Origin of the sequence: Streptomyces sp. NPDC127119, assembly GCF_042677425.1 — a bacterium.
GTDB lineage: Bacteria > Actinomycetota > Actinomycetes > Streptomycetales > Streptomycetaceae > Streptomyces.
Map to the genome: position 1 here is coordinate 1 of NZ_JBHXTO010000005.1, position 57671 is coordinate 57671.

The window sequence follows — 57671 nt, forward strand, 5'->3', positions numbered from 1 at the left end:
CGGCGGCGCCGTTCCCCGCGCCCCTGGACGCCAAAGACAAATTTTGGCGCTGTTCCCCGCGCCCCTCAGGGGCTGGGGCGCGGGGAACTGCGCGAACGGCCCCCACCGGCCCGCACTCGTCCACCGGCCGCGGGCCCCGAAGCACCACCACGGACCCCCGCTCAACCCACACGAACTCGTGCGGGACAATAGGGCGCGAGCGTCCGGCTCATACACGTACAGCAACGAGGAGCAAGTCATGGCGGGCAGCAGCCACGGTCACACCCCGGCCGCCTGGACCGGTGTCATCATCGCCGTCATCGGTTTCTGCGTCGCAGGTGCCTTCATGGTGATGGCCAGCCCGCTGGGCTTCTGGGCCGGCATGGTCATCGTCGTCCTCGGCGGCGTGGTCGGCATGGCCATGCGCGCGGCGGGCCTCGGCCAGGCGAAGCGCGAGCACCCGACCCACCAGGTGGCGTCGGCCGAGAGCTGACCCCCGCACGGCTTCGCGAGGCGGGTCCGGCTCCTCGACCGAGCGCCGGGACCGCCTCCGGCCATGTGCGGCCCGCACCCGGGCGCGGCAGAATGCGACGCGTGAACGCCGAATCCCAGAGGGTGACACCCGGACCTGGACCCGCTCCGGGCTCCGCGGCCGCGGTACGCCGGCTCGCCGTCCCCGGCGGGATCCTCGCGGCCGTCGCCGCGGCCTTCGCGTACGTCGCAACCGTCGACCCGAACGAACCCGGCCACTACCCCGCCTGCCCCCTGCTCCGCTACACGGGCCTGTACTGCCCCGGCTGCGGAGGGCTGCGCAGCGCCTACGCCGTCGCGCACGGGGACCTCGGGACGGCCCTCGGGGCCAACGCGCTCGCCGTGATCGGCTATCTGGTCTTCGCCGTGCTGTGGACCGTCTGGGTGGTCCGCACGGCCCGGGGCCGCCCGATGAGCATCGACCCCGGGCCGCCCCTGCTGTGGAGTCTGGGAGCGTTGTCGCTGGTCTTCACCGTTGTCCGGAACCTGCCGTTCGGTGGCTGGCTGCACCCTTGATCAATCAGGGAACGTCCAGGTAGTGGGACCGGCGTCAACCGGATGTGAGGCCCACGCCCTCCTGCGGATACCATCGCAGTGACCACCGGTTTCGCCCGATGCGACGAAACCCCGGTCGACAGCGGAACCGCTTGAACCGCCCGACCGCTTCAACCGTTCACCGTCTGGAAGGGGGCCGCTCGCGTGAGTGTGCTCGACGAGATCATCGACGGAGTCCGTGCCGACCTCGCGGAACGGCAGGCGCGCGTCAGCCTCGACGAGCTCAAGGAGCGCGCCGCGAAGGCTCAGCCTGCCAAGGACGGTGTCGCGGCCCTGCGCGGCGACGGCGTCAAGGTCATCTGCGAGGTCAAGCGCTCCAGCCCGTCCAAGGGCGCCCTCGCCGCGATCGCCGACCCCGCGGCCCTCGCCGCGGACTACGAGGCCGGCGGCGCGGCCGTCATCTCCGTGCTCACCGAACAGCGCCGCTTCGGCGGCTCGCTCGCCGACCTGGAGGCCGTCCGCGCCCGGGTCGACATCCCGGTGCTGCGCAAGGACTTCATCGTCACGTCGTACCAGCTGTGGGAGGCCCGCGCGTACGGGGCCGACCTCGCGCTGCTGATCGTGGCCGCCCTCGACCAGCCCGCCCTGGAGTCCCTCATCGAGCGCGCCGAGTCCATCGGGCTCACCCCGCTCGTCGAGGTGCACGACGAGGACGAGATCGACCGGGCGGTGGACGCCGGGGCGAAGGTCATCGGCGTCAACGCGCGCAACCTCAAGGACCTCAAGGTCGACCGCGGCACCTTCGAGCGCATCGCGCCCGAGATCCCCGCGCACATCGTGAAGATCGCCGAGTCCGGTGTCCGCGGCCCGCACGACCTCATCGCCTACGCCAACGCGGGCGCCGACGCCGTACTGGTCGGCGAGTCCCTGGTGACCGGCCGGGACCCGAAGACCGCCGTCTCCGACCTGGTCGCCGCGGGCGCGCACCCCGCGCTGCGGCACGGACGGGGCTGACCTCTCCCGATGAGAGCAGGCCGTACTCCCGCCGCGACCACCCGTCCGGGCTCCCGCCCCGACGGTGGCCCGGCGTGCGTCCGGTCCGTCGCCGCGGGGCTCTCGGCGGTTCCCGGCCCCTACGCGCGGCTGGCGCGGGGCTGCCGTCCGCGCGGCTGCCGGGCGCCCGCGCGGCGCGTGCACGGGCGCCGGGTGCGGTATGTCATCGGCGACGAGCCGGGTCAGGTGAACGGGATGCGATGGCGTCGGCGCGTGTCACCTGCGGTGAGCTGAGCCGCGTCCTTGCGTTCCGCCGGAAGCCCGCTGTGAATCCGCGGGCCGGTGGGGGCTGGGCGCGCCCCGCGGCGGAGCCGCATATGTCACGGCCCCGCGCCCCTTCGGGGCGCTGCCGAACCGCAGGTGAGACCTACGTGACCCCATTCCTTCCGATCCCGGGGCCGACGCCCCTGTGAGGTGTCCGCATGTCCAGCGAGTTCTTCATTCCCGACCCCGACGGCCGGGTTCCCAGTGCCGAGGGCTACTTCGGCGCGTTCGGCGGCAAGTTCATCCCGGAGGCGCTGGTCGCCGCCGTGGACGAGGTCGCCGTCGAGTACGACAAGGCCAAGTCCGACCCCGAGTTCGCCCGGGAGCTGGACGACCTGCTCGTCCACTACACCGGCCGGCCCAGCTCCCTCACCGAGGTCGAGCGGTTCGCCGAGCACGCCGGGGGCGCCCGGATCTTCCTGAAGCGGGAAGACCTCAACCACACCGGCTCACACAAGATCAACAATGTGCTCGGCCAGGCCCTGCTCACCAAGCGCATGGGCAAGACCCGTGTCATCGCCGAGACCGGCGCGGGCCAGCACGGCGTCGCCACGGCCACCGCCTGCGCGCTGTTCGGCCTCGAATGCACCATCTACATGGGTGAGATCGACACCCGGCGCCAGGCCCTGAACGTGGCCCGGATGCGCATGCTCGGCGCCGAGGTCATCGCCGTGAAGTCCGGCAGCCGTACGCTGAAGGACGCCATCAACGAGGCCTTCCGCGACTGGGTCGCCAACGTCGACCGCACCCACTACCTGTTCGGCACGGTCGCCGGACCGCACCCCTTCCCGGCGATGGTCCGCGACTTCCACCGCGTCATCGGCGTCGAGGCCCGCCGCCAGATCCTGGAGCGCGCGGGCCGCCTCCCCGACGCGGCCGTCGCCTGCGTCGGCGGCGGCTCGAACGCCATCGGCCTCTTCCATGCCTTCATCCCCGACGCGGACGTACGCCTCATCGGCTGCGAGCCCGCCGGACACGGCATCGAGACCGGTGAGCACGCGGCCACCCTGACGGCCGGCGAACCGGGCATCCTGCACGGCTCCCGCAGTTACGTCCTCCAGGACGAGGAGGGCCAGATCACCGAGCCCTACTCGATCTCGGCCGGGCTCGACTACCCGGGCATCGGCCCCGAGCACGCCTACCTCAAGGACAGCGGCCGGGGCGAGTACCGCGCCGTCACCGACGACGCGGCCATGCAGGCCCTGCGTCTGCTGTCCCGCACCGAGGGCATCATCCCGGCCATCGAGAGCGCGCACGCGCTCGCCGGGGCCCTGGAGGTCGGCAGGGAACTAGGCCCCGACGGGCTGATCGTCGTCAACCTCTCAGGCCGCGGCGACAAGGACATGGACACGGCCGCGCGCTACTTCGGCCTGTACGACGAGGGCGCCGACGCCGTCGTCGAGGCGGACGCCGACAGCGACACCGCCGAGATCGAGGGGGACGCCAAGTGAGCGGCAACGTACAGCTGTTGAGTGACACCCTCGCCGGGGCGAAGGAGGCGGGCCGGTCCGCGCTGATCGCGTACCTGCCGGCCGGCTTCCCGACCGTGGACGGCGGTATCGCGGCGATCAAGGCCGTCTTCGACGGCGGCGCGGACGTCGTCGAGGTCGGGCTGCCGCACAGCGACCCCGTCCTCGACGGACCCGTCATCCAGACCGCCGACGACATCGCCCTGCGCGGCGGCGTCAGGATCGCCGACGTGATGCGCACGGTCCGCGAGGCGTACGAGGCGACCGGCAAGCCCGTCCTCGTGATGACGTACTGGAACCCCATCGACCGCTACGGCGTCGAGCGCTTCACCGCCGAGCTGGCCGAGGCGGGCGGCGCCGGGTGCATCCTGCCCGACCTTCCCGTCCAGGAGTCGGGGCTGTGGAGGGAGCACGCGGAGAAGCACGGCCTCGGGACCGTCTTCGTCGTCGCGCCCAGCAGCAAGGACGCCCGGCTCGCCGAGATCACCGCGGCCGGTTCCGGCTTCGTGTACGCGGCCTCGCTGATGGGTGTCACCGGCACCCGCGTCTCCGTGGGTGCCCAGGCGCAGGAACTGGTCCGGCGCACCAAGGCCACCACCGACCTGCCGGTCTGTGTCGGCCTCGGCGTCTCGAACGCCGTACAGGCGCGTGAGGTCGCCGGCTTCGCCGACGGCGTCATCGTCGGTTCGGCCTTCGTGAAGCTGATGCTGGACGCCCCCGACGAGACCGCGGGCCTGGACGCCGTACGCGCTCTCGCCGCCGACCTCGCCAAGGGCGTGCGCGGTACGGCGTAGCGGCACGATGAAGTGATGAACGGTTCACTCACTCGAACGGGTGGACCTGGGGCCGGGGAGGCGCGGTGCGCCTCCCCGGTTCGTTCTGCGGGATGTGAGCGAGAAGAACCGTGAGGGAAAGCGCACCGCCCGCGAGCGGCTGGCGGAAGAGCGAGACAAGCAGAAGACGGCCGACAAGCGCCGCCGGGTGCTGGTCGTGGGCGGAGCGATCGTCTGCGTACTGGCCCTGGCCGGGGTGATCGGCGTCCTCGCCGCGAACTCGGGCGACGGGAAGGCGGACGCCGAGGCGGGCCCGCTGACGGCCCCCTCGGGGGCGAACGGCGACGACAGCCTCGCCATCCCCGTCGGCAAGGAGAGCGCGAAGTCGACCCTCACCGTGTGGGAGGACTTCCGCTGCCCGGCCTGCAAGAGCTTCGAGGACGGCTACCGCTCGACGGTCCATGAGCTGACGGAGTCCGGACAGCTGAAGGTCGAGTACCACCTGGCGACCCTGATCGACGGGAACATGCGCGGCAGCGGCTCCCTGAGAGCGGCCAACGCCGCCGCGTGCGCCCAGGACGCCGGGAAGTTCCCCGCGTACCACGACGTGCTGTTCGAGAACCAGCCCGCCGAGACGGACGACGCGTACGCGCAGAACAGCAAGCTGATCGAGCTGGCCGGCAAGGTCGACGGGCTGACCACCGCCCCGTTCAGGAAGTGCGTCGAGGGCGGCACGCACGACAGCTGGGTGGCCAAGTCCCACCAGGCCTTCCAGGGCGGTGGCTTCAGCGGCACGCCGACGGTCCTGCTGAACGGGAAGAACATCTACCAGGACCAGACGATGACCCCGGCCAAGCTGAAGCAGCTGGTGCAGCAGGCCGACAAGGCGTGAGCCCCGGGCGGGGCCCTCAGGACGACAGGGTCCCGCCCGGTCTCGTTATGGACCCGTAGCCCGGGCGGGTTGCCGTACGTGGCGCCCGGCAGGGTAGCGTCGACCCCGCCATGGAATTTGCCTATATCCCCAGTCCTTCGCGCGGTGTGCTGCACCTCGGCCCCATTCCGCTGCGTGGCTACGCGTTCTGCATCATCATCGGCGTCTTCGTAGCCGTCTGGCTCGGCAACAAACGCTGGGTCGCGCGCGGGGGCCGGCCAGGCACCGTGGCGGACATCGCCGTGTGGGCCGTGCCGTTCGGCCTCGTCGGCGGGCGGCTGTACCACGTCGTCACCGACTACCAGCTGTACTTCAGCGAGGGTCAGGACTGGGTCGACGCCTTCAAGATCTGGGAGGGCGGCCTCGGTATCTGGGGGGCCATCGCGCTCGGCGCGGTCGGTGCCTGGATCGGCTGCCGCCGCCGTGGCATCCCGCTGCCGGCCTGGGCCGACGCCCTCGCCCCCGGGATCGCCCTCGCGCAGGCCATCGGCCGCTGGGGCAACTGGTTCAACCAGGAGCTGTACGGGCGCGAGACCGATCTGCCCTGGGCGCTGCACATCACGTCCGTGACGGACGGCCGCGAGCCCGGCTACTACCACCCGACGTTCCTGTACGAGTCGCTGTGGTGCATCGGTGTCGCGGTCCTCGTCATCTGGGCGGACCGCCGCTTCAAGCTCGGCCACGGCCGCGCCTTCGCGCTGTACGTCGCCGCGTACTGCGTAGGTCGCTTCTGGATCGAGTACATGCGTGTCGACGAGGCCCACCACTTCCTGGGGCTCCGTCTGAACGGCTGGACCTCGATCGTCGTCTTCCTCCTCGCCGTGCTCTACATCGTGCTGTCGGCGCGAAGCAGGCCGGGCCGCGAAGAGGTCGTCGAGCCGAACGCCCCGGACGACGACACCGACGAGGACGGCGCCGCGGTCGACCTGGACAAGAAGTCGGAGGACGAGAAGTCCGGCGACGAGAAGTCCGGGGACGACACCGAGGCGGAGGCCGTGGACGCCGACTCCGCCGAGGAGAAGAAAAAGACCAAGGCGGAAACCAAGGCCGAGACCACGGCGGAAGCCTCGGAAGAAGCCGAGGCAGCGGACAAGGCGGACGACAAGGTGGAGGAGAAGGACGAGGCCGGGTCGGCCAAGAAGTCCTGACCTCCGCGGGTACGTGGAAGGGGGCGCCCCCGGGTTCCGGGGGCGCCCCCTTCCACGTACCCGCCGCAGTCCCTACCCGCGGCGGGCCAGCGCCAGCGTGCGGTGCGCCCCCGCCACCACCGCCGTGTCGATGAAGCGGCCGTCGGGGAGGGCCTGGGCGCCGGGGTCGGTGGCCGCCGCACCGAGGATCGTCTCGGCCGTCTCGATCTCCTCCGCAGTCGGGAGATAGGCGGCCTCGATCACCGGGAGCTGACGGGGGTGGATGGCCGCGCGGCCGAAGAACCCCAGGTCACGGCCGTGCGCGCAGGACGCGGCCAGTCCCGCGAGGTCGCGTACGTCGGGGTGGACGGACTGGGGCGGTGGGGCGAGGCCCGCCGCGCGGGCGGCCACGACCACGCGGGAGCGCGGCCAGTCGAGGCCCGCGTCGGCGCGTACGCCCAGGTCGGCCCGTAGATCGGCCTCGCCGAGTGCGATGCCGCGCAGGGCGGGATGGGCCGTGGCGACGGCGAAGGCGTGCTCGACGGCCAGGGCCGATTCCAGGAGGGCGTACAGGGGGAGGCCCGGGACGAGTTCCGCCGTACGCAGGATCTCGGTGGGGGAGGAGACCTTCGGCAGACGCAGGCCCGCGAGGGTGCCGAGCGCGGCCGGGGTGCGGAGAGCGGTCAGGTCGGCGGGGAACTCCGGGCCGTCCAGGGCGTTGACGCGGACGTGCACCGGGACCGGGGGCGGCTCGGCGAGGAGGTCGGCGGTGGCGGCGCGGGCGTACTCCTTGCGGTCGGCGGCGACCGCGTCCTCCAGGTCCACGACGACCACGTCGGCGCCGGCGGCCAGCGCCTTCGCCACCCTCTCGGGGCGGTCGCCGGGAACGTACAGCCAGGTGAGCGGTACCCCCGTCCTGATCCGTGTGGTCACAGGGCGCCCTCCGCCCGGAGCTTGCCGATCTCGTCGTCGGTCAGGCCGAGTTCGGTGAGGACCGCGTCGGTGTCGGCGCCGTGCGGGCGGCCGGCCCAGCGGATCCCGCCCGGGGTGTCGGTGAGGCGGAAGAGGACGTTCTGCATGCGCAGCGGGCCCAGTTCGGGATCGTCGACGGTGGTGATCGAGTCGAGAGCGGCGTACTGCGGGTCCTCCATGACGTCGCGTACGTCCTGGACGGGGGCGACCGCCGCCTCCGCCTTCTCGAAGGCGTCGATGACGTCGGCGCGGGTGTGCCGGGCGATCCACGAGCCGACCGCCTCGTCGAGGACGTCGTTGTGGCGGGCCCGGTCCGCGCCCGTGGCGAACCACGGTTCGGTGATCAGCTCGGGGCGGCCGACCAGGCACATCACGCGTTCGGCGACCGACTGGGCCGAGGTCGAGACGGCGACCCAGGTGCCGTCGGCGGTGCGGTAGGTGTTGCGCGGCGCGTTGTTCTGCGAGCGGTTGCCGGTACGGGCCTGGACATGGCCCAACTGGTCGTACCAGAGCGGCTGCGGGCCCAGCACCGTGAGGATCGGCTCGATGATCGCCATGTCCACGACCTGCCCGCGGCCCGTGCGGTCGCGCGCCGCCAGGGCCGTCATCACCGCGTACGCCGTGGCCAGGCCCGCGATGGAGTCGGCGAGGCCGAAGGGCGGCAGGACCGGCGGGGCGTCCGGCTCACCGGTGATCGCGGCGAACCCGCTCATCGCCTCGGCGAGCGTGCCGAAACCGGGGCGGCGGGAGTACGGCCCGAACTGGCCGAAGCCGGTGACGCGGGCCAGCACCAGCCGGGGGTTCGCGGCCGAGAGTTCCTCCCACCCCAGATCCCACTTCTCCAGCGTGCCCGGCCGGAAGTTCTCGATGATCACGTCGGCGGAGGCGGCGAGGCGCAGCAGGGTGTCGCGTCCGCCGTACGTGGAGAGGTCCAGGGTCATCGTGCGTTTGTTGCGGCCGAGGAGTTTCCACCAGAGGCCGATGCCGTCCTTCGACGGGCCGTGGCCGCGGGACGGGTCCGGTCTGCGCGGATGCTCGACCTTGACGACCTCCGCGCCGAAGTCGCCGAGCATCGTGGCGGCGAGGGGGCCTGCGAAGAGGGTCGCGAGATCGAGGACGCGGAGGCCGTCGAGAGGGGCGGGGGCGGGGGCGGGGGTGGCGGTCATGGCTGCGGGGCCTCCGAGGGGCTGGGGCGGGTGGCCAGACGGGCGGTCAGTTCGGCGAGGGCGTCGAAGCCTGTTCCGTCGAAGTCGCCGACGGTCGTGGCCAGGCGGTTCTTGAGGGGGGTCGTCCAGCGGGACGGGAGCGCTTCGGGGCTGCCCGCGAGCAGGCCCGCGATCGAACCGGCCGTCGCGCCGTTCGAGTCGGTGTCCCAACCACCCGACACCGCACGGCAGATGGACGCCGTGAAGTCACCGTCCGCGTGGGTGAGGGCGGCGGCGAGCAGGGCCGTGTTGGGGACGGCGTGGACCCAGTGGTACGAGCCGTGGGTGGCGTGCAGTTCGTCCACGACCCGGTCGAAGTCCTGCTGCTGTCGGGCCAGTTGGATCGCCTGGCGGACCGCTTCGGCGAGGCGGGAGTCCGGCGGGACGACGGTGAGACCCGTACGCAGGCAGGTGTGGATGTCGCTCGTGCCGGTGGCCGCCTCCGCGATGACGGCCGCCGTGAACATCGCCGCGTAGACGCCGTTGGCCGTGTGGGTGAGGACGGCGTCCCGGTGCGCCTGTTCCGCGGCGGCGGCGGGGGCGCCCGGGTTGGTCCAGCCGTGGACGTCCGCGCGGATCAGGGCGCCGATCCACTCGCGGAACGGGTTGCGGTGGCGGGCCGTGTGCGGGGGTTCGATGCCGTCGAGGAGGTTGCGGTAGGCGACGCGTTCCGCCGTGAACGTACGGCCCGCGGGGAGTTCGTCCAGCCAGAGGCGGGCCACGTCCGTGGTGGTGAAGTGCCTGCCGTGGCGTTGGAGCAGGAGGAGGTTCAGGAGGGGGTAGTTGAGGTCGTCGTCCTCCGGCATGCCGTCGATGTTCTCGGCGAGGGAGGTGGGGGCGGAGCGGCGGTTCCAGGGGTACTCGGCCTTGAGGTCGGGGGGTAGGCCGCGTTCGGTGAACCAGGTGGCGAGGGGCCAGTTGCCGGTGGCTTCGGCGAGTTGGCGGATGCCTTTCAGGGGGAGCTTCTCCACCGGTTTGCCCAGGAGGCAGCCGGCTGCTCTGCCCAGCCAGGCGGCTTGCAGGGCTGTTTCTTCCCCAGACCCGCCCCTTCCCGAAAGCGGGGGCTCCGCCCCCACGCCCCCCGGTGACTTGCTGAGGTCCGCCGTCTCCGCTGTGCCCACCCGTTCCGCCCTTGCGGAACGCCTGCCCACAGCTGTGGCGGGGCAGAGGGCGCGGATGCCGGCGAGGTCGGTCGGCTCTTTGTCCGCCAACCTGCTCGGCAGGTCCGCCAGTTCGTCCAGCAGGTCCTGGGACAGGGCGCGTAGACAGGGGGAGGCCGGGTGGGGGGAGGCGCCTGCCCGGCGGGGGGAATCGGGGCCGCCCGCTCGGTGCCAGCGGGCCGCGATCGCCTCGGGGCGGCGGCCGTCCTCCTCCGCCTGGCGCAGTTCGTGGCCCAGCAGGTCTTCCGGCTGGACCCAGGTCAGGCGCAGCGGGCTCGGACGAGAGAGGGTCATGACAGCTCCGCGTACGCCGTCTCGTGGGCGCGGCGGCGGGTGACGTCCCGCGCGAAGATCTCCTGGGTCACCTCTGTGAGGGTGCGCGCGGGGGCCTTCAGGTCCAGGCGGCTGGCCTCCGCGACCGTCTTGGCCCAGTCGGACGGGATCTCCGCGCCCAGGGCGCCCGCGAGAGCGCCGGACATCGTCGCGATGGAGTCGCAGTCGCGGCCGTAGTTCACCGAACCCAGCACCGCGTGCCGGTAGTCGCCGCCCGAGACCAGCAACATCGCCAGAGCGACCGGCAGTTCCTCGATCGAGTGGATACGGGAGGGGCGGCGGGCGCCCAGGGACGGGCTGCGGTATTCAGGGCCGACCGTGTCGTACGGGGCGACCGCCTCCCGCAGCGGACGCAGCGCCGACTCGAAGTCCGAGTACCGCGTGGCCGTGTCGCAGACCGTCTCGATCGCGGCCCGCGTGCCGTCCTTCGCCACGGCGAGACATGCCCCGACCACCGAGTCCGGGGTCGCGCCGGGGGTGCAGGCCGCCGCCACGGCCGCCGCGAAGACCCCCGCCGCCTCGCGCCCGTACGACGACTGGTGGGCGCCCGCGATGTCGAGGGCCTCGGCGTACGCGCCCGCCGGGTTCGCCGCGTTGACCAGGCCGACCGGGGCCATGTACATCGCGGCACCGCAGTTGACGATGTTGCCGGTGCCCGCCTCGCGCGGGTCCACGTGGCCGTAGTGGATCCTGGCCACCAGCCACTTCTCGGCGAGGAAGATCCGCTGGAGGGGCAGCGCGTCCGTTTCGAGTTCCGGGATCCAGCGGGGCGTCGTCATCAGGTCGGGCACGAGGTGTCCGGCGACGGCGTACGCGTCCAGGTGGTCGCGGACCGTCGCGTAGACCCGTACCAGCGCGTGCGTCATCAAGGTGTCGTCGGTGACGTGTCCGTCGCCCTTGTGGTACGGCGCTACGGGACGCGCCGTGCGCCAGTCGTCGCCGTGCCAGGGGCCGACGATGCCGTGGACGCGTCCGCCGTGCCGTTCGACGATCTGCTCGGGGGAGTAGCCCTCCACGGGACCGCCGAGCGCGTCGCCGACCGCAGCCCCGACGAGGGCTCCGGTGATCCGGTCCTCCAGGGTTCCCGCTTCTTCGTTTCCGATCTCTCCGCTTCTGATTACTTTGCCTACGTTTTCTTCGCTTTTTGTCGTCATGCCCGGATCATCCTCCGGGGAGGGCCAGTTCCGTGGCTTCCAGGAGATCGGCGAGTCCGATGAGGTCCGTGCCGGTCAGGCGCGGCAGCGTGCAGCCGGAGAGCGTGCGGCAGGCGTCCCGCCAGGCGGCCGGGAGGGCCGCCCCGCCGCCGAGCGCGCCGGTCAGCGCGCCGGCGAGGGCCGGGGCCGAGTCCGCGACCCGGGACAGACACGCCGCCGCCGGTACGGCCTCCGCGATCCGGCCGCGGGCGGCGACGGCGAGTGCGAGGGCGACCGGGACGGTCTCGGCGGCGGCGATGCCGTAGCTGTAGACGTGGTCGACGATCTGGTGCTCCAGGAGAGGGACGAGGCCGAAGGCGCCGTCCCCGTTCGCGCGGGCGGCGTCGGCGAGCGCCAGGGCGTGGCGGGCGTTGCGGCCGATCTCCGTGGCCTCCGGGAGTTCGGCCAGGGCCGCTTCCGCGCAGGCGTCCACGTCGGCGCCGCCCAGCGCGAGTGCGACGGCCGCGGCCATCGCGCGGGCGCCGTGCACGCCGTCGCCGTCCTGGGTGTAGCGGGCGTCGAACTCGGCCAGGTCCGCGGCGGACCGGGGGTCCCCCGCGTGGGCGACCGCCAGGACACAGGCCCGTACGCAGGCCGCGTCGTCGAAGTAGTGGGGGTTGTCGTGGCCCGAGGCGGGTGGGCGCAGGCCGTTGGCGAGGTTGCCGAGGCCGGCCCGTACGGAGATGCGGGCGCGCAGGGGGAGTACCGCCGACTCGACCTCGGGGGCTCGTTCCGCGGCGGCGGCGACCTCGCTGGCGATCGCGTTCCAGGAGAGGTCGATCGCTGCGCGCATGCGGCGGGCTCGGCTGAGGTCGCCCAGGGCGGCGGCGTCCGCGGCGCGTAGCACCGCCTCGGCCGCGAAGGCCGCCCACTCGGCGTCGTCCGACGGGCCGAGGCGCAGGGGTTCGGGGGGCTGGTTGAGGGCGATGGGGACGGGGAGGGTGGTGGTGGCGTTCTGCTCGGCGAAGGTGTCCAGTTCGCGGGTGAGGCGTCTTGTCCATTCGGGCATGCGGGTTGCTCTGTGCCGTGCTGCCGGCCAGCCGGCGGCGTCGCCGGCCGCCAGGCCGAGTAGGAGGCCTTCGATTCGGCGGGGTGTTGTGTGCGGGTGCGTTGTGGCTTGTTGCGCAGTTCCCCGCGCCCCTGGGGGAGTGGGGGGAGTGGGGGCGTTTGTGGGGTGCGGGTCTGTGGGGGCTTGTTGCGCAGTTCCCCGCGCCCCTGAGGGGGTGGGGGGTGTGGGGGCGTTTGTGGGGTGCGGGTGCGGGTGCGGGTGCGTTGTGGCTGGTCGCGCCGTTCCTCGCGCCCCTGAGAGGTGCGCCGGTGAAGGGTGTGGTCCTGAGAGGTGAGCTGGTGAAGGGTGTGGTCCTGAAGGGGCTGTGGGGGTCATTGGGTGTCCTCCGGTGGGGTCAGTAGGTCTGCTACGTCCAGGACGTGGTGGCCCTGCATCGAGGGGAGGCAGCTGCCCTTCGCGGGGCCGATCGCCGCCGCCCAGGCGGGCGGGATCGCGGCGGCGCCGCGTGTGGCGCCGGCCAGGGCGCCCGCCACCGCCGCCGTCGTGTCGGCGTCGCGGCCCATGTTGACCGCCGTGAGGACGGCCTCCTCGAAGTCGCCGTCGGCCGCCGCGTACGCGCCGAAGGCCAGGGCGACGGCCTCGGGGGCCAGGTCGGTCCAGGGGTAGCCGCCGATGACGACCGCCGAGCGGACCGCGCGTTCGCCGCGATGTGCGCAGGCCACCGCCCTGCGCAGGGAGCGGGCCGTCCAGGAGTCGTCGGGGACGACCGCGAGGGCGGAGGCGACGACGACGATCGTGGGGGCGCCCGCCATCGCCGCGGCGACGCCCGCCGCGACGGCCTGGCCGCCGTAGATGCCCTCGCCGTCGTGGCTCACCGAACCGTCGATCGCCACCAGCCGCGCCGCCTCCGCGGGGCGGCCCGCCGCGAAGACCCCGAAGGGTGCCGCCCGCATGGCGAGGCCGTCGCTCCAGGCGTGCCGGTGCTGGGCGGAGATGGGGGCGGCGAGCCCCCGGCGCAGGTTCTCCAGCGTGCCCCGTTCGCTGAAGCCCGCGCCCCGGAACGGCCCCTCGTCGCGGTCCGCGATCCACTGGTGCCAGGCCGCCTCCACATGGGCGACCGTGAGCGCCGAGCCGTGCCGGGCCAGCAGCAGACCCGAGAAGATCGCGTACTCCGTGTCGTCCGTGCCGGCCGGCTGCTCGGCCACGTATCCCGTGATGCGGCCCCAGCGCGCGCGGATCTCGGACGGTTTCATGTTCTCGGCCGGTGCCCCCAGCGCGTCCCCTACGGCGAGACCCAGCAGTGCGCCGCGGGCGCGGTCACGGAGGGCGGTGGCGCCCCCGTCCCCGGGCGCCGGTAGCGGCGGAACGCAGGCGATCGATGCCATGGCGGGCCCTCTCCGTCGCGGGGTCCCGGGCGATCGGAAGCCAGTCGCAGGCCGGCCGGGAGCCCCTTTGCGGATGTGTCCCCCGGGAGGGGTTCATCGGAGCCTCACGCACCCCAGAGTCACCCGGTCGACATGTGTGCGCAGCTCGGCACGGATGAGCGAAAGAGGGCGAAGGTGCAGGTAAGTACGGCCTTCCTTGCTGGCGGGGACGGAATTTCAGGCGTACGTTCGCAGTTGTCCAAAAGTAGAAGAAGTCCAAACAGGCAGTGAACGAGCACTTGGGGGATCCCCGCATGGCCATCATCGAGACCGAGGCCGCGCTGCACGAGGCGCACCGCGACAACCACACCCACCGGGACGTGAACGGCGGATGGCTGCGCCCGGCCGTCTTCGGCGCGATGGACGGTCTCGTCTCCAACCTGGCGCTGATGACCGGTGTGGCGGGTGGAGCCGTCTCGCACCGGACGGTCGTCATCACCGGGCTCGCGGGACTGGCCGCGGGTGCCTTCTCCATGGCGGCCGGCGAGTACACCTCCGTTGCCTCGCAGCGCGAACTCGTCGAGGCCGAACTCGACGTGGAGCGGCGGGAGTTGAGGAAGCATCCGCAGGACGAGGAGCATGAGCTGGCGCTGCTGTACGAGGCCCGCGGGGTGGAGCCCGCGCTCGCGGGCGAGGTCGCCCGGCAGCTGTCCAGGGATCCCGAGCAGGCGCTGGAGATCCACGCGCGGGAGGAGCTGGGCATCGATCCCGGCGACCTGCCCTCACCCGTCGTCGCCGCCGTGTCGAGCTTCGGCGCGTTCGCCCTGGGCGCCCTGCTCCCCGTCCTCCCGTACCTGCTGGGGGCCGCCACCCTCTGGCCCGCCCTGCTGCTCGCCGCGCTCGGACTCTTCGCCTGCGGGGCGATCGTCGCCAAGGTGACCGCCAGGTCATGGTGGTTCAGCGGGCTGCGACAGCTCGCGCTGGGCGGGGCCGCGGCCGGTGTGACGTACGCCCTGGGCAGTTTCTTCGGAACGGCCGTAGGATGACCGGCACCGCCTGATCGCGCACCTATGCACGGGACTGCATAAGTAGCCGTTACTCGGCGGTTTCGAACGCTTAACCATTGGGCATGAGCCGTAAGCGCCGCGGGCAATGACGACCGCGCCGCACCACACGCACATCATCAGCAGCAGGTGACGTTGCCTGCCGCGATCGGGCCGACGGTCATGGATCTGACCGAAAAGGCCCCCTTTTTCAGCCGCCACGAGCGGCGCCTCGCCGCGACCCGTGGCGTCCGCATGATGGAACGCGGTATCCGGTTCACGAGAACCGCTCCATCATGTAACCTGCACGAAATTTTGCACTCTCGCTAAGGGCCAACGTCGTCCCTCGGCACTTGCCCCCAGAGCCTCAAGGCCTGGGAGGTGCCCCCCAGACACGACGACGACGGGAGAGCCGATGCGTACGCCGCGCCAGCCGTCCCAGCACTCCGAGAATGGCCAGAACTGGTCCTTCATGGATGCTCGCCCTGCCGCGCAGGGAATGTACGACCCGCGCAACGAGCACGACGCCTGCGGCGTCGGCTTCGTGGCGACCCTCACCGGTGAGGCGAGCCACGCGCTGGTCGAACAGGCGCTGACCGTGCTCCGCAACCTGGAGCACCGCGGCGCGACCGGCTCGGAACCCGACTCCGGGGACGGCGCGGGCATCCTGTCCCAGGTCCCCGACGCCTTCTTCCGCGAGGTGGCCGAATTCGAGCTGCCCGAGGCCGGCTCGTACGCGGTCGGCATCGCCTTCCTGCCCGAGGACGCCACCGCCGACGCCGTCTCACGGATCGAGACGATCGCCGCCGAGGAGAACCTCACGGTGCTCGGCTGGCGCGAGGTCCCGGTCGCCCCCGGACTCCTCGGCGCCACCGCCCGCTCGACGATGCCGCACTTCCGGCAGGTCTTCGTGGGGGACGGTTCAAGCCAGGGCATCGACCTCGACCGCAAGGCGTTCGCGCTGCGCAAGCGTGCCGAGCGCGAGGCCGGCGTGTACTTCGCGTCGCTCTCCGCCCGCACCATCGTCTACAAGGGCATGCTGACCACCGGCCAGCTGGAGCCCTTCTTCCCGGACCTGTCCGACCGCCGCTTCGCCTCCGCGATCGCGCTCGTGCACTCCCGGTTCTCCACCAACACCTTCCCGAGCTGGCCGCTCGCGCACCCGTACCGCTTCGTCGCGCACAACGGCGAGATCAACACGGTCAAGGGCAACCGCAACTGGATGGCGGCCCGCGAGTCCCAGCTCGTCTCCGACCTGTTCGGCGAGCAGGACGGCCTCGACCGGATCTTCCCGATCTGTACGCCCGACGCGTCCGACTCCGCCTCCTTCGACGAGGTCCTGGAGCTGCTGCACCTCGGCGGCCGGTCCCTCCCGCACTCCGTGCTGATGATGATCCCGGAGGCCTGGGAGAACCACGCCTCCATGGACCCGGCCCGCCGCGCCTTCTACCAGTTCCACTCCACGCAGATGGAGCCCTGGGACGGCCCGGCCTGCGTCACCTTCACCGACGGCACCCAGGTCGGCGCCGTCCTCGACCGCAACGGCCTGCGCCCCGGCCGCTACTGGGTCACCGACGACGGCCTCGTCGTCCTCGGCTCCGAGGTCGGCGTCCTCGACATCGACCCCGCGAAGGTCGTCCGCAAGGGCCGCCTGCAGCCCGGCCGCATGTTCCTCGTGGACACCGCCGAGCACCGGATCATCGAGGACGACGAGATCAAGGCCGGCCTCGCTGCCGAGAACCCGTACGCGGAGTGGCTCGAAGCCGGCGAGATCGAGCTCTCCGACCTCCCCGAGCGCGAGCACATCGTGCACACCCACGCCTCGGTCACCCGCCGCCAGCAGACCTTCGGCTACACCGAGGAAGAGCTGCGCGTCATCCTCGCCCCGATGGCCAAGACCGCCGGTGAGCCGCTCGGCTCCATGGGCACGGACTCGCCGATCGCGGCCCTGTCCGAGCGCCCCCGGCTGCTCTTCGACTACTTCACCCAGCTGTTCGCGCAGGTCACCAACCCGCCGCTGGACGCCATCCGCGAAGAGCTCGTCACCTCGCTGCGCTCCTCGCTCGGCCCCGCGGGCAACCTGCTGGAGCCGACCGCCGCCTCCTGTCGAAGCGTCACCCTGCCCTTCCCGGTGATCGACAACGACGAGCTGGCCAAGCTCATCCACATCAACGCCGACGGCGACATGCCCGGCATGAAGGCCGCGACGCTCTCCGGCCTGTACCGCGTCTCCGGCGGCGGCGACTCCCTCGCCGCCCGCATCGCGGAGATCTGCACCGAGGCCGACGCCGCCATCGAGAACGGCGCCCGTCTGATCGTCCTCTCGGACCGGCACTCCGACGCCGAGCACGCGCCGATCCCCTCGCTGCTGCTCACCGCCGCCGTCCACCACCACCTCATCCGCACCAAGCAGCGCACCCAGGTGGGCCTGCTGGTCGAGGCGGGCGACGTCCGCGAGGTCCACCACGTGGCCCTCCTCATCGGCTTCGGCGCCGCGGCCGTCAACCCGTACCTCGCGATGGAGTCCGTCGAGGACCTGGTCAGGGCCGGTACGTTCCTCCCGGGCATGGAGCCCGAACAGGCCATCCGCAACCTGATCTACGCGCTCGGCAAGGGCGTCCTCAAGGTCATGTCCAAGATGGGCATCTCCACCGTCGCCTCCTACCGCGGCGCCCAGGTCTTCGAGGCCGTCGGCCTCGACGCGGCCTTCGTGCAGAAGTACTTCAGCGGCACCGCCACCAAGATCGGCGGCGTCGGCATCGACGTCGTCGCCAAGGAGGTCGCCGCCCGCCACGCGAAGGCCTACCCGGCCAGCGGCATCGCGCCCGCGCACCGCGCCCTCGACATAGGCGGCGAGTACCAGTGGCGCCGCGAGGGCGAGCCGCACCTGTTCGACCCCGAGACGGTCTTCCGCCTCCAGCACTCGGCGCGCAGCAACCGCTACGACATCTTCAAGAAGTACACGGACCGTGTGAACGAGCAGTCCGAGCGCCTCATGACGCTGCGCGGCCTGTTCGGCTTCGACTCGGGCCGCGAGGCCATCTCGATCGACGAGGTCGAGCCGGTCAGCGAGATCGTCAAGCGCTTCTCCACCGGCGCCATGTCGTACGGCTCCATCTCCAAGGAAGCCCACGAGACGCTCGCCATCGCCATGAACCAGCTGGGCGCCAAGTCCAACACCGGTGAGGGCGGCGAGGACCCGGACCGCCTGTACGACCCGGCGCGCCGCTCGTCCATCAAGCAGGTCGCCTCCGGCCGCTTCGGCGTCACCTCCGAGTACCTGGTCAACGCGGACGACATCCAGATCAAGATGGCCCAGGGCGCCAAGCCCGGCGAGGGCGGCCAGCTGCCCGGCCACAAGGTCTACCCGTGGGTCGCCAAGACCCGGCACAGCACCCCCGGCGTGGGCCTCATCTCCCCGCCCCCGCACCACGACATCTACTCCATCGAAGACCTCGCCCAGCTGATCCACGACCTGAAGAACGCGAACCCGCAGGCGCGGATCCACGTGAAGCTGGTCTCCGAGGTCGGCGTCGGCACGGTCGCCGCGGGTGTCTCCAAGGCCCACGCGGACGTCGTCCTCATCTCCGGCCACGACGGCGGAACGGGCGCCTCCCCGCTCACCTCGCTCAAGCACGCGGGCGGCCCCTGGGAGCTCGGCCTCGCCGAGACCCAGCAGACGCTGCTCCTCAACGGCCTGCGCGACCGCATCGTCGTCCAGACCGACGGCCAGCTGAAGACCGGCCGTGACGTCGTCATCGCCGCGCTCCTCGGCGCCGAGGAGTTCGGTTTCGCGACCGCGCCGCTCGTCGTCTCCGGCTGCGTCATGATGCGCGTCTGCCACCTCGACACCTGCCCCGTCGGCATCGCCACCCAGAACCCCGTCCTGCGGGACCGGTTCACCGGCAAGGCCGAGTACATCGTGAACTTCTTCAAGTTCATCGCCGAAGAGGTCCGCGAGATCCTCGCCGAGCTGGGCTTCCGCACCATCGAGGAGGCCGTCGGCCACGCCGAGGCGCTCGACGTGGCCCGCGCGGTCGACCACTGGAAGGCGCAGGGCCTCGACCTGGCCCCGCTCTTCTACGTGCCCGAGCTGCCCGAGGGCGCGGCCCTGCACCAGACCATCCAGCAGGACCACGGCCTGGAGAAGGCGCTCGACAACGAGCTGATCAAGCTCGCCGCCGACGCCCTCAACGCGACGGGCGCCAACGACGCCCAGCCGGTCCGCGCCCAGGTCGCCATCCGCAACATCAACCGCACGGTCGGCACCATGCTCGGCCACGAGGTGACGAAGAAGTTCGGCGGCGCGGGCCTGCCCGACGACACCGTCGACATCACCTTCACCGGCAGCGCGGGCCAGTCCTTCGGCGCCTTCCTGCCGCGCGGTGTGACGCTGCGCCTGGAGGGCGATGCCAACGACTATGTCGGCAAGGGCCTCTCCGGCGGCCGGGTGATCGTCCGTCCCGACCGGGGCGCCGACCACCTCGCCGAGTTCTCCACCATCGCGGGCAACACCATCGCGTACGGGGCGACGGGCGGCGAGCTGTTCCTGCGCGGCCGTACCGGCGAGCGCTTCTGCGTCCGCAACTCCGGCGCGACCGTGGTCGCCGAGGGCGTGGGCGACCACGGCTGCGAGTACATGACCGGCGGCCACGCCGTCGTCATCGGTGAGACGGGCCGCAACTTCGCGGCCGGCATGTCGGGCGGCATCGCGTACGTCATCGACCTGGACCGCGACAACGTCAACGCCGGAAACCTCGGCGCGGTCGAGGAACTCGACGACACCGACAAGCAGTGGCTGCACGACGTCGTGCGCCGGCACCAGGAGGAGACGGCCTCCACCGTCGCCGAGAAGCTCCTGGCCGAGTGGGACACCACGGTGGACCGCTTCAGCAAGATCATCCCCAGCACGTACAAGGCAGTGCTCGCCGCCAAGGACGCCGCCGAGCGAGCCGGACTCGACGAGTCCGCGATCACCGAGAAGATGATGGAGGCGGCGACCAATGGCTGATCCCAAGGGCTTTCTGAACCACGGCCGAGAGGTCGCCAGGACCCGCCCCGTCCAGGAGCGCGTCAGGGACTGGAACGAGGTCTACGTCCCGGGCTCCCTCCTGCCCATCATCCCCACGCAGGCCTCGCGCTGCATGGACTGCGGCATCCCCTTCTGCCACAACGGCTGTCCGCTCGGGAACCTCATCCCCGAGTGGAACGACTTCGCGTACCGCGAGGACTGGTCCGCCGCCTCCGAGCGGCTGCACGCCACGAACAACTTCCCGGAGTTCACCGGCCGGCTGTGCCCCGCGCCCTGCGAGTCGGCGTGCGTGCTGGGCATCAACCAGCCCGCCGTCACCATCAAGAACGTCGAGGTCTCGATCATCGACAAGGCGTGGGACAGCGGCGACGTCGCCCCCCAGGCCCCCGAGCGCCTCTCCGGCAAGACGGTCGCCGTCATCGGCTCCGGCCCCGCGGGCCTCGCCGCCGCACAGCAGCTCACCCGCGCCGGCCACACGGTCGCCGTCTACGAGCGCGCCGACCGCGTCGGCGGCCTCCTGCGCTACGGCATCCCCGAGTTCAAGATGGAGAAGCGGCACATCAACCGCCGCATCGAGCAGATGCGCGCGGAGGGCACCCGCTTCCGTACCGGCATCGAGATCGGCCGCGACCTCAAGGCCACCGACCTGCGCAAGCGGTACGACGCCGTCGTCATCGCCGCCGGCGCCACCGTCTCCCGCGACCTGCCGGTCCCCGGCCGCGAGCTGAACGGCATCCACTTCGCCATGGAGTACCTGCCGCTCGCCAACAAGGTGCAGGAGGGCGACTTCGTGGCGCCCCCCATCACCGCCGAGGGCAAGCACGTCGTCGTCATCGGCGGCGGCGACACCGGCGCCGACTGCGTGGGCACCGCCCACCGCCAGGGCGCGGCCTCCGTCACCCAGCTGGAGATCATGCCCCAGCCGGGCGAGGACCGCGCGGCGCACCAGCCCTGGCCGACGTTCCCCATGCTCTACAAGGTGACCTCCGCGCACGAGGAGGGCGGCGAGCGGGTCTACGCCGTCTCCACCACCCACTTCGAGGGCGACGAGGACGGCAACGTCCAGTGGCTGCACCTCGGCGAGGTCGAGTTCATCGACGGCAAGCTCACGCCGAAGCCGGGCACGGAGCGCAAGATCCCCGCCCAGCTCGTCACCCTCGCCATGGGCTTCACCGGCACCGACCAGGAGAACGGGCTGGTCTCCCAGTTCGCCCTCGACCTCGACGAGCGCGGCAACATCGCCCGCGACCGCGACTACGCGACCAACGTGCCCGGCGTGTTCGTCGCCGGTGACGCCGGGCGCGGCCAGTCCCTCATCGTCTGGGCCATCGCGGAGGGCCGCTCGGCCGCCCGCGGGGTCGACCGCTTCCTGACGGGCGTCAGCGAACTCCCGGCGCCGGTCCGCCCCACGGACCGCTCCCTGATGGTCTGACGCCCACCCCCCCCAATACGTCCGTACAACGGTGTACGGAACTGAGCGCGGCGCCTGCCCCTCGTCCCCGACCGGATGATGGTGGGCGCCGTGGTGCGTCCGCACGGGTTTTCGTCTGCGGGTCCGGTGGGGGCGGGCCTCAACGATTGCGCAGTTCCCCGCGCCCCTACAGACAAAAGACTGCGCAGTTCCCCGCGCCCCTAGGTACCTAGGGGCGCGGCCCCCATACGGTTACGGGGTGGGCAGGGTTACTTCACTTCGTACGGCTGGCCGTAGACCTTCCACTTCAGCGGGGTGTCCAGGTCCAGATTGCCGTCGTACAGGAACCGCCGCTGAGCCGTGTCCACACGAGACGTGTCCCGGCGCCCCTCGCCCTCCATCGTCTTCTTCCGCATGTCCAGGAAGATGTCGAGGTACGAGACCTCCTTGCCACCCTCCGCAGGAGTGTCCGCCTCCGCCATCGCCTGCTTGCGGATGCCGTAGAAACCGGGATTGCCGGGCCCGTGCATCACCATGGCGTCGTAATAGATGAACTGACCGAGCACACCGAGCCCGTCACGCTTCGCGAGCCGTACCGCGGGGTCGAAGTACACCCGGTCCCGCTCGGAGTCCTGCGCCCGCTGGAACGCGGCCTTCGCCGCCTCCGCCTTCCAGGCAGCCACGAACCCGTCGCCCAACCCCGCATGCGACTCGGACCCGTCGACCTTCCGCAGAGCGGGCAGATACCGCTCCAGCGCATTGCCCGGATGCGCCTTCGTATAACGCTCGACCAGAACGAGCAGATCATGCGTACCGGTGGTGAAACCGATGATCCCCGCCGTGTACCCGCGGCCGTCGCCGATGTCCTCGATATAGCCGTACTGCGCACGCCAGTCCAGGCTGGAGTTCTCCGCGCTGGACACGATCCGCTGCGCCAGCTCCTTCTTCCCCGGCGCGTCCAGCCCGGCCGCACGCGCGTCGGGAGCGGCGCTCCGGCTGTCCGAACGCCCGCCGTCGTCCCCCTGGCCGGGCACGACGAAGCAGGCCGCCAATGCGAACAGAGGGACGACGACGAACAACAGACGGCCAGCGCGTTTCATGAGCAAAGAGTACGATCGGCGCAGGGTGCCGTGCCGCACCGGGTGGATTTTCTGTGTACGCCGGGGGAGGTTCTGTGAGCGCGGAGGAACTGGCGCTGCTACGGGCAGAGTTGGATGTTCCACTACCGGACGGCTTTACGGAACTGGACGGCCCACAAGCTCTGTTGCTCGCCCAGGCACTGCGCCGGGCACGTGAGCGCCGAGCCTCCGGACTGCACGAGTCCGTCGAGGACGCCCTCACCCTCGTACCGGCCCTGACCAGGGAGCCTGTCCGCCGGATGCTCTTCCGCTGAAGGGAATCCGCATGGACGCGCTACGCGGCAGAGCCGAGACCCTCAAACTCGCCCGACTGCTGGACGTCGAGCCACAGCAACTGGCGTTCCTCGAAGAGCTGCCCGCCGACGACGTACGCCTCTTCCGTGAGAGCGCCGTCGCCGCGCTCTTCGACGAGGACCCCGCCCTGCTCGACCGCATCGCAGGCATGACGAAACTGCTGCCCGCCGCCGTCGCCGCCGGCATCGCCCAGAAAGCCCTCGGGCCGCGCCTGGCCGCCGCGCTCGCCGGACGCCTCGAACCGGCCCGCGCCGCCGACATCATCGACAGGCTCCCCGTCGACTTCACGGCCCGCTGCTGCCACCACGTCGACCCGCGCCGGATCGCCGGGATCATGGGCAGGCTGGACGACGACATCGTCGTACGCATCGCCCTCGTCCTCGCCGAACGCGGCGACCACCTCACGATGGGCCGGTTCGTCGGCCATCTGCGGGACTCGGCGCTCAAAGGGATCCTGCCGCAGCTCGCGGAAACGACTCTGCTGCGTACGGGGTTCGTCATCGACCATCCCGAGCGGCTCGGGCACATCGTCGAACTCCTCGACGACCAGCGGATCTCCGCGGTCATCGAGGCCGCCGCCGACCACGACCTGTGGCCCGAGGCCATAGCCGTCGCGGGCATGGCGGCCGGTGAGCAGCGGGCCCGGATCGCGTCGCTGACCGCCGCGCAGCCGGAGGGGCGGCTCGACTCCCTGATACGCGCCACGGCCGAACAGGACCTGTGGGAGTCGCTGCTGCCGATCGTGTCGCTGCTCAGCGAGGACGAACTGCGGGCCGTCGCCGCGTTGCCCGCGCTGCGGGACCCCGCGGTGCTGGGCGGGCTCGTCCACGGGGTGGTGGGGACCGGGCTCTGGGGGGATTTCCTGCCGCTGGTGGGGGTGTTGCCGCCCAGTGCGCGGCGGGTGGTTGCGGGGGTTGCGGGGGCGCTCGACGACGCGGGTCTTGACGCGCTGGCCCGCGGGGTCGACAAGGAGGACCTCTGGGATCTGGTCCTCCCCCTCATCGAGCTGATGTCCGACGCGGCGCGTGAACGAGTCCTTGCGCTGCGGACGTTCCAGGAACGGGCGGCAGGGTAGGAGGGCCCGCCCCCACCGGGCCCCTCCGGGGCGGCTCGTCCATATGGTGCGGTCCGGTGGGGGCGGGCCCAAAGGATTGCGCAGTTCCCCGCGCCCCTTAGGGGGTGGGTGGTTGCGGCCTGTGGGTATCGTCCGGCCGGTGGGGGCGTGCCTAAAAGATTGCGCAGTTCCCCGCGCCCCTTAGGGGTGGGGGTGGGCCCAAGGGATTGCACAGTTCCCCGCGGCCCTTAGAGGTGGGGTGGGGGTGGGCCTGAAGGATTGCGCCGTTCCCCGCGCCCCTGAAAGAGCGGGCTGATCTCGTCGTTCCGCCGGCCCCCCCGCATGGCGAAAGGCCAAAAAAGCTGCGCCCCTGGGTGCGGAAGGCTTGCGCGCTGACCGTAAGTGCCAGCGGCGGGTGTCGGCTCTTCGGCGTGAGGGGGTGTGTCGGGGCGTCCGGGCGCCGCGGCAACACGGGTTCACCCGACTTTGCGAGAGCGGCGACCGGATGCCCCGGCGCGGCCCCGCCCCACCACGCACCTCAGGGGCGCGGGGAACTGCGCGACAAGCCCCCACCGGCGGTCAGCCAAGACCCCGGCCGAACAACCCCTTCGCCTTCGCAGAACTCCGTGCCACTCTGAACGACGGACGGATCCCCGGGGAGGGCCACCTATGGACGCGCGGAGCGCGAAACGACCGGCGGACACACACCGCGGCGAACGCGTCGCCGACTGGGCGGACAACCGCTTAGGCATCTACACCCTCGCCAAGACCCAGATGCGCAAGGTGTTCCCGGACCACTGGTCCTTCATGCTCGGCGAGATCTGCCTCTACAGCTTCCTCATCCTCATCCTCACCGGCGTCTACCTCACCCTCTTCTTCGAACCCAGCGGCGTGGAAGTCGTCTACAACGGCTCGTACGAACCCCTCAACGGCGTCATCATGACCAGGGCCTACGAGTCCACCCTCGACATCAGTTTCGACGTCCGCGGCGGACTCCTCATCCGCCAGATCCACCACTGGGCAGCAGTCGTCTTCGTCGCCGCAATGCTCGTCCACATGATGCGCGTGTTCTTCACCGGCGCGTTCCGCAAACCCCGCGAGCTGAACTGGGCCTTCGGCTGGACCCTGCTGTTCCTCGGCATCATCACCGGCCTGACCGGCTACTCGCTCCCCGACGACCTGCTCTCGGGAACCGGCATCCGCTTCTCCCAGGGTGCCATCCTGGCCGTACCGCTCGTGGGCACGTACCTCTCCTTCTTCCTCTTCGGCGGAGAGTTCCCGGGCCACGACATCATCTCCAGGCTCTTCCCGGTCCACGTCCTCCTGCTGCCCGGGATCATGCTGGGCCTGGTCGTCGCCCATCTGATCCTGGTCTTCTACCACAAGCACACGCAGTACCCCGGCCCCGGCCGCGACCAGAAGTCGGTCGTCGGCATGCCGTTCATGCCGGTCTACATGGCGAAGGCGGGCGGCTTCTTCTTCCTGGTCTTCGGCGTGCTGTCGATGATGGGCGCGATCGCCACGATCAACCCCGTGTGGGCGTTCGGCCCCTACCGCGCGGACCTGGTCACCACCGGCGCCCAGCCCGACTGGTACCTGGGATTCTCCGAGGGCCTGATCCGGGTGATGCCGGGATGGGAGATCAACGCCTGGGGCCACACCCTGCAACTGGGCGTCTTCATCCCCTTCACCCTCTTCCCGCTGATCCTTCTCGCCATCGGCGTCTACCCGTTCATCGAAGCGTGGATCACCGGCGACAAGCGCGAGCACCACATCCTCGACCGCCCCCGCAACGTCCCCACCCGTACCGCACTGGGCGTGTCCTGGCTGAGCCTGTACGCCGTACTCCTCATCGGCGGCGGCAACGACATCGTCGCCACCCACCTCCACCTGTCGATCAACGCGATCACCTGGTCCGTACGGATCGGCGTCCTCCTCGTACCGCTCCTCGCCTTCGTCATCACGAAACGCGTCTGCCTCGGCCTCCAGCGCCGCGACCGGGACAAGGTGCTGCACGGCAGGGAGTCCGGCAGGATCACACGGCTCCCGCACGGCGAGTACGTCGAGGTGCACGAACCCCTCACCCAGGCCCAGCGGTTCACCCTCACCCAGCACGACCAGGTCCCGCCGTACGACGTGGGCCCGCTCGTCGACGCGAACGGCGTGGAACGCAAGGTCAAACCCACCCGGCGCCTGCGGGCTCGCCTCGCCCACGCCATGTACGGCCAGAACGCGCACATCCCCAAGCCGACCCCCCAGGAGTACCGCGAACTGACGAGCAGCGACGACCACCACTGAGGTCGTCCAGAGCCAGAGCCAGAGCCCACGGGAGTCAGCCGAACCCGGCACCGAACCCGGCACCGGCACCGAACCCGGCACCACCCCCCAGCACCACCCCCCGACACGCGCCAGGACTGCCCCAGGCGGACCGCAGCGCCCGCGCCTTGGTCAGCCACAGCGACAGGTCGTACTCCGCGGTGTACCCGATCGCGCCGTGCAACTGCAGGGCCGTACGGGCCGTCGCGTACGCCGCCTCGCAGGCCGCGACCTTGGCGGCGGCGACGTCGGCCGGGTCCATCGTCAGCGCGGCGCCGAACACCAGCGGACGCGCGAACTCCAGCGCGATCTTCGCGTCGGCCAGCCGGTGCCGCACCGCCTGGAACGAGCCGACGGGCACACCGAACTGACTGCGCTGCTTCACGTACGCCACGGTCCTGTCGAGCAGGGTGAGCCCCACGCCGAGAGCCTGCGCGGCGGTCGCGAGCCGCGCCCAGCACAAGGCGTCGGCGGCGCCGGCGACGACCTGCGGCCCGGTGGCGAGCAGCTCACCCCCGGGGCGAGGAGGGCTCAGCCGCCGAGCGGGATCGAGGGACCGGCACACCCGCGAACGGAGCCCGCCACGATCCCCACCCCCCTGCACCACCCACAACTCCCCGGCCTCCGCGCCAGCCCCAACCCCATCCCCGCCAACACTCAACTCCACATCGGCCACATCCCCGTCCAGGACGTACGGCTCCCCGCCCGGCAGAGCCACCGTCACGACGGTCTCCCCGGAGGCCACCCCCGGTAGGAACCTCTTCGCGAGGTTCGCGAACCCCGGCCGGGAGAGCAGCGCGCCCGCCGCCACCGTCTCGACCACCGGCCCCGGCACCCCATGCCTCCCCAACTCCACAAAGGCGAGGGCGAGTTCGACGGGCCGCGCCCCGACCCCCTCGTACTCCTCGGGCACCACCAACGCGAACACCCCCAGTTCGGCCACCCGCGACCACAGCGCCCGCCCGGCCGCATGGTCGCCGGCGCCCCAGGACCGTACGGCCGCGGGTGTGTCCGCGGCCGTCAGCAGCGCGTCCAACGAGCGCGCGAAGGCGGTCTGTTCGTCGTCCAGCAGGAAGCGCATCAGCGTCGCCCCCTCGGCAGGCCGAGAAGCCGCTCGGCGATGATGTCGCGCTGGATCTCGTTCGTGCCGGCGTAGATGGGCCCCGCGAGCGAGAAGACGTACCCCTCGCCCCACCCGCCGCCGGCATCCGTCAACTCCCCCTCCCCGCCCAGCAGATCGAGCGCCGTCTCGTGCAGGGCGATGTCGTACTCGGACCAGAAGACCTTGTTCAGGCTGGACTCCGGGCCGAGGGGCTCGCCGTCGAGGAAGCGGGACGCCGCCGCGTACGTGAACAACTGGTACGCGCGGGCGCCGATCACCGCGTCGGCCACCCGGTCGCGCGTGTACGGGTCCCGGCCGCGCTCGTGCCACAGCGCGGCCAGCCGGTCCGCCGACGCCAGGAAACGCCCGGGGGAGCGGAGCGTCAGCCCGCGTTCGTTGCCCGCCGTGGACATCGCCACCCGCCAGCCACGGCCGGGCTCGCCGATCACGTCCTCGTCCGGCACGAACACCTCGTCCAGGAAGAGTTCGGCGAAGGCCGGCTTCCCGTCCAGCCGGCCGATCGGGCGGACGGTCACGCCCGGCGCCCGCAGGTCGAACATCAGGTAGGTGAGGCCCTGATGGGGCTTCGGCGTGTCCGGCTCGCTGCGGAAGAGGCCGAACGCGCGGTCGGCGAACGCGGCCCGCGACGACCATGTCTTCTGCCCGCTCAGCAGCCACCCGCCGTCCGTACGCACCGCTCTGGACCTGAGCGAGGCGAGGTCGGACCCGGCCTCCGGCTCGGACCAGGCCTGCGCCCAGACGACCTCGCCGCGGGCCATCGGCGGCAGGATCCGTGCGCGCTGCTCCTCGGTGCCGTGGTCGAAGAGGGTCGGCGCGAGGAGGCTGACGCCGTTCTGCCCGACCCGGCCCGGGGCGCCCGCCGCCCAGTACTCCTCCTCGAAGACCAGCCACCGCGTCAGCCCGCAGTCCCGCCCGCCGTACGCGACCGGCCAGGACACCACCGACCAGCGGTCCGCGGCGAGTTCGGCCTCCCATTCGCGGTGGACCGCGAAGCCCTCCTCGGTCTCCAGGGAGGGCAGCGGCCCGGCCGGTACGTGCGCGTCGAGCCAGGCCCGTGCCTCGGCGCGGAACGCCTGATCGGCGGGGGAGTACGTGAGATCCACGGTCACCTTCCTCGTGCTCGACCCGCTCGGCCCGCTCGGCCCGGTTCCCTAACAAGTGTTTGGTAGGTTAGCGTGGCCCTATGACAGACGTCGAGGGTCCGGTGTACGAGCCCGGGCACGGGCTGCTGAAGGGACGTACCGCCGTCATCACGGCCGCCGCCGGCGCGGGCATCGGCGGTGCCACGGCCCGCCGCTTCCTGGAGGAGGGCGCGCGCGTACTGATCAGCGACGCGCACGAGCGGCGCCTCAAGGAGTACGAGGCGGAGCTGGCGGCGGAGTTCGAGGGGGTCGCGGCGCTCGCCTGCGACGTCACCGACGAGGCCCAGGTGCAGAAGCTCTTCGGCGCGGCCCTGCGGCTGCACGGGCGGCTCGACATCGTGGTCAACAACGCGGGTCTCGGCGGCACTTCGGACCTCGTCGACATGAGCGACGAACAGTGGTCGCGGGTGCTCGACGTGACACTGAACGGCACGTTCCGGTGCACGCGCGCGGCCCTGCGAGCCTTCCGCGACGGGGGCTCCGGCGAGGGCCGCCGCGGCGGAGTGATCGTCAACAACGCCTCCGTCGTCGGCTGGCGCGCTCAGGCCGGCCAGGCGCACTACGCGGCGGCGAAAGCGGGCGTGATGGCGCTGACCCGGTGCGCGGCGATGGAGGCCGCCGCGTTCGGCGTGCGGGTCAACGCCGTCTCACCGAGCCTCGCCATGCATCCGCACCTGGTGAAGGTGACGACCCCCGAACTGCTGGCGGAGCTGACGGCCCGCGAGGCGTTCGGGCGGTACGCGGAGCCGTGGGAGGTGGCCAATGTGATCGTGTTCCTGGCGTCCGGGTACTCCTCGTATCTGACGGGTGAGGTGGTTTCGGTGAGCAGCCAGCACGCGTGAGCGCTCCGCCGGGGTTGGCCGTGGGTTTGGAGGTGTTGGCGTGACGGTGTGTCTGCGGGGCCGTGGGGGTCGGCCTCAACGAGTGCGCAGTTCCCCGCGCCCCCGGTCGGGCGGGGGCTGCGCCCCGCGCCCTTGGCTCAGGGGCCCGCGGCCCACAATGGGACTGTGCCTACCAAGAAGAAGCCCCAGGTGACCGCCTCGCCCGAGCGGCGTCGTGAACTCCTCGGCACCGCCGCCGAGGTCTTCGCCGAGCAGGGCTACAACGCCACCACCGTGCGCAAGATCGCGGACCACGCGGGCATGCTCGCGGGCAGCCTCTACTACCACTTCGACTCCAAGGAATCGATGCTGGAGGAGATCCTGCGGACCTTCCTCGACGAGCTGTGGGACGGCTACGACACCGTCCTCGCCGCCGAACTGGGCCCGCGCGAAACACTGGAGGCTCTGGTCACCGAGTCGTTCCGGGAGATCGACCGGCACCGCGCGGCCGTCGCGATCTACCAGAAGGAGTCCAAGCAGCTCGTCGCGCAGGAACGGTTCGCGTTCCTCGCCGCGTCGCAGCGCAAGTTCGAGAAGGCGTGGCTCGCCACGCTGGAGCGGGGCGTGGCCGCCGAGGTCTTCCGGGACGACCTCGACATCCGGCTCACCTACCGGTTCGTGCGCGACACCGTGTGGGTCGCCGCGTCCTGGTACCGGCCCGGCGGACAGCACAGCCCGGACGAGATCGCCCGGCAGTACCTGTCGATGGTGCTGGACGGGATCGCCGTACGCAGTTGATCGCACCCGAACGCAGCTGATCCAGGGGAGTTGGCATGGCCGAGGCCTACATCGTCGAAGCGGTCCGTACACCCGTGGGGCGTCGCAAGGGCGGCCTGAGCGGGGTCCATCCGGCCGACCTGGGAGCGCATGTGCTGAAGGCACTGGTCGCGCGCTCCGGAGTCGATCCGGCCGCCGTCGAGGACGTCGTCTTCGGATGCCTGGACGCCGTGGGTCCGCAGGCCGGTGACATCGCCCGCACGTCGTGGCTGGCGGCCGGACTGCCCGAGGAGGTGCCGGGGGTGACGATCGACCGGCAGTGCGGCTCCTCGCAGCAGGCCCTGCACTTCGCCGCACAGGGCGTCCTGTCGGGCACACAGGACCTCGTGGTCGCGGGCGGCGTCCAGAACATGACGCAGATCCCCATCGCCTTCGCCTCCCGTCAGGCCGCCGAGCCGCTGGGCCTCACCCAGGGGCCGTTCGCGGGCAGTGAGGGATGGCGGGCCCGCTACGGGGACCGGCCCGTCAACCAGTTCCTCGGCGCCGAGTCCATCGCCGCCAAGTGGGGGATCAGCCGGCGGGACCAGGAGGAGTTCGCCCTGCGGTCCCATCAGCGGGCGCTGCGCGCGATCGACGAGGGCCGCTTCGAACGGGAGACCGTGCCGTTGGGGGACGTCACGGTCGACGAGGGGCCGCGCCGGGACACCTCGCTGGAGAAGATGGCGGGCCTGCGACCGGTGGTCGAGGGCGGCACCATCACCGCCGCCTGCTCCTCACAGGTGTCCGACGGGGCCGCCGCGATGCTGCTCGCCTCCGAACGGGCCGTCCGCGAGCACGGGCTCACGCCCCGGGCGCGCGTGCACCACCTCTCCGTGCGGGGGGAGGATCCGATACGGATGCTGTCGGCGCCGATTCCCGCCACCGCGTACGCCCTGAAGAAGGCCGGCATGTCCATCGGGGAGATCGATCTCGTCGAGATCAACGAGGCGTTCGCGCCCGTTGTTCTCGCCTGGCTGAAGGAGACCGGGGCGGATCCCGAGCGGGTCAATGTCAATGGGGGTGCGATCGCGCTGGGGCATCCCCTGGGGGCCACGGGGGTGAAGCTGATGACGACCTTGCTGCATGAACTGGAGCGGGTCGGAGGGCGGTTCGGGTTGCAGACGATGTGTGAGGGTGGAGGGCAGGCCAACGTGACTGTCGTCGAGCGGCTGTAGGTCTCTTGTCGGGTGCGGGCCGGTGGGGGCCGTTCGCGCAGTTCCCCGCGCCCCCAAGACAAGCACCCTTAGCGGGGCGCCCTCAGTGGGCCCGGATCAGGGAGTGCGCGTAGTGTCCGGTGGGCTTCGGCCATCACCCTTTCCACCAGGTCCGCGCACGACGGCAGGTCGTCGATCACGCCTGCCACCTGGCCCGATGCCATCACCCCGAGGTCCGTGCGGCCCTCCACCATGGACGCCCGCAGGAGCATGGGCGTGTTGGCGGCCAGCAGGACCTGGCTCCAGGTCAGGTCCTTGCCGTGTTTCATCGCCAGGCCGTCGCGGATCAGCTGGGGCCAGCCGAGACCCGAGAGCTTTCTGAAGCCGGCGGCTCTGCGCACCGCCCGCGTCAGCGTTCTCGTACGGCCCGCCCCCTCCAACGAGTCGACCAGGTCCGTACGGAGCATGCGGTGCGGCAGGCCGTCCACGGCGGTCGTCACCGTGACGTCCTTGACCGTCGCCGCGAGGTACCGGGCCTTCACCGCGTCCGGCACCGTCGAGTCCGAGGTGAGGAGGAACCGGGTGCCCATGGCGACGCCCGCGGCGCCGTACGCGAGCGCCGCGACCAGGCCCCGGCCGTCGAAGAAGCCGCCCGCGGCGACGACGGGTATGCCGACCGCGTCCACGACCTGCGGCAGGAGCACACTGGTCGCCACCTCGCCGGTGTGGCCGCCGCCCTCACCTCCCTGCACGATCACCGCGTCGGCTCCCCACGCCGCGACCTTCTCGGCATGACGGCGGGCCCCGATCGAGGGGACGACGATCACGCCCGCGTCCTTCAGCTCCGCGATCAGCTCTCGGGACGGCGCGAGCGCGAACGAGGCGACCTTCACCCCCTCCTCCACGATGATTCGGACACGGTCGCGGGCGTCCCCCGCGTCTGCGCGGAGGTTCACCCCGAACGGAGCCCGCGTACGGGAGCGGACCTCACGGATCGCCGCCCGCAGCTGATCGGGTGTCATCGTCGCGGAGGCGAGGATGCCCAGCGCGCCCGCGTTCGCCGTCGCGGAGACCAGGCGCGGGCCCGCCACCCAGCCCATCCCCGTCTGCACGATCGGATGCCGGACACCGACGAGCCGCGTGAGGGCGGTCTCCATCAGCCCTTGACCTCGCGGTCGCGCAGGCCCTTCGGGTCCAGGTCCTCGCGGATCGACCGCAGTTCCGCCGGGGACGGTTCACGGGTGTACGGGACGTCGTCCGGGACGGTCAGCGCGAAGCCCGTCGCCGCGACCACCTCCTCGACCGTCACCCCCGGATGCAGCGAGGCGAGCCGCATCGAACGGTCCTCGGTCGCGAAGTCGAACACTCCGAGGTTCGAGACCACCCGCGGGATGCGGTGGAAACGGGTCGCCGTGGGACCGGCCGCCGCCGCGCTGTCGTACCCCACCCCGCCGATCATGTCGACCTTCTCCACGAAGACCCGCGTCGAGTGCCTGGGCACCCAGTAACTGACCGGGTTGTTGAGCGTGTTGACCGGTCCGCCCCGCACCCCGAGCAACTGCCGGGTGGGCCGCTCCCAGTCGCCCACGCAGGAGATGTTCTGGTTGCCGAAGCGGTCGATCTGACTCGCGCCCATCATCACGTGCCGGCGCCCGCCGGTCACCAGCGCCAGATGCTGCCGGTACGGCAACCAGCCCTCCGGGGCGCCGTCCGGACCGATCAGCAGCGCCTCGCCGTCGGTCAGCAACAGGTCGGGCGAGAAGGTGCGCCGGGCGAGGCGGGCTCCTACCGACGGGATCAGGCCCATGGGGCTGGCCAGCACCTCGCCGTCGCCCCGCCACGCCTCCGCGCAGGCGATCACGCAGTACTCGGCGCGGGTCACACCAGTCGGGGTCGCGCTCGGGGTAGTGCTTGAGGCCGCACCCGGGGACGTGCTCGGCACCGCGTTCATGACTGCTCCTCGTGCCACGCCTCGACGGCGGTCCGATAGGCCTGTTCGTCGCCCGCGAGGAACCGCTCGGCGAACTCGGGCCACGGCATGGACGCGTAGAGCCGCTGGAAGACCTCGTCCCGGTCGTGGTCGGGCGCGCACGACGTGAAGTGCGCGCCGCCCGGCGCCTCCACCACGCCGCTCACGTTCAGCCGCTTGATCAGCAGGGTCTGGGGCGGTGCCGCCTTCGTCAGCTCCGCCGTGTCGACGATCCGCTCACAGGACACGTACGCCGTCCGGGCCGCCTCGCAGAACAGGTCGTCGAAGTACGGGTCGGGGCCCAGATACTGGCCGTTGCCCGCGCGGTCGGCGCGGTTCACATGCACCAGCGCCGCGTCCAGCCGCAGGGCGGGCATGGCCACGAAGGTCTCGCGCACGCCCGTCGACTCGTCCTCGTACGGCGAAGTGACCGTACGGAGACCGGGGTTGACCCGCATCACGTCCGAACCGATACCGGCCCGCACGGGCAGGAAGGGGAGGCGGTTGGCGGCTGCCCGCAGTCCCCACATGAACATCGCCTCGTCGATCTCCATCAGGTCGAGCGAGCCGCTCTCCCGGGCCGCCCGGAAGTGCGGTTCGAGCGGGATCGAGTCGAGCGTCGCGAAAGGGGCGACCAGTTTCCGGATCCGCCCGGCCGCCGCCAGCATGCCGACGTCCGGGCCGCCGTACGAGACGACCGTGAGATCGGTGATCGTGGAGCGGAGCAGCGCCCGTACGAGAGCCATCGGTTTGCGGCGGGAGCCCCAGCCTCCGATACCGAGGGTCATCCCGCTCTCCAGCCGGGAGACGGCCTCGTCGGCGGTCATCGTCTTGTCGCCCATCCTCACCTGCCCTCCTTTCCGAACGTGTTCCGCACGCGCTCACCCGTGCCGCCGAGGGCCGCCTCGAACGTGAAGCCCTGCTCGAAGCGGTAGCTGCGGCGCACGTCGACGGGGTCGATGCCGTTGATCGCGGCCTTGGCGAGCCGGATCAGCCGGCCGTCCTTGCCCGCGATCTCCCGGGCCAGCTCCAGCACGGCCGGGCGCAGCCGGTCGCGCGCCACGACCCGCCACACCGAGCCGTGCCCGTGCAGCTCCGCCGCGGTCGCCGTGCGCGAGGTGTAGTACAGCGCCCGCATCAGGTGCTGCGGCACCAGCCGGGACAGATGGGTGGCCGCGCCCAGTGCGCCCCGGTCCAGCTCGGGCAGCCCGAAGGTGGCGTCGTCGCTCGCCACGATCGCGTCCGCGTTGCCCACCAGGCCTATCCCGCCGCCCAGGCAGAAGCCGTGCACCTCCGCCACCACCGGGACCTCGCACTCGTACACCGCCGCGAAGGCCTCCGCGCAGCCGCGGTTGGCGCCGAGCAGGGCGCTGTCGCCCTCGGCCTGTATCTCCTTGATGTCCACGCCCGCGTTGAACCCCCGGCCCTCGGCGGCCAGCACCACACAGCGGTTGTCGGCGTCGCGGCCCGCCGCGCGCACGGCGTCGGCCAGCTCCGACCAGCCGCTCACCGGCAGCGCGTTCACCGGCGGGAAGTCGACCGTGACGACGGAAATCCCTTTTTCCGGGGACGAGGTGGAGACACTCATGGACGCATCAGCTACCTTTCCACCAAACGTTTGTTAGGTGCGATCTGCTGTCGAAGGTAACAGCGAATGCCGACGGGCGGGAGGCCCTGTGGACAACTGGCCGGGCGAGCGATCGGACGGGGTGCCCGGTGGGTCACCGGGCAAGCGGCTCGTGGTGGTCACGGGCGGTACCAGGGGCGTCGGGGCCGGGATCGCGCGGGCGTTCGCCGAGGCGGGTGACGAGGTCGTCGTCTGTGCGCGCAGACCACCGCAGGCACCGCTCGACGGCGTCGGCTTCGCCCCCCTCGACCTGCGCGACCCGTCGGCTGTCCGGGCCTTCTTCGGGCGGCTGCCCCGGCTCGACGTGCTCGTCAACAACGCGGGCGGCGCCCCCTACCGGCTGCTCGCCGGGACGGAGGCCGAGCGGCACGCGCGCGTGATCGACCTCAACCTCGTCGCACCTCTCACGGCCTCCCTGGCGGCGTACGACCTGCTCAAGCGCGCCCGGGGTTCCATCGTGATGATCGGCAGCGTCAGCGGGACCCGGCCCTCGCCCGGCACGGCGGCCTACGGGGCCGCGAAGGCCGGACTGGAGAACCTGGCCCGCTCGATGGCCGCGGAGTGGGCACCGGAGGTGCGGGTCAACACGCTCGTGGTCGGGATGGTCCGCACCGAGCTGTCGCACCTTCACTACGGGGGAGAGGACGGCATCGAGGCCGTCTCCCGCACCGTCCCGCTGGGGCGGCTCGCCGTGCCCACGGACATCGGCAGGGCGGCCGTCTTCCTCGCGTCGGACGCCGCCGCGTACATCACCGGGGCCGGCCTCCTCGTGCACGGCGGCGGCGAGCGGCCCGCCTTCCTGGACGCCGCGACCGTCAACAGGACCGACACCGACAGGGAGCACTGACATGACCTCAGGCACAGGCGTCGGCGCCGGTCTCTGCGACGGGCGGGTGGTGGTCGTCACGGGCGCGGGGCGCGGGCTCGGGCGGGCCCACGCGCTCGCCTTCGCGGCCGAGGGGGCGCGGGTCGTCGTCAACGACCTGGGCGTCGGACTCGACGGCTCCCCGGGGGCCGACACCCCGGCCCGGCAGGTCGTCGGGGAGATCCGGGCGGCGGGCGGCGAGGCCGTCGCACACGCAGGGGACATCGCGACGACCGAGGGCGCCGCATCCCTCGTACAGGCGGCGCTCGACGCCTTCGGACGGCTCGACACACTCGTGAACAACGCCGGGTTCCTGCGCGACCGCATGCTGGTCAACCTTGACGAGGACGACTGGGACGCCGTCATGCGCGTCCACCTGAAGGGCCACTTCCTGCCGCTGAAGCATGCCGCCGCGCACTGGCGGGCGCAGGCGAAAGCAGGGCTCGTACCGCAGGCCCGGGTCGTCAACACCAGCTCCGGAGCGGGCCTTTCCGGGTCCGTCGGACAGGGCAACTACAGCGCGGCCAAGGCCGGCATCATCGGGCTCACCCTGGTGGCCGCCGCCGAGATGGGGCGCTACGGAGTGCAGGTCAACGCCATCGCGCCGGCCGCGCGCACCCGGATGACCGAGGCGGCCTTCGCCCAGGCCATGGCGGCGCCGGACAGCGGCTTCGACGCGATGGCCCCCGAGAACGTGTCACCGCTCGTCGTCTGGCTCGGCTCCGCCGCGAGCGCCGGGGTCACCGGCCGGGTCTTCGAGACAGAGGGCGGCCGGATCACCGTCATGGACGGCTGGCGGCCCGGCCCCGGCGTCGACAAGGGGGCCCGGTGGACCCCCGCCGAGGCCGGGGACACCGCACGGGAACTCCTCGCACGGGCCGAGGACCCGACCCCGGTCCACGGGACGCAGTAGGTACAGGGCGCGGTGAGCAGCAGTAAGTAATGGACCAGAACAGGAAAGGCCGGGGAACGCTGGACCCCGCACCCCTCGCTCGCGAGGATGCCCAGCAGGGCGGGGCGGGCGGAGGTGGGCTCGGTGGAGTTCGTCGGACGATCGGACAGCCTCGCGCTCCTCGCGGCGGCCCGCGAGCGCGCTCGCGCGGGACAGCCCCAGCGCGTCCTCGTCGAAGGCCCGGCGGGCATCGGCAAGACGGCCCTCGTACGCCGCTTCCTCCGCGACGACACGCGCGCGCCGGACGACAGCAGTGCGCCGGACGACAGTCGTGCACCGGACGACAGCCGTGTGCCGGACGGCACGCGTGTGCTGTACGGGGCGGGGGAGGAGGCGGAGTCGCAGCTGGCGTTCGGCGTGCTGGAGCAGCTGCTGGGGCGCGGCGGCGGCAACGAGGGCGCCGGCAGCGGTCGTCGGCCGGACGCGCACGCCGCCGGAGCGGAACTGCTGGAGGCACTGGACGAGGCACAAGGGGCGGACGGGCCCGAGGCCCCAGCCTCCGAAATCCCCGCCCGCGCCCCCGACATCTCCGCCCCCGACATCCCTGCCCCTGACACCCCCGCCCCCGACACCCCCGTCGTCGCCCTCGTCCTCGACGACGCCCAATGGGCCGATCACCCCTCGCTCCAGGCGCTCACCTTCGCCGTGCGCCGGCTGCGCGCCGACCGGGTGATCGTCCTCGTCGTCGTGCGCGAGGCACAGGACCCGCGGCTGCCCGACGGACTGCGGAGACTGTTCACGTCCGACGACACCGTGCGCGTACGCCTCGAAGGACTCGGCCCCGCCGAACTGACGGAACTCGGCGACGAGGCGGGCGCGCGGGGACTCACCGCACGAGCGGCCACGCGACTGCACGCGCACACCGGCGGAAACCCCCTGCACGTCAAGGCACTGCTGGAACAGGAAGGCGCGGGCCTGCTGGAAGCGCTCGGCGAACCCGACGTGACACCGCCCGCGCCCAAGTCGTTCACGGCACTCGTCCTCGCGAAGCTCGCCGCCTGCTCACCGGCCGCCGACGCCCTGGTCTGCGCGGCGGCCGTCCTGGGCACCCACTGCGCGCAGGCCGACGCCTGGGAGGTCGCCGACGAGGACCTCCTCGCCGAGGAGCGCAGCGGCGCCGACCTCCTCACGGCACTCGAAGAGGCCGTTCACGCGGGTCTGCTGACCGAGACGCCCGGCGACCCCGTGGTCCGCTTCCCGCACCCCCTCGTGCACGCCGCCGTCTACCACCAGCTGGGCCCCTCCCGCCGGGCCGCCCTGCATCTGCGCGCCGCCCGCACGGTCCGGGACCCGGCACAGCGGTTACGGCACCGGGCCCTCGCCGCGACCGGCCCCGACCCGGAACTCGCCGCCGAACTCGCCGCGCTGGGCCGCGACTTCGCCGCCGAAGGGGCCTGGGCGAACGCCGCGAACCAACTGGCCGCCGCTGCCCGGCTCGACGCGGACCGGGGAACGTACGAGCAGTACACCCTGGAGTCCGTCGAATGCGCCCTGCTCGCCGGGGACGTGCCGGACATGGGCGAAGCCGCCCAGCGGATCGCGCGGTTCACGCCCGGCGGCTGGCGCAGCTATCTCCTCGGCAGACTGAGCCTGTTCGACCTGGACCGCGCCGAGGCGCTGCTCACCGACGCCTGGCACCGCTGCGACCCCGCGGCGGACCCGGTCCTCGGCGCCCGGATCGCGGGTCAGTTCGCCGCCCTGCACGGCAGCATGGCGCACGGCGCCGAGATGGCCGAGTGGGCGGACCTCGCACTGCGCCTCGCAGCGGACGACACCGCGCCCGACGACACCGCCACCGACATGATCCGCGTACTGCGCCTCAACGGCCTCGCCATGAGCGGCCGGGCCCCGGAAGCACTCGCCGGCCTCGGCCCGCTGCCCGACCCGGCGCTCGCCGGCCCCGCGCAGCTGGAGGAACTCCTCGGCCGGGGCACCCTGCGCGAGTGGACCGGCGACCTCACCGGCGCCGTACGGGACCTGACCGGCGTGTTCGGCGCCTGCCACGGACGCGCGGCCTCCTTCCGGGTGCTCGCCGCGACCGCGCTGGCCTCCGCCGAGTACCGCGCCGGCCGCTGGGACGACGCGATCGTGCACACCGACCTCGCCCTCTCCCTGGCCGCCGACACCGACCAGCCGCACATCGCCCTGTACTGCCGGATGCTCGCCACCCAGGTGCACGCGGTGCGCGGCGCGTTCGGCAGAGCACAGGCACACGCGCGCGTGGCCCGCGTCTACGCGGGCGGCGGCCATCTCAACCCCAGCCTGTGGGCCGCCCTCGCCGAAGCCCACCTCGCCCGTGCCCAGGGCCGGCCCGAGGACGTCGTCACCGCCCTGGAACCCCTGCTCGCGCTCGCCCCGCGCGGCGACCTGGAGGAGCCGGGCACCGTCTCCTGGGCCGACCTGCTGGCCGAGGCCTGGGCCGCCCTCGGCGACGAGAAACGCGCCGCACAGACCCTGGCCCCCTACGAGGTCCTCGCCACCCGGCGCGGCCACCACACCGCCCTCCTCGCCGCCGCCCGCGCCCGCGGAACCCTGGAGGCCGCACGCGGTGACACGGTGGCCGCCGAGCGGGCCTTCCGCTCCGGACTCCAGCACGCCGGGCACGTCGAGGCGCCCCTGGACCGCGCGCTGCTGCACCTCGCGTACGGCGGCTTCCTGCGCCGCACCGGCCGCCGCACCAAGGCGGGCGAACGGCTGCGCACCGCCCGCGACCTCCTCGTACGACTCGACGCGCCGCCCGATCTGGAGCGCTGCGAGCGGGAGCTGGCGGCCTGCGGGCTCGGGTCCGGCGAGCGGCGGCCACGGAACCGGGGCGCGGCCCTGCTGACACCGCAGGAGCTCGCCGTCGCCCGGCTGGTCGCCTCCGGGCTCACCAACCGGCAGGTGGCGCGGGAACTCGTCATCAGCGTCAAGACCGTCGAGTACCACCTCGGCCGGATCTTCCCCAAGCTGGGCGTGGACTCCCGGACGCGCCTCGCGGCCCTGCTCGCCGCCGAGGAGTCGGACACCTAGGGATTTCCCCGGGGCGCACCCGGGGGCGCCCGCACCCCCCTCTTCCGTACCGTCGGTCGCACCTCCACGGAGACAACGAAAAACGGATGGATGCAACGGACGGATGCAACGGACGGATGCAACGGACGGATGCAACGGAAAGCGGAAGCAGCCGTGGAGGGAGCGGTAGCAACGGGGGACGGACAGCAATGCCGGAGAACACTCATCGCGTGGTCGTCGACGTCCCGCACGCCAACGTGCGGGACGTCGCCGAACGTGTCGTCCAGGAACTCGTCCTCGCGGCCGACAAGGTGGCCGCGCACCACGCGGAACCCGCCAAGTACCCGCTGCCCGCGGACAGGGCCGCCGCCGAGCACCTGCTCGCGCGGCGCTTCGACACCCTCGGCGACGACAGGAAGAAGAAGGCGGGAGCCACGGTCCTGGCCGACCTGCGGACCGGCGCGATCCGCAGCAGGCGCCTCGGCGACCTCGCCCGCGTGGACCTGCGCTCACCCGCCTCGGTGGACACCCAGCTCAAACGCCTCGGCTTTCCCGAACGGCTGTGGTTCCCCGCGGACGAACTGCGCAGGCCCCCGGCTTCTCTCGTCCCCGGCCTCCTCCCCGAGGAACAGGCCCCACGGCGCCCGACGGCCGTACCGATCGCCCTGCACCGGCTGGAACTGCGCATCCGGCGGGTGAAGTGCCTGGACGAGACCTCCGCATGGGGCTCCGACGAGATCCATCTCGCGGGGACCGGCGTGGACGGGAGCGGCGAGACCCGCCAGATCCGCCCGTTCAAGGTACGCGGCTTCTACGACGGCGACGTCAGGCTGTACGACCCGCCCCGGCGCTTCCACCGGTTCGACCTCGACGAGGGCACCGGACACCCGAATTCGTACTTCGTCACGCTGGTGCTCGCCGAGGCCGACGGGGGCGGCCTGGCGGAGTACGTCGACACCCTGCTCGAACTCGTCAGGAAGAAGATCACCGCCCATCTCACCGCGGCCACCGGCAGCACGCGAGTCCCCTCCGGCGGACCCGTCGGGATCCTCATCGGGATGGCCGTCGGAACGGCGGTGGACCGGCTCTTCGACCGGCTCGCGGACCTGTACGGGGACGACGTGTTCAAGCCCGTCACCGTCTGCGCGGTCGTTCCGGCGCTCACCGGCCGCTGGGCGGGATGCCCGGTCACGGCACCGGCGGTCACCGACGTCCGGGGACACGGCGGCCACTACCAACTGGCGTACGACTGGCGCATGTACGACTGAAGAGCCGGCCGTACGCGATCAACGACCTCGGGGGATACGGGGGATACGGGGGATCGGGGGAGGCGGACCGGAAGGCCGCCGTCCGTCCACGGGACAGCCGGACGGCGGCCTTCCACTGCCGCGCCCGCGCCCTCCTTCAGGGGCGCGGGCAACTCCCACGGTCACGGCAACCACCACGCCCACGCCAGTGCTAGGTGTCGCACTCCAGCACAGTGCGGCACAGCCCGCACCGCGCCCGCACCCGCCCCCTCACCGGCACCCGGATCCGCTGATGACAGGTCGGACAGGGGAACGACACCCGCAGCGGCCCGCGCCCGTCCGGCGCGAAGGCGTACGACGCGCCCGCGCTCGCCCCCGTCCCCGCTCCCGCGGACCCGGACGCAGAGCCCGACGCGGTCCCGACGACGCGGCCCTGCGCATGCCGGCGGTCCTTCGCATAGCGGCGCCGCCCCGCCCACCCCGCCGCGGTCAGCGGCGGCTGCCGCTCGTCCTCCCTCGCCCGCTCCAGGCCCCGCGTGTACGCCGTGTACGCCTGCGGACTCGTGAACCAGGTCGCGGGATCCTCACCGAACACCAGGGACCGCTTGGCCAGCACGTACCCGAACTCCTCCGGCGTCAGATAGCCGAGCTTCTGCGAGGACGACGCGTCCTCCCGGTACGCGTCCAGCAGCAGCCAGCCCGCCCCGAGATACGTCGTCGCCGTGTCCGTGAGGATCTCGTTGTCCCGGGTGCCGGGGAACGACAGGTCCAGGCGGTGCAGACAGACGTGCATCACCTCGTGCGCCAGCGCCGCGCCGATGTCCCGCCGATGGGTACGGAAGCGGTCGTTCAGCTCGATGAAGTACTCCGGGCCCGCGGCCAGCTCGACACTCGCCGCGTGCTCCATCTCCCGGAAACTCACGATCATGCGGGCGTCCGGCAGCCGGAAGTGGCGCACCAGCTCGCGAGCCACCCGCTGCGCGCCCAGATACAGGTCGTCCGTGTCGCAGAACGCCACGTCGGCGGGGGCCACACTGGCGGCGAACGTGTGGACCGTGTCGTACGAGAGCCGCTTGTACAGCGCGGTGACCGCTGCGCGCACCGTCTCCAGGTGCGGGTAGCCGTGCTTGACCGGACCGCCGTTCGCCACGCCCGAACCCCCAAAGCCCCGAACAGGCCCCGAACCTCATTCCACTTTAAGGGGACGCGAGCGAATTCTCTCGGGTTGGGTTGCCCGACGTGTACGTGACATCCACCCTTGCCTCACATGCCGCATGATCTTCATACTTCTGTGCGCTCTTCTGTGCGCTCAAGCCCCCACGAAAGGGAACAAGTTGACCAATAGCATGCTCGGTCTCCTCCGGAGATCCGCCTTTCGGCGGGCCGCGGCGGTCGGTGCCGTCGCTCTCGCGACCGCCAGCCTGCAGCCCGTCGCCGCGCACGCCGCGCCCACCCCGATAGTCGGCGGCGCGCCCGCCGGGCAGGGTGAGTTCCCCTTCATGGTCAGCCTGTCCATGGGCTGCGGCGGCTCGCTCTACAAGAAGGACGTCGTCCTGACCGCCGCGCACTGCGTGGACGGCTCGGGCGACACGACCCGCATCACCGCGACCGCGGGGGTCGCCAACCTCGGTGCCTCCGGTGCGATCAAGGTCAGGTCGACCAAGGTCGTCCAGGCGCCCGGCTACAACGGCAACGGCAAGGACTGGGCGCTCATCAAGCTCGCCCGGCCCATCGATCTGCCGACGCTGAAGATCGCGACGACCGCCCGGTACAACCAGGGGGCGTTCACCATCGCCGGGTGGGGCGACACCGCGGAGAACGCGAACACCGGCTCCGTGAAGCTGCTCAAGGCCAAGGTGCCGTTCGTGTCCGACCCGAAGTGCAAGCGGCACTACGGGGGGCGGTTGATCGCCTCGCAGGAGATCTGCGCGGGGATTCCTCGTGGTGGCGTCGACACCTGTCAGGGGGACTCCGGAGGGCCGATGTTCCGTAAGGACGACGCGGATAAGTGGATTCAGGTCGGGATCGTCAGCTGGGGTGATGGGTGTGCGCGGCCCATGGTGCCGGGGGTTTATACCGAGGTGTCCACGTTCGCCTCTGCGATAGCTCGGGCTGCTTCTTCGCTTTAGCGGGTGCGGTTGGTGGGGGGCGTTCCCGGTTTGGGCCGGGGGCGCCCGTTTTTGTGTGCGGGCGCGTTGTGGCTGGTCGCGCAGTTCCCCGCGCCCCTCAAGGCAAAGGATTGCGCCGTTCCCCGCGCCCCTAAAAGCAAAAGACTGCGCAGTTCCCCGCGCCCCTCAAGGCGAAAGACAACAGATTGCGCCGTTCCCCGCGCCCCTGAAAGGCGAAAGGCGAGAGACTGCGCTGTTCCCCGCGCCCCTGAGAGGCGAAAGGCGACAGATTGCGCCGTTCCCCGCGCCCCTGGGAGACCGCGGCCCTAGGTGCCGATCGGCGAGAGCGTTGGTGGGGGTGCTGCGGTTTCCAGTTCCAGTAGCCAGATCTCGTTCTGGCCCTTTTTCAGGGTTGGGCCCGGGATGTGGAGGGATGGCTGGGGGCCCGTCGACCAGTAGCGGCCGAGGTTGAAGCCGTTCAGCCAGGCGAAACCTCGCGTCCAGCCGGGGAGTTCGAGGCGGGCGTCGCCCGGGGCGGACACCGTGACCGTGCCGCGGTAGAGGCCGGGCGCGGACAGCGACGGCACCGGCTCGAACGGCACCGACCCCACCCCCGCGTCGAACGCGTCCAGCCTCAGCGCCCGCGCCCGCACCCCGTGCAGATACTGCCGCTCGTGCAGCACACCCCCCGTGATGCCCTTCGGCTCGCCGGTCCGCGGACCGTAGTTGACCCGGCCCAGCGACTCCACCCACAGGTCCACCCGCGCGGGGCCCGCGACCGGCTCCTTCAACTCCGGCTCGTGCTCGGTCACCACCCCGGCCCGCACCCCGTCGACGTACACGACCGCCAGATCCCGCAGCCCCCGTACGGTCAGCGGGTACGGGCGGCGCGGCCCCGGTACGTCCACGGTGTAGTGCACGAGCCCCCGGTCCACGTCCAGTTCCTCGAACGTGGGCGGTACGGGCGTCTCCGTCTCCGGCCCGCCGAGGGTGTCGAGGACGGCCGGGAGGGGAGCCCAGCCCGTCAGCTCCACGGTGGCGGGGGAGCCCAACGCGGGCGGCGCGGGCGGCGGTTCGGGCAGAGGGCCGTCCGCGTACGCGGCCAGGAGCGTGCGGAACCGCCAGAACTTCTCCGTGGGGCGGCCGGCCTCGTCGATCGGCGCGTCGTAGTCGTACGACGTCACGTCCGGCTCCAGGACCCCGTCGTGCAGCGCGCCGCCACCCCGGTTGGCACCCGCCCAGCCCGCGAAACTCGTACCGCCGTGCGCCATGTACAGGTTCACCGACGCCCCGCACTCCAGGATCTCCCGCAGCGCCTCCGCCGCGTCCAGCGGATCACGTACCGCGTGCTCACCGCCCCAGTGGTCGAACCAGCCGCACCAGAACTCCATGCACATCAACGGCCCCGACGGCCGGTGCCGGCGCAGTGTCCTGAACGCCTCGCGTGCCTGCGAACCGAAGTTCACCGTCGCCGGTACGCCGTCCAGGGAGCCGCCCGTGAGCATGTGGTCCTCGGGGCCGTCCGACGTGAACAGCGGCACCCGTACGCCCTCCGCGCGCAGCAGTTCGGCGAGGTGACGCAGATACACCTGGTCCGAGCCGTAGCTGCCGTACTCGTTCTCCACCTGCACCATGACCACCGGGCCGCCGCGGTCGAACTGCCGGGGCACGATCTGCGGCAGCAGCCGCGCGAACCACCGCTCCACCGGACCCAGGAACCCCTCGTCCCGGGTGCGTATCCGCGCGCCGAGCCCACCGGTCACCCAGTGCGGCAGCCCGCCGTTCTCCCACTCGGCGCAGATGTACGGACCCGGCCGCACGATCGCCCACAGCCCGGCCGCGTGCGCCGCGTCCAGGAACCTGCCCAGCGCGTCCACGTCCCGGTACACGCCCGGCGCCGGTTCGTGCAGATTCCAGGGGACGTACGTCTCCACACAGTTGAGGCCCATCGCCCGCAGCATCGCCAGCCGGTGCCCCCACTGACCCTCGTGCACCCGGAAGTAGTGCAGCGCCCCCGACAGCAGCCGCACCGGCCGCCCGTCCACCAGGAAATCGGTGTCCCCCACCGTGAACTCGCTCATGCCCGCCACCCTCACCCCTGGCGGCGGGCCCGGTCCATGGACAAAGATCGGCACTGGTTGGACGCAGTTCCGGACGGCGCCGACGGAGCCTGCGGGGCAGTCCGTGGGAGGGAGACAGCGGATGTATCACACCTGGATGCGGTTCTTCACCCCCGGACCCGCCCACCACCGGCTCGGCCTCGTCTGCCTCGGTGTCGGACTCCAGCACGGCACACTGCCCACCGTCGGACCCCGCACCCTCGACCACCACGTCGCCGTCGTCGTCAGCACCGGCCGCGGCTGGTTCCGTACCCCCGACGGACGACGCACCGCGGTCACCGCGCCCGCCCTGCTCTGGCTCACCCCCGGCGTACCGCACCACTACGGGCCCGACCCCGACACCGGCTGGGACGAGGCCTTCGTCGACTTCACCGGACCCACCGCCGACACCTACACCGAACTCGGCTACATCGAACCGCACCGGCCCGTCGTCGCCCTCTCCGACGCGGGCGCCGCCCGCGCCACCGTCGGCCGCATCGTCCGTGCCGCCCGCCGCGGCAACCCCCTCCTCGAAGTCGAGACCAGCGCCGCCGTCCACGAACTCCTCGTCACCCTGCGCCGCGCCCGCGCCGACACCGCCCCCGACGGCGAACAGGTCCTCCAGGCCCTCGCCCGCGACGCCTGCAAACCCCTCACCGTCGCCGACCACGCCACCCGGCACGGCATGACCCCCGCCGAACTGCGCACCGCCGTCCGCCGCGGCGCCGGCTGCAGCCCCAAGGACTACCTCCTCGGTATCCGCCTGGGCCGCGCCAAGGAACTCCTCGCCGCCACCGAACTCCCCGTCGCCGCCGTCGCCCGGCGCGTCGGCTACGACGACCCCGCCTACTTCTCCCGGCTGTTCACCCGCCGCGTCGGCATGGCACCCGTGCGCTTCCGGGAACAACAGGCCCACACGGTCCCCGGCGGCTGGAGCGACCAGGTCCCCGATCCCGGCGATCCCCCGATCATCGGGAGGACCCCCACCGGCTGAGACACCCGACGTAGGGTTGGCATCCATGACCACCAGCAACACCGACAACAGCAGCGGCGCGGCCGACAACAGCGGTGCCGGCAGCAACACCAGTGCCGGCGACAACAGCGGTGCCCGCAGCGGCGCCACCACCGGTGACATCGACCCCGCCGTCCGCGCCGACCTCGACCGGCTGCGCGAGAGCATCGACAACATCGACGCCGCCGTCGTCCACATGCTCGCCGAGCGCTTCAAATGCACCCAGCAGGTCGGCCACCTCAAAGCGGCCCACCAACTGCCGCCCGCCGACCCCTCCCGCGAGGCCCAGCAGATCGCCAGACTCCGACGACTGGCCGAAAACGCCAACCTCGACCCGGCGTTCGCCGAAAAACTCCTCAACTTCATCATCGCCGAGGTCATCCGCCATCACGAGCGCATCGCGGAGCACACCAACACCCGCGAATGACCACTCCCGGCCCCCGGCGCGCACCCGTTCTCAGGCCGTTGTGAGCCCTGCCCCCTCGGCGTGCGCGCCGAAATGAGGCATCCTGCGCTGAGCACTCCCTGTCAGTCGGTTCGGACTTAAGCTGGTTGGTCCAAGCGAGGGGACTTCGCTCCATGCCGTCGGATGCCAAGATCCTCATAGTGGACGACCACGAGGACACGCTCTACGCCCTGGAAAGCGCCCTGGCCCCCCTCGGCTACCAGCTGACCCGGGCGACCAGCGGCGACGAAGCGCTGAAGGAAGTCCTGCGCGGCCAGGTCGGCCTGCTCCTGCTCGACGTGCACATGCCCGGCGTCAGCGGCCTCGACGTCGTCCGCTACATGCAGGGCGTCGAACAGACCCAGCTCATCCCGATCATCCTCGTCACCGGATTCGGCCCCAGCACCGCACTGGCCTCCGCCGCGTTCCGCCTCGGCGTCGCCGACCTCGTCATGAAACCCATAGACCCCTGGACCCTGCGCACGAAAGTCCGCTACCTGTACGACTCCCACCAGCGCTACCGGTCCATGGAGAGAGAAGTCCGCGAACTGAGGGCCCTCGTGAAGGAACCCACCGCCCACTACGACCCCCCGATCACCGCGCAGCGCCCCGCGCCCCGCAAACAGGAACAGGGCCGCACCGCGTAGGCGTCCCCCACCCCGGGCGCACGGCCGCCGTACCGGGCCGCCCCTGTGCCGGGCCCCGCCCATCAGGCAGCATGGCACCCATGTCCGTACTGACGCGCGACGAAGCGCAGACCCGTGCCACACTCCTCGACGTCCACCGCTACCGGATCGCACTCGACCTGACGCGCGGCGACGAGACGTTCCACTCCCACACCACCATCACCTTCACGGTCCGCGGCGAACAAGGCGGCGACCAGGGTGGTGACCACGACGGGAACCACGGTGGCGGGAACACCTTCGTCGAGCTCAAGCCCGCCGAACTGCGCTCCGCCACCCTCGACGGACACCCCCTCGACCCGGCGGCGCTCCACGAGAACCGGCTCCCCCTCACCGGCCTCACCGCGGGCACCCACGAACTGACCGTCGACGCCGACATGCGCTACTCCCGCACCGGCGAAGGCATGCACCGCTTCACCGACCCCACCGACGGCGAGACCTACCTCTACACCCAGCTGTTCATGGACGACGTCCAGCGCGTCTTCGCCGCCTTCGACCAGCCCGACCTCAAATCGGTCTTCGAACTCACCGTCACGGCCCCCGACGACTGGACCGTCCTCACCAACAGCGTCACCACCCGCACCGCCGACGGCACCTGGCAGGCCGCACCCACCCCGCTCATCTCCACCTACCTCGTCGCCGTCGCCGCCGGACCCTGGCACTCCGTACGCACCGAACACCGCGGCCTGCCCTTCGGCATCCACTGCCGGCGCTCCCTCGCCCCCCACCTCGAAGCCGACGCCGACGAGATCCTCGACATCACCCGCGCCTGCTTCGACCGCTACCACGAGAAGTTCGAGGAGCCGTACCCCTTCGACTCCTACGACCAGGCGTTCGTCCCCGAATTCAACGCCGGCGCCATGGAGAACCCCGGACTCGTCACCTTCCGCGACGAATTCGTCTACCGCTCCGCCGTCACCGACACCGAACGCCAGACCCGCGCCATGGTCATCGCCCACGAGATGGCCCACATGTGGTTCGGCGACCTCGTCACCCTGCGCTGGTGGGACGACATCTGGCTCAACGAGTCCTTCGCCGAGTACATGGGCTACCAGACCCTCACCGAAGCCACCCGCTTCACCGGCACCTGGACCGACTTCGGGATCGTGCGCAAGGCCTGGGGCTACGACGCCGACCAGCGCCCCTCCACCCACCCCGTCGCTCCCGACCCCGAAGCCGTCCCCGACACCGCCTCCGCACTCCTCAACTTCGACGGCATCTCCTACGCCAAGGGCGCCTCCGCCCTGCGCCAACTCGTCGCCTGGCTCGGCGAGAAGGACTTCCTCACCGGCATCAACACCCACTTCGCCCGCCACAAGTTCTCCAACGCCACCCTCGCCGACTTCATCGAATCCCTCGCCGCCGCCACCGAACGCGACGTCCACGCCTGGGCCGAATCCTGGCTGCGCACCACCGGCGTCGACACCCTCACCGCGACCGTCACCACCCAGCCGGGGGAGTGGACCCTCACCGTCGACCGGGCCGGCAGCCGCCCCCACCGCGTCAACGTCGGCGTCTACGACCGCGACCTCGGCAGCGACCGCGCCCTCGTCCTGCGCGAACGCTACGAGACCGACATCCCGCAGAACGGACCGGCCGCACCCCGCCCCGGCACCCGCCCCGCACTCGTCGTCCCCAACGACCACGACCTCACCTACGCCAAGATCCGCCTCGACGACGACTCCGAGAAGACCGTCCTGCGCGGCATCTCCGGCGTTCCCGACGCCCTCACCCGGGCCGTCCTGTGGAACACCCTGCGCGACATGGTCCGCGACGGCGACCTCGACCCCGCCTCCTACCTGGACACCGTCCGCGCCCACCTCCCCGAGGAGACCGACCTCGCCATCGTCCAGGGCGTCCTCACCTTCGCCGCCACGCAGGTCGCCGACCGCTACCTCCCCGCCCACGACCGGCCCGCCGCCCTCGCCACCCTCACCTCACTGGGCCGCGACCTGCTCCGCCGCACCGAGGACGGCGACCACCCGGGACTGCGCCTCCTCGCCGTACGCCACCTCATCGACGTCGCCGCCCAGCCCGACACCATCAGCGCCTGGATCTCCGAGGGCACCGTCCCCGGCGGACCCGAACTCGACCCCGAACTGCGCTGGCGCATCCTCGGCCGCCTCGCCGTCCTCGGCGCCGTCGACGACGCCGTCATCGACGCCGAACTCGTCCAGGACCCCAGCGCCACCGGCCAGGAGGGCGCCGCCCGCTGCCGCGCCGCGCTGCCCGACCCGGTCGCCAAGCGGGCCGCCTGGGAGGCGATGTTCGCCGGCGACGACCTGTCCAACTACCTGTTCACCGCCACCGCCCGCGGCTTCTGGCAGCCCGAACAGGCGGATCTGGTACGGGAGTTCGTGCCGCGGTACTTCGAGGACGCCGTCGCCCTCGCCGCCCGTCGGGGGCCCGCCATCGCCGACGCGGCGGGTCGGTGGGCGTTCCCCGCGTACGCGATCGACGCCGAGACGCTCGCGCTCGGTGAACGCTGCCTCGCCGAAGCGGGTCCGATCCCGTCCCTGTCCCGCAAACTCACGGACCAACTGGACGACTTGTCCCGCGCGTTGCGCTCACGCGGGCGGTAGGGGGCCCGGGCCCTCCGGGGGGCGTCCGTCTGCGGCCCGGTGGGGGCGGGTCGCGCAGTTCCCCGCGCCCCTGGGGGTGGAGGGTGGAGCGCGTCCGGCTGCGGCGCGGTGGGGGTGAGCCGCGCAGTTCCTCGCGCCCCTGGGGGGTGGGGGGCTTGGAGCGTGTCCGGCTGCGGGCCGGTGGGGGTCGGCCGCGCAGTTCCCCGCGCCCCTGAAGGCGGGGCTGCGCCCCTGCCTTCAGCTTTTAGGGGCGCGGGGAACTGCGCGGCCAGCCCCCACCGGCCAGCCCCCACCGGCCCGCGCTTACCCACCGGCCGCACGCCCCCGGGCAAAGCCCACCACCACACTTTCGGGTACCGATCACCCAACTCCCTGCGCCCCGAGCGGAACGCGACAACGCTGAGAACCCCGTCCCGCGCCCCGGAGGCCCTCATGAGCGCACCCCTCGCCTCAGGCCCCCACGGCCCGGACAACCTGCGTCCCTTACTGGACACAGTGCTGGCCGCACTGAGGACGGGCGCCGCCACCCGCCCCGGCCCCCTCCCCGCCGGCGGCCCCCCGGCCGTGGCCGCCCGTCTGCGCGAAGCCCTCGGCGACCCCCTCCCCGAGTACGGCGACGACCGCGCACTCCACACCCTCGTGCACGCCTTCACCGCAGGCGCCGCGGACCCCGCCCACCCCCACTGCACGGCCCACCTCCACTGCCCGCCTCTCGCCGTCGCCACCGCCGCCGACCTCGCGGCCTCCGTCCTCAACCCCTCCCTCGATTCCTGGGACCAGGCTCCCGCGGCCTCCGAGCTGGAATCCCTCGTCACCCGCGCCCTCGCCGCCGAGGTCTATCCCCCCACCGGGCGGACCGCCGTCCCCGACGCCCTCGTCACCACCGGCGGCACCGAGTCCAACCAGCTCGCCCTCCTCCTCGCCCGCGAACAGCACCCCCAAGTGCGACTCGTCCAGGCGGAGAACGCCCACCACTCCCTCCACCGCGCCACCTGGCTCCTCGGCCTCCCCGAACCGGTCACCGTGCCCGCTCCCGCCGGCACCATGGACCCCGCCGCCCTGGACCAGGCCCTCACCGCACTCGGCGGCCCACCCGGCACCGTCCTCGTCGCGGCCACCGCCGGCACCACCGACGCCGGCCTCATCGACCCGCTCCCCGACATCGCCGGCATCTGCGAAACCCACGGCGCCCGCCTCCACGTCGACGCCGCCTACGGCGGAGGCCTCCTCCTCAGCGACCGCCACCGCCCCAGACTCGACGGCCTCAGCCGCGCTCACACCGTCACCCTCGACCTCCACAAACTCGGCTGGCAGCCCGTCGCCGCAGGCCTCCTCGCCGTCCGCGACCCCCACGACCTGCACGCACTGCGCCACCACGCCGACTACCTCAACGCCGACGACGACACCGAAGCCGGCCTCCCCGACCTCCTCGGCCGCTCCCTGCGCACCACCCGCCGCGCCGACATCCTCAAGATCGCCGTCACCCTCAGGACCCTCGGCCGCAGGGGGCTCGGCGCCCTCGTCGACCAGGTCTGCGCCCACGCCACCGCACTCGCCGACCTCATCGACGTACACCCGCACTTCGAGCTCTACGACCGGCCCACCATCAGCACCGTGCTGTTCCGCCCCGCCCAGGCCACCGACAGCACCGTCGCCGACGTACGCCGCACCCTGCTCACCCAAGGCCGCGCCGTCCTCGGCCGCGCCCGGCTCGACAACCGCCTCTGGCTCAAAGCGACCCTGCTCAACCCGCACACCGGACCCGGCGACCTCGCCGCGCTCCTGGAACTGGTGGAAGGACACACCGCCCGATGACGCCGCCCGCCACACCCCCCACGCACCCCGTGCACCACCAGCCCGAAGCCCCCCGCGACCTCGTCGGCATCGGCATCGGCCCCAGCAACCTCTCCCTCGCCGCCCTCGCCCACCCCCTCGCCGAACTCGACACCGTCTTCTACGAACAACACCCCACCTTCGACTGGCACCCCGGCCTCCTCCTCGAAGGCGCCACCCTGCAAGTCCCCTTCCTCGCCGACCTCGTGACCCTCGCCGACCCTGCCAGCCCCTGGACCTTCCTCAACTACCTCAAGACCCGCGAACGCCTCTTCCCCTTCTACTTCTCCGAGCGCTTCCACATCCACCGCGCCGAGTACGCCGCCTACTGCCGCTGGGTCAGCGACAGCCTCCCCGGACTCCACTTCGGCCACCAGGTCGACGCCGTCCGCTGGAACCCCGAACGCGACGTCTTCGAAGTCGACTTCACCCAACTCGACACCGACGGCGAAGCCGAAGCCCTCGGCCGCACCTACACCAAGAACATCGCCCTCGGTATCGGGACCGCCCCCCACATCCCCGAACCGATGCGCCCCCTCGCCGAAGCACCCGGCGTGCCCGTCATCCACGCCGCCGACTACCTCAAGCACCGCGAGAACTTCCTCGCCGCCGACCACATCACCGTCATCGGATCAGGGCAGTCCGGCGCCGAAGTCTTCCTCGACCTCCTCAGAAACCGCCCCGTCGGCCGCGAAAGAATCCACTGGCTCGCCCGCACCGAAGCCTTCGCGCCCATGGAGTACTCGAAACTCGGGCTCGAACACTTCACCCCCGACTACACGCGCTACTTCCACGCCCTGCCCGAACCCGTACGCGACCGGCTCGTCCCCGCCCAATGGCAGCTCCACAAAGGCATCGACGCCGACACCATCGCCGCCATCCACGACGAGCTCTACCGCCGCACCCTCGACGGCGGCTGGCCCGACACCGTCCTCACCCCCGGCGTCCACGTCCGCACCGCGGGACGCATCGCCACCACCAAGATCGAACTGCATCTGGAACACACCCAGCAGGCCGGCCGCTCCCGCATCACCACCGACGCCGTCGTCCTCGCCACCGGCTACCGAGAACGCCCCCTCGACCGCATCCTCGCCGGACTCGACCCCTACATGCGCCGCGACGCCTCCGCCCGCCCCAGGATCGACGACCGGCACCGCCTCGTCCTCGACCCCTCCGTCACCGGCTCCGTCTACGTCCAGAACGCCGAGACACACACCCACGGCGTCGGCGCCCCCGACCTCGGCCTCACCGCCTGGCGCGGCGCGAGCATCCTCAACTCCCTGACCGGCAAGGACCCCTACCCCCTGCCGAGCCGAACCGCCTTCACCACCTTCGGACTCGCCCCGCAGCCCCAGATCCCGTCCGCCAGGCGACCGAAGACCCTCACACCATTGGTGGCCGACTGAACATCAGCCGACCACCGGTGAGAAACACCCGCACAGAGCTCTACGCCGCTAGAAGACCGGCGTGCCCTCACGCGTCAGCTTCCAGTCCACCGACGCGAACTCCTTCGGGTCCAGCGAACCCTTCGCCGTCACCCACTCCGCGATCCGCGTACGGATCTCCGTCGACTCCGCCCACAGTTCCTTCGCCGACGCCACGTGCGGGAACGCACCCCCACCGTTCGCCCGGTAGTTGTTCACCGCGAACACGAACTGCTGCGCGTCGTCCAGCGCCGCACCGTTGAAGGAGAGGTTCTTGATCCGCGACCCCGCCGCCTGCGCGATGTCGATGTCGTACGACAGCCCCGACACGTAGTCGTAGTTGTAGTCCGGCCGGTTGCCCGCGTTCGTCAGCTTCTCCACGTCGACCACCGCACCGGCCGCCGTCCGCACGAAGTACTCCGCCGAGAACTCCAGGTACGCCCGCACCTGCGCACCCGTCAGCAGCTTCGCGACCAGCGTGTTGTCGTACACGTACAGACTCGACAGATCCCGGATCGTCACGTCCCCCGCCGGAATCTCCGACGTCCGCGAGAACGGCGACGCCTGCGACAGCACCGGCAACGACGCGTACTCCGTACCCGCCAGCGCCGCCTTGACCACGTCCTCCTGGACCTTCGTGATCAGGTCGATGATCGGCGCGTCCTTGTACCGCGCCTCCACCGTCGTCAACGTCTCCGTCGCCGTCCCGACCACCTGGTTGACGTACGCCACGACCACGTCGTGCTCGTCCTTCAGCAGCTTCGTGATCCTCGGGTCGTCCGCCACCGCGTTCGAGTTACGGACCGACGCGGCCACCGACTCGACCGACCAGCGGCCCTTCTCGAAAACCAGCTCGAAGTCGAACAGCGACAGCCGCTCCGCGTACGCCAGCGGCTCCGACAGCACGACCGTCTTCCCCGACTTCGTGTTCGTCACCTTCAGCTCGGGAATCTCCACATGCGCGTGCCCGACCAGAATCGCGTCGATCCCCGGCACCTGCTGCGCCACCAGAGCCGCCGAATTCTCCACGTACGGCAACTGGTCACCGTACGACGACGTGCCCGAGGAACCGGAGTGCGCGGACACGACCACCACGTCGGCACCCATCGACCGCAGCTTCGGCACCCACTTCGCCGCCTGCTCCTCAAGACCCGGGAACACCAGCTTCCCCTGGACATACGCCTTGTCCCAGATCGCGATACCCGGATTCGTCAGACCGAGAACCGCGACCTTGACCGGCGGAGCACCCTTCACATGGAACTTCTTCATGAAGTACGGAGGGAAAGCCGGCTTCAGCGTCTTCGCGTCCAGCGCATTCGCACCCAGCAGCGGGAAACGGCACTGCTGCTCGAACTTCCGCAGCGTCTCGATGCCGTAATTGAACTCGTGGTTCCCCAGCGCCACCGCGTCATAGCCGATCGCGTTCATCGCCTGCGCCATCGGGTGCACCGGACCGCCCTTGGCGGTGATCGGGTCGACCTTCGCGTAGTAGTACGTCAGCGGCGTGCCCTGGATCGTGTCACCCGCGTCCAGCAACAGCGTGTTCCCGCGGCCCTTCTCCTTGCGCACCGCGTTCACCAGCGTCGAGATACGCGCCAGACCCTGCGCGTTGCCCGCCGCGTCCTTGTACTCCGCGTCCTTGAAGTAGTCCCAGTTGAAGACATGACCGTGCAGATCCGTCGTGCCCATCACCGTCAGCGAGTACCGCTTCGGCTTCGGCTTCCCGTGCCCCGCCGCCACCGCGGCCTCGGCGCCCGGCGCCGCCGCCGCACCGGCCAGAGCGACCCCGGCCCCGGTCACAGCGGACTTCTTCAGGAACTTCCGACGGTTCAACGGCATGACGGGCTACTCCTCGGAGGAACGATCAACGACGCGCGTAGACATGGATACGGCTGACGATCAGAACTTCAACAACGCGCGTAGATTCTGACCCGACCACCCCACGCGGCAACACCCCCCGCAGGTTTCGATCTGATGACCGGCAGACACCGAGGCAGGCACCGCGACAGACGCCACGGCCGGCCCACCGGTGACAGAGTGGTACGCATGACCTCCGCACCCGAGCAACCAGGGCACCCCGGTCCCGCCACCCCCTACGGAACCCCCGCCGCCCCCCGCATCGCCGTCCGCGGTGAAGCCCACCTCGAAGTCGACCCCGAGATCGCCCGCATCGGCATCACCGTCAGCGCCCGCGGCACCGACCGCGCCGACGCCCTGAACGACCTCACCCGCCGCAACGCCGCCGCCCTCGACCTCATCAAGACCTACGGCGACTCCGTCGAAAAACTCGAAACCGGCGCCTTCTCGATCACCCCCGAACTCACCAGGCACGGCCGCGGCGAACGCATCCGCGCCTACCACGGACGCGTCCACATCACCGCCGAACTCACCGACTTCACCGCCCTCGGCGAACTCACCACCCGCCTCGCCGACCTCGACCTCACCGGCATCGACGGCCCCTGGTGGGCCCTGCGCCCCGACTCACCCGCCCACCGACAGGCCCGGCAGCAAGCGGTACGCGAAGCGGTCCAACGAGCCCGCGAATACGCCGAAGCCCTCGGCACCACCCTCGCCGCGCTCGTCGAACTCGCCGACATCGAAGCCGAGAACGTGCAGCCCTACGGGATGGCGGCACCCCAGTTCGCCATGCGCTCCAAAGGCTTCGACGCCGGCGCCCCCGAACAGGCCCCCGCCCTCGATCTCGAACCCGAACGGCAACACGTGTACGCACAGGTCAACGCCCGTTTCACCATGTCACCACCCGTGCTCTGAAAGCCCTCCGAAGAACTCCTGAAATGCTCATCGGAGCGCCCCCGCGCACAATCCAACCGTTGTCAATATCCCTTCACGCAAAGGTTGTTGAGTAGTCATGCAGCGCCAATTCCCTACCCGCTGGTAAGCCCTAGGCTCACACCATGCGCCGAGCAAAGATCGTCTGTACATTGGGCCCCGCCACCGACTCCTACGATCAGATCAAAGCACTGGTCGAAGCCGGAATGGACGTAGCCCGCTTCAACCTCAGCCACGGCGGTTACGCCGACCACGAGGAGCGTTACCAGCACGTACGCAAGGCCTCCGACGAGACCGGCCGCAGCGTCGGAATCCTCGCCGACCTCCAGGGCCCGAAGATCCGACTCGGCCGCTTCACCGAAGGCCCCGTACTCCTCGAACGCGGCGACTCCTTCACCATCACCGTCGAAGAGGGCGCCCAGGGCGACCGCCAGACCTGCGGGACCACGTACGCCGGACTCGCCGCCGATGTCACCACCGGTGAACGCATCCTCGTCGACGACGGAAAGGTCTGCCTCGAAGTCACCTCCGTCGACGGACCCCGCGTCCACACCACTGTCGTCGAAGGCGGCATGGTCTCCGACAACAAGGGCCTCAACCTCCCCGGCGTCGCCGTCTCCGTCCCCGCCCTCTCCGACAAGGACGAGAACGACCTCCGCTGGGCGCTGCGCACCGGCTGTGACGTCATCGCCCTCTCCTTCGTCCGCAGCGGACGCGACATCGAGGACGTCCACCGGATCATGGACGAGGAGGGCCGCCGCCTCCCGGTGATCGCCAAGGTCGAGAAGCCGCAGGCCGTCGACAACATCGAGGACATCGTCGCCGCCTTCGACGGCATCATGGTCGCCCGGGGCGACCTCGGCGTCGAGATGCCCCTGGAGCAGGTCCCGATCGTCCAGAAGCGCGCGATCAAACTGGCCAAGCGCAACGCCAAGCCGGTCATCGTCGCCACGCAGATGCTCGACTCGATGATCGAGAACTCCCGCCCCACCAGGGCCGAGGCGTCGGACGTGGCCAACGCCGTCATCGACGGCACGGACGCGGTGATGCTGTCCGGCGAGACCAGCGTCGGCAAGTACCCCGTCGAGACGGTCGCCACGATGGCCCGGATCGTGGAGGCGGCGGAGGAGGACATCCTGGCGAAGGGGCTGCCGCCGCTGACCGACCGGAACAAGCCCCGCACTCAGGGCGGCGCGGTCGCGCGGGCCGCCGCCGAGATGGGTGACTTCCTGGGCGCGAAGTTCCTGGTCGCCTTCACCCAGTCCGGCGACACGGTCCGCCGCCTGTCCCGCTACCGCTCGCCGATCCCGCTCCTGGCCTTCACCCCGGACGAGGCGACGCGCTCACAGCTGAACCTCACGTGGGGTGTCGAGACCTTGCTCGGCCCGCACGTCGACTCGACGGACGCGATGGTCGACCAGGTCGACGAACTCCTCCTGAAGCACGGCCGCTGCCAGAAGGGCGACATCGTCGTCATCACGGCGGGCTCACCCCCCGGCGTCTCCGGCTCGACGAACCTGGTCCGAGTCCACCACATCGGAGAGGACGACAGCCCGAAGTAGGGGGCGGGGTTCAGTACTTGGGCCCTACGTGGATGTCCATGAGGGCGACGGAGGCGCGGCGGGCGACGGAGACGTTGCGCCAGTTCGCCTGCCTCCATTCGACACCGACTCTGTCGAGCGTATTCGTGAAGAGCCGCATGATGTCGCTCGACGAGTTGGTGAAGAAATACCGGGGATATTCGTAGAGTCTGGTCTCGCCTTTCACCAGGCGGGTGGTCCAGTTGGTGATACGGCACCCGTCGGAGTGGATGAGTCCCCGGACGAACTCCCACGGGTGGG

At 71.4% G+C, this 57671-nt stretch carries 47 protein-coding genes (1 of these 47 running past the window's edge); 30 read left to right on the forward strand and 17 right to left on the reverse strand.

The window, feature by feature from the left end:
* Window positions 1-238: 238 nt before the first annotated feature.
* From ACFVH5_RS03870 to lgt, 8 genes are all read left to right on the forward strand, one after another.
* Window positions 239-472 carry an HGxxPAAW family protein gene (locus tag ACFVH5_RS03870; RefSeq protein ID WP_384808069.1) on the forward strand — a complete coding sequence of 78 codons (234 nt, stop codon included), beginning with the start codon at window positions 239-241 and terminating at the stop codon, window positions 470-472.
* Between the two features lie 92 nt (window positions 473-564).
* A complete protein-coding gene (locus tag ACFVH5_RS03875; protein WP_385831841.1) occupies window positions 565-1026 on the forward strand; it encodes a DUF2752 domain-containing protein in 462 nt (153 codons plus the stop codon).
* Between the two features lie 183 nt (window positions 1027-1209).
* Window positions 1210-2019, forward strand: a complete 810-nt coding sequence (trpC, locus tag ACFVH5_RS03880; RefSeq protein WP_107017524.1) for an indole-3-glycerol phosphate synthase TrpC — start codon at window positions 1210-1212, stop codon at window positions 2017-2019.
* A 9-nt stretch (window positions 2020-2028) separates the two neighbouring features.
* Window positions 2029-2292 carry a tryptophan biosynthesis modulator TrpM gene (trpM, locus tag ACFVH5_RS03885; RefSeq protein WP_385831843.1) on the forward strand — a complete coding sequence of 88 codons (264 nt, stop codon included), beginning with the start codon at window positions 2029-2031 and terminating at the stop codon, window positions 2290-2292.
* A 188-nt stretch (window positions 2293-2480) separates the two neighbouring features.
* Window positions 2481-3773, forward strand: coding sequence for a tryptophan synthase subunit beta (trpB, locus tag ACFVH5_RS03890; protein ID WP_385831844.1), 1293 nt, complete (start codon window positions 2481-2483; stop codon window positions 3771-3773).
* On the forward strand, window positions 3770-4585 hold the full coding sequence (gene trpA / locus ACFVH5_RS03895) for a tryptophan synthase subunit alpha (protein WP_385831846.1): 816 nt from the start codon (window positions 3770-3772) through the stop codon (window positions 4583-4585). The genes trpB and trpA overlap by 4 nt, the downstream gene beginning before the upstream one ends.
* A 94-nt stretch (window positions 4586-4679) precedes the next feature.
* Entirely contained in the window at window positions 4680-5456 is a 777-nt protein-coding gene (locus tag ACFVH5_RS03900; protein WP_385831848.1) for a DsbA family protein, read from the forward strand.
* Window positions 5457-5566: 110 nt separating this feature from the next.
* Window positions 5567-6643, forward strand: a complete 1077-nt coding sequence (lgt, locus tag ACFVH5_RS03905) for a prolipoprotein diacylglyceryl transferase (protein WP_385831851.1) — start codon at window positions 5567-5569, stop codon at window positions 6641-6643.
* A 72-nt stretch (window positions 6644-6715) separates the two neighbouring features.
* Here lgt and ACFVH5_RS03910 read toward each other — a convergent pair whose 3' ends face one another.
* Genes ACFVH5_RS03910 through ACFVH5_RS03935 form a run of 6 tightly spaced genes read right to left on the reverse strand, consistent with a single transcriptional unit; the run spans window position 6716 to window position 13879 of the window.
* Window positions 6716-7555 (reverse strand): HpcH/HpaI aldolase/citrate lyase family protein, encoded by an 840-nt coding sequence (locus tag ACFVH5_RS03910; RefSeq protein ID WP_385831853.1) that lies wholly within the window; start codon window positions 7553-7555, stop codon window positions 6716-6718.
* Window positions 7552-8760, reverse strand: a complete 1209-nt coding sequence (locus tag ACFVH5_RS03915; protein WP_385831855.1) for a CaiB/BaiF CoA transferase family protein — start codon at window positions 8758-8760, stop codon at window positions 7552-7554. The genes ACFVH5_RS03910 and ACFVH5_RS03915 overlap by 4 nt, the downstream gene beginning before the upstream one ends.
* Entirely contained in the window at window positions 8757-10253 is a 1497-nt protein-coding gene (locus tag ACFVH5_RS03920) for an ADP-ribosylglycohydrolase family protein (RefSeq protein WP_385831858.1), read from the reverse strand. Before ACFVH5_RS03920 ends, ACFVH5_RS03915 begins: the two co-directional genes overlap by 4 nt.
* Window positions 10250-11446 carry an ADP-ribosylglycohydrolase family protein gene (locus ACFVH5_RS03925; protein WP_385831860.1) on the reverse strand — a complete coding sequence of 399 codons (1197 nt, stop codon included), beginning with the start codon at window positions 11444-11446 and terminating at the stop codon, window positions 10250-10252. Before ACFVH5_RS03925 ends, ACFVH5_RS03920 begins: the two co-directional genes overlap by 4 nt.
* A 7-nt stretch (window positions 11447-11453) precedes the next feature.
* Complete coding sequence (locus ACFVH5_RS03930; protein ID WP_385831861.1) at window positions 11454-12869, reverse strand: ADP-ribosylglycohydrolase family protein; 1416 nt, start codon at window positions 12867-12869, stop codon at window positions 11454-11456.
* Window positions 12866-13879: an ADP-ribosylglycohydrolase family protein gene (locus ACFVH5_RS03935; RefSeq protein ID WP_385831864.1), complete on the reverse strand. Its 1014-nt coding sequence runs from the start codon at window positions 13877-13879 to the stop codon at window positions 12866-12868. The genes ACFVH5_RS03930 and ACFVH5_RS03935 overlap by 4 nt, the downstream gene beginning before the upstream one ends.
* Window positions 13880-14172: 293 nt before the next feature.
* Here ACFVH5_RS03935 and ACFVH5_RS03940 point away from each other — a divergent pair, with 293 nt between their 5' ends.
* The 3 genes from ACFVH5_RS03940 (at window position 14173) to ACFVH5_RS03950 (ending at window position 21365) form a co-directional block, all read left to right on the forward strand.
* Window positions 14173-14904 (forward strand): VIT1/CCC1 transporter family protein, encoded by a 732-nt coding sequence (locus ACFVH5_RS03940; RefSeq protein ID WP_384808093.1) that lies wholly within the window; start codon window positions 14173-14175, stop codon window positions 14902-14904.
* Window positions 14905-15316: 412 nt separating this feature from the next.
* Window positions 15317-19912, forward strand: a complete 4596-nt coding sequence (gene gltB, locus ACFVH5_RS03945; protein ID WP_385831866.1) for a glutamate synthase large subunit — start codon at window positions 15317-15319, stop codon at window positions 19910-19912.
* Window positions 19905-21365 carry a glutamate synthase subunit beta gene (locus ACFVH5_RS03950; protein WP_384808097.1) on the forward strand — a complete coding sequence of 487 codons (1461 nt, stop codon included), beginning with the start codon at window positions 19905-19907 and terminating at the stop codon, window positions 21363-21365. The genes gltB and ACFVH5_RS03950 overlap by 8 nt, the downstream gene beginning before the upstream one ends.
* Before the next feature lie 248 nt (window positions 21366-21613).
* Here ACFVH5_RS03950 and ACFVH5_RS03955 read toward each other — a convergent pair whose 3' ends face one another.
* Window positions 21614-22444, reverse strand: a complete 831-nt coding sequence (locus ACFVH5_RS03955) for a chitosanase (protein ID WP_385831868.1) — start codon at window positions 22442-22444, stop codon at window positions 21614-21616.
* Window positions 22445-22518: 74 nt separating this feature from the next.
* On the opposite strand from ACFVH5_RS03955, the gene ACFVH5_RS03960 reads away from it, so the two are divergent.
* From ACFVH5_RS03960 to ACFVH5_RS03970, 3 genes are all read left to right on the forward strand, one after another.
* Window positions 22519-22737 carry a hypothetical protein gene (locus ACFVH5_RS03960; protein ID WP_384808101.1) on the forward strand — a complete coding sequence of 73 codons (219 nt, stop codon included), beginning with the start codon at window positions 22519-22521 and terminating at the stop codon, window positions 22735-22737.
* Window positions 22738-22748: 11 nt separating this feature from the next.
* Window positions 22749-23852: a hypothetical protein gene (locus ACFVH5_RS03965; protein ID WP_385831870.1), complete on the forward strand. Its 1104-nt coding sequence runs from the start codon at window positions 22749-22751 to the stop codon at window positions 23850-23852.
* Window positions 23853-24500: 648 nt separating this feature from the next.
* Window positions 24501-26129, forward strand: coding sequence for a cytochrome bc complex cytochrome b subunit (locus tag ACFVH5_RS03970; RefSeq protein ID WP_385831872.1), 1629 nt, complete (start codon window positions 24501-24503; stop codon window positions 26127-26129).
* A 34-nt stretch (window positions 26130-26163) separates the two neighbouring features.
* Here ACFVH5_RS03970 and ACFVH5_RS03975 read toward each other — a convergent pair whose 3' ends face one another.
* The gene (locus ACFVH5_RS03975; protein ID WP_385831874.1) at window positions 26164-27228 is read right to left on the reverse strand and encodes an acyl-CoA dehydrogenase family protein; all 1065 of its coding nucleotides are present in this window, start codon (window positions 27226-27228) and stop codon (window positions 26164-26166) included.
* Window positions 27228-28373: an acyl-CoA dehydrogenase family protein gene (locus ACFVH5_RS03980; RefSeq protein ID WP_385831876.1), complete on the reverse strand. Its 1146-nt coding sequence runs from the start codon at window positions 28371-28373 to the stop codon at window positions 27228-27230. The genes ACFVH5_RS03975 and ACFVH5_RS03980 overlap by 1 nt, the downstream gene beginning before the upstream one ends.
* A gap of 80 nt (window positions 28374-28453) precedes the next feature.
* On the opposite strand from ACFVH5_RS03980, the gene ACFVH5_RS03985 reads away from it, so the two are divergent.
* The 3 genes from ACFVH5_RS03985 to ACFVH5_RS03995 all read left to right on the forward strand — a co-directional run bounded on the left by ACFVH5_RS03985 (window position 28454) and on the right by ACFVH5_RS03995 (window position 31224).
* Window positions 28454-29254: an SDR family oxidoreductase gene (locus tag ACFVH5_RS03985; protein ID WP_385831878.1), complete on the forward strand. Its 801-nt coding sequence runs from the start codon at window positions 28454-28456 to the stop codon at window positions 29252-29254.
* Between the two features lie 165 nt (window positions 29255-29419).
* Window positions 29420-30031: a TetR/AcrR family transcriptional regulator gene (locus ACFVH5_RS03990; RefSeq protein WP_384808110.1), complete on the forward strand. Its 612-nt coding sequence runs from the start codon at window positions 29420-29422 to the stop codon at window positions 30029-30031.
* A gap of 35 nt (window positions 30032-30066) precedes the next feature.
* A complete protein-coding gene (locus tag ACFVH5_RS03995; RefSeq protein ID WP_385831880.1) occupies window positions 30067-31224 on the forward strand; it encodes an acetyl-CoA C-acetyltransferase in 1158 nt (385 codons plus the stop codon).
* A 68-nt stretch (window positions 31225-31292) separates the two neighbouring features.
* Here ACFVH5_RS03995 and ACFVH5_RS04000 read toward each other — a convergent pair whose 3' ends face one another.
* From ACFVH5_RS04000 to ACFVH5_RS04015, 4 genes are read right to left on the reverse strand one after another with little or no spacing between them, the layout of a single operon-like run.
* Complete coding sequence (locus ACFVH5_RS04000) at window positions 31293-32360, reverse strand: NAD(P)H-dependent flavin oxidoreductase (RefSeq protein WP_385831882.1); 1068 nt, start codon at window positions 32358-32360, stop codon at window positions 31293-31295.
* On the reverse strand, window positions 32360-33154 hold the full coding sequence (locus tag ACFVH5_RS04005) for a CoA-transferase subunit beta (RefSeq protein WP_385831884.1): 795 nt from the start codon (window positions 33152-33154) through the stop codon (window positions 32360-32362). Before ACFVH5_RS04005 ends, ACFVH5_RS04000 begins: the two co-directional genes overlap by 1 nt.
* Entirely contained in the window at window positions 33151-34014 is an 864-nt protein-coding gene (locus ACFVH5_RS04010) for a CoA transferase subunit A (RefSeq protein WP_384808118.1), read from the reverse strand. Before ACFVH5_RS04010 ends, ACFVH5_RS04005 begins: the two co-directional genes overlap by 4 nt.
* 2 nt (window positions 34015-34016) lie before the next feature.
* Complete coding sequence (locus ACFVH5_RS04015) at window positions 34017-34760, reverse strand: enoyl-CoA hydratase family protein (RefSeq protein WP_385831885.1); 744 nt, start codon at window positions 34758-34760, stop codon at window positions 34017-34019.
* Between the two features lie 88 nt (window positions 34761-34848).
* Between ACFVH5_RS04015 and ACFVH5_RS04020 the strand changes: the two genes are divergently transcribed.
* The 4 genes from ACFVH5_RS04020 (at window position 34849) to ACFVH5_RS04035 (ending at window position 40875) form a co-directional block, all read left to right on the forward strand.
* Complete coding sequence (locus ACFVH5_RS04020; RefSeq protein WP_385831887.1) at window positions 34849-35646, forward strand: SDR family oxidoreductase; 798 nt, start codon at window positions 34849-34851, stop codon at window positions 35644-35646.
* A gap of 1 nt (window position 35647) precedes the next feature.
* Window positions 35648-36577, forward strand: a complete 930-nt coding sequence (locus ACFVH5_RS04025) for an SDR family oxidoreductase (RefSeq protein ID WP_385831888.1) — start codon at window positions 35648-35650, stop codon at window positions 36575-36577.
* 87 nt (window positions 36578-36664) lie between these two features.
* Window positions 36665-39628, forward strand: a complete 2964-nt coding sequence (locus tag ACFVH5_RS04030; protein ID WP_385831890.1) for an AAA family ATPase — start codon at window positions 36665-36667, stop codon at window positions 39626-39628.
* A 188-nt stretch (window positions 39629-39816) separates the two neighbouring features.
* On the forward strand, window positions 39817-40875 hold the full coding sequence (locus tag ACFVH5_RS04035) for a hypothetical protein (RefSeq protein ID WP_385831891.1): 1059 nt from the start codon (window positions 39817-39819) through the stop codon (window positions 40873-40875).
* A 190-nt stretch (window positions 40876-41065) separates the two neighbouring features.
* On the opposite strand, the gene ACFVH5_RS04040 is transcribed toward ACFVH5_RS04035, so the two are convergent.
* Window positions 41066-42004, reverse strand: a complete 939-nt coding sequence (locus ACFVH5_RS04040) for a hypothetical protein (protein ID WP_385831892.1) — start codon at window positions 42002-42004, stop codon at window positions 41066-41068.
* 196 nt (window positions 42005-42200) lie between these two features.
* Here ACFVH5_RS04040 and ACFVH5_RS04045 point away from each other — a divergent pair, with 196 nt between their 5' ends.
* On the forward strand, window positions 42201-42983 hold the full coding sequence (locus ACFVH5_RS04045; RefSeq protein ID WP_385831894.1) for a S1 family peptidase: 783 nt from the start codon (window positions 42201-42203) through the stop codon (window positions 42981-42983).
* 305 nt (window positions 42984-43288) lie between these two features.
* Here the strand turns inward: ACFVH5_RS04045 and ACFVH5_RS04050 are convergent, their stop codons facing one another.
* Window positions 43289-45043, reverse strand: coding sequence for a beta-galactosidase family protein (locus ACFVH5_RS04050; protein ID WP_385831896.1), 1755 nt, complete (start codon window positions 45041-45043; stop codon window positions 43289-43291).
* A gap of 121 nt (window positions 45044-45164) precedes the next feature.
* On the opposite strand from ACFVH5_RS04050, the gene ACFVH5_RS04055 reads away from it, so the two are divergent.
* The 6 genes from ACFVH5_RS04055 to ACFVH5_RS04080 all read left to right on the forward strand — a co-directional run bounded on the left by ACFVH5_RS04055 (window position 45165) and on the right by ACFVH5_RS04080 (window position 53022).
* Complete coding sequence (locus tag ACFVH5_RS04055) at window positions 45165-46055, forward strand: helix-turn-helix domain-containing protein (protein ID WP_385831898.1); 891 nt, start codon at window positions 45165-45167, stop codon at window positions 46053-46055.
* A 139-nt stretch (window positions 46056-46194) separates the two neighbouring features.
* Window positions 46195-46500: a chorismate mutase gene (locus ACFVH5_RS04060; protein WP_385831995.1), complete on the forward strand. Its 306-nt coding sequence runs from the start codon at window positions 46195-46197 to the stop codon at window positions 46498-46500.
* A gap of 152 nt (window positions 46501-46652) precedes the next feature.
* Window positions 46653-47165 (forward strand): two-component system response regulator, encoded by a 513-nt coding sequence (locus tag ACFVH5_RS04065; RefSeq protein WP_384808135.1) that lies wholly within the window; start codon window positions 46653-46655, stop codon window positions 47163-47165.
* Window positions 47166-47236: 71 nt separating this feature from the next.
* Window positions 47237-49783, forward strand: coding sequence for an aminopeptidase N (pepN, locus tag ACFVH5_RS04070; protein ID WP_385831900.1), 2547 nt, complete (start codon window positions 47237-47239; stop codon window positions 49781-49783).
* A gap of 432 nt (window positions 49784-50215) precedes the next feature.
* Entirely contained in the window at window positions 50216-51598 is a 1383-nt protein-coding gene (locus tag ACFVH5_RS04075) for a pyridoxal phosphate-dependent decarboxylase family protein (RefSeq protein ID WP_385831901.1), read from the forward strand.
* A complete protein-coding gene (locus tag ACFVH5_RS04080; protein ID WP_385831903.1) occupies window positions 51595-53022 on the forward strand; it encodes a lysine N(6)-hydroxylase/L-ornithine N(5)-oxygenase family protein in 1428 nt (475 codons plus the stop codon). Before ACFVH5_RS04075 ends, ACFVH5_RS04080 begins: the two co-directional genes overlap by 4 nt.
* Window positions 53023-53070: 48 nt before the next feature.
* Here the strand turns inward: ACFVH5_RS04080 and ACFVH5_RS04085 are convergent, their stop codons facing one another.
* Complete coding sequence (locus ACFVH5_RS04085) at window positions 53071-54879, reverse strand: bifunctional metallophosphatase/5'-nucleotidase (protein WP_385831905.1); 1809 nt, start codon at window positions 54877-54879, stop codon at window positions 53071-53073.
* Between the two features lie 207 nt (window positions 54880-55086).
* On the opposite strand from ACFVH5_RS04085, the gene ACFVH5_RS04090 reads away from it, so the two are divergent.
* On the forward strand, window positions 55087-55812 hold the full coding sequence (locus tag ACFVH5_RS04090) for an SIMPL domain-containing protein (protein ID WP_385831906.1): 726 nt from the start codon (window positions 55087-55089) through the stop codon (window positions 55810-55812).
* Between the two features lie 143 nt (window positions 55813-55955).
* Window positions 55956-57392 carry a pyruvate kinase gene (gene pyk, locus ACFVH5_RS04095; protein ID WP_384808146.1) on the forward strand — a complete coding sequence of 479 codons (1437 nt, stop codon included), beginning with the start codon at window positions 55956-55958 and terminating at the stop codon, window positions 57390-57392.
* Window positions 57393-57402: 10 nt separating this feature from the next.
* Here pyk and ACFVH5_RS04100 read toward each other — a convergent pair whose 3' ends face one another.
* Window positions 57403-57671 carry the 3' end of a hypothetical protein gene (locus ACFVH5_RS04100; protein ID WP_385831907.1) on the reverse strand. 388 nt of this gene lie beyond the right edge of the window, so 269 of the gene's 657 nt are visible here — the last part of the coding sequence; its start codon lies off the right edge, out of view; the stop codon is at window positions 57403-57405.

Excerpts from the sequence above, each read along its gene's own strand:
- ACFVH5_RS03870 (WP_384808069.1), top strand. The coding sequence starts at position 239 with ATGGCGGGCAGCAGCCACGGTCACACCCCGGCCGCCTGGACCGGTGTC.
- ACFVH5_RS03875 (WP_385831841.1), top strand. The coding sequence starts at position 565 with ATGCGACGCGTGAACGCCGAATCCCAGAGGGTGACACCCGGACCTGGA.
- trpM (WP_385831843.1), top strand. The coding sequence starts at position 2,029 with ATGAGAGCAGGCCGTACTCCCGCCGCGACCACCCGTCCGGGCTCCCGC.
- trpB (WP_385831844.1), top strand. The coding sequence starts at position 2,481 with ATGTCCAGCGAGTTCTTCATTCCCGACCCCGACGGCCGGGTTCCCAGT.
- lgt (WP_385831851.1), top strand. The coding sequence starts at position 5,567 with ATGGAATTTGCCTATATCCCCAGTCCTTCGCGCGGTGTGCTGCACCTC.
- ACFVH5_RS03915 (WP_385831855.1), bottom strand. The coding sequence starts at position 8,760 with ATGACCGCCACCCCCGCCCCCGCCCCCGCCCCTCTCGACGGCCTCCGC.
- ACFVH5_RS03920 (WP_385831858.1), bottom strand. The coding sequence starts at position 10,253 with ATGACCCTCTCTCGTCCGAGCCCGCTGCGCCTGACCTGGGTCCAGCCG.
- ACFVH5_RS03925 (WP_385831860.1), bottom strand. The coding sequence starts at position 11,446 with ATGACGACAAAAAGCGAAGAAAACGTAGGCAAAGTAATCAGAAGCGGA.
- ACFVH5_RS03930 (WP_385831861.1), bottom strand. The coding sequence starts at position 12,869 with ATGACCCCCACAGCCCCTTCAGGACCACACCCTTCACCAGCTCACCTC.
- ACFVH5_RS03935 (WP_385831864.1), bottom strand. The coding sequence starts at position 13,879 with ATGGCATCGATCGCCTGCGTTCCGCCGCTACCGGCGCCCGGGGACGGG.
- ACFVH5_RS03940 (WP_384808093.1), top strand. The coding sequence starts at position 14,173 with ATGGCCATCATCGAGACCGAGGCCGCGCTGCACGAGGCGCACCGCGAC.
- gltB (WP_385831866.1), top strand. The coding sequence starts at position 15,317 with ATGCGTACGCCGCGCCAGCCGTCCCAGCACTCCGAGAATGGCCAGAAC.
- ACFVH5_RS03950 (WP_384808097.1), top strand. The coding sequence starts at position 19,905 with ATGGCTGATCCCAAGGGCTTTCTGAACCACGGCCGAGAGGTCGCCAGG.
- ACFVH5_RS03955 (WP_385831868.1), bottom strand. The coding sequence starts at position 22,444 with ATGAAACGCGCTGGCCGTCTGTTGTTCGTCGTCGTCCCTCTGTTCGCA.
- ACFVH5_RS03965 (WP_385831870.1), top strand. The coding sequence starts at position 22,749 with ATGGACGCGCTACGCGGCAGAGCCGAGACCCTCAAACTCGCCCGACTG.
- ACFVH5_RS03970 (WP_385831872.1), top strand. The coding sequence starts at position 24,501 with ATGGACGCGCGGAGCGCGAAACGACCGGCGGACACACACCGCGGCGAA.
- ACFVH5_RS03975 (WP_385831874.1), bottom strand. The coding sequence starts at position 27,228 with ATGCGCTTCCTGCTGGACGACGAACAGACCGCCTTCGCGCGCTCGTTG.
- ACFVH5_RS03985 (WP_385831878.1), top strand. The coding sequence starts at position 28,454 with ATGACAGACGTCGAGGGTCCGGTGTACGAGCCCGGGCACGGGCTGCTG.
- ACFVH5_RS03995 (WP_385831880.1), top strand. The coding sequence starts at position 30,067 with ATGGCCGAGGCCTACATCGTCGAAGCGGTCCGTACACCCGTGGGGCGT.
- ACFVH5_RS04000 (WP_385831882.1), bottom strand. The coding sequence starts at position 32,360 with ATGGAGACCGCCCTCACGCGGCTCGTCGGTGTCCGGCATCCGATCGTG.
- ACFVH5_RS04005 (WP_385831884.1), bottom strand. The coding sequence starts at position 33,154 with ATGAACGCGGTGCCGAGCACGTCCCCGGGTGCGGCCTCAAGCACTACC.
- ACFVH5_RS04010 (WP_384808118.1), bottom strand. The coding sequence starts at position 34,014 with ATGGGCGACAAGACGATGACCGCCGACGAGGCCGTCTCCCGGCTGGAG.
- ACFVH5_RS04015 (WP_385831885.1), bottom strand. The coding sequence starts at position 34,760 with ATGAGTGTCTCCACCTCGTCCCCGGAAAAAGGGATTTCCGTCGTCACG.
- ACFVH5_RS04025 (WP_385831888.1), top strand. The coding sequence starts at position 35,648 with ATGACCTCAGGCACAGGCGTCGGCGCCGGTCTCTGCGACGGGCGGGTG.
- ACFVH5_RS04030 (WP_385831890.1), top strand. The coding sequence starts at position 36,665 with ATGCCCAGCAGGGCGGGGCGGGCGGAGGTGGGCTCGGTGGAGTTCGTC.
- ACFVH5_RS04035 (WP_385831891.1), top strand. The coding sequence starts at position 39,817 with ATGCCGGAGAACACTCATCGCGTGGTCGTCGACGTCCCGCACGCCAAC.
- ACFVH5_RS04045 (WP_385831894.1), top strand. The coding sequence starts at position 42,201 with ATGCTCGGTCTCCTCCGGAGATCCGCCTTTCGGCGGGCCGCGGCGGTC.
- ACFVH5_RS04050 (WP_385831896.1), bottom strand. The coding sequence starts at position 45,043 with ATGAGCGAGTTCACGGTGGGGGACACCGATTTCCTGGTGGACGGGCGG.
- ACFVH5_RS04055 (WP_385831898.1), top strand. The coding sequence starts at position 45,165 with ATGTATCACACCTGGATGCGGTTCTTCACCCCCGGACCCGCCCACCAC.
- ACFVH5_RS04065 (WP_384808135.1), top strand. The coding sequence starts at position 46,653 with ATGCCGTCGGATGCCAAGATCCTCATAGTGGACGACCACGAGGACACG.
- pepN (WP_385831900.1), top strand. The coding sequence starts at position 47,237 with ATGGCACCCATGTCCGTACTGACGCGCGACGAAGCGCAGACCCGTGCC.
- ACFVH5_RS04075 (WP_385831901.1), top strand. The coding sequence starts at position 50,216 with ATGAGCGCACCCCTCGCCTCAGGCCCCCACGGCCCGGACAACCTGCGT.
- ACFVH5_RS04080 (WP_385831903.1), top strand. The coding sequence starts at position 51,595 with ATGACGCCGCCCGCCACACCCCCCACGCACCCCGTGCACCACCAGCCC.
- ACFVH5_RS04085 (WP_385831905.1), bottom strand. The coding sequence starts at position 54,879 with ATGCCGTTGAACCGTCGGAAGTTCCTGAAGAAGTCCGCTGTGACCGGG.
- ACFVH5_RS04090 (WP_385831906.1), top strand. The coding sequence starts at position 55,087 with ATGACCTCCGCACCCGAGCAACCAGGGCACCCCGGTCCCGCCACCCCC.
- pyk (WP_384808146.1), top strand. The coding sequence starts at position 55,956 with ATGCGCCGAGCAAAGATCGTCTGTACATTGGGCCCCGCCACCGACTCC.